The organism is Bradyrhizobium sp. S69 (assembly GCF_009766005.1).
Classification (GTDB): domain Bacteria; phylum Pseudomonadota; class Alphaproteobacteria; order Rhizobiales; family Xanthobacteraceae; genus Bradyrhizobium.
Map to the genome: position 1 here is coordinate 235,854 of NZ_LMUK01000038.1, position 48,967 is coordinate 284,820.

Below are 48,967 nucleotides of genomic sequence, written 5' to 3' on the forward strand. Positions count from 1 at the left end.
ACCGGCAGCGCGACCGGAACTGCCGTCACAGTCGGCGGCACGGCAATCACGGGCGCAACCGTGTTGTCCACAATGAGCCCTGCTTTCACCAACGGCTCCACCCTCGTCGTCAACGGCAAGACGATTACCTTCAGCAGCACTGCGACCACCAGCACCAGCAGCACTGGCGGTACCATCAGCCTGAGCGGGACGGTTCAAGATATCCTCACGGCGATCGATCAAATCTCGGGTACGAGCGCGACGACCGCGCCATCGACCATCAGCGGCACCGGCGCGATCACGCTGAATGATAACGCGGGCAATCTGACGATCACGAGCTCGCCCGCGAGTGATCTCGCGGTGCTTGGCTTCAGCGGTAGCAGCATCACCACCCCCAACGCCCTGGCGAGCAGCTATGCCGCGACCGACAGTATCACCGTCACCACCTCAACCGGTCCCGTGACCATCGCGTTTTACAACGGCGGCACTGCTCCCACCGATACCGCCACCACCAAATATCTTAACCTGGCGAACGCGAATGTTGGAGACCTGCTGCACACCATCGACTTGATTACCGGCAACACGACTGCGTCGACTGCGTCGAGCGTCTCCTCCACCGGCGCCGTCACACTGGACACGGGCACCGCGAACGATCTTTCGATCTTCAGCAGCGCGGCTGGATGGGGGGCGATGGGATTGACGTCGCCAGAGACGGCAAAACGTTCCGGCGGCGGCGGGTCGGGTCAGGGTTTCGTCACCGGCGCCGACAGCACGGCTTTCACCAATGAAAGCATCAGCGGCGGCGCGGTAACTGCTTACAACGCGTCGGGAACGCCGGTTAACCTGCAAATGCGATGGGCCTTGACCTCCACGGCCGGCGGTCAGGAGACCTGGAATCTGTTTTATCAGACCGATACGACCGCAACCGGCACCCAGGTCGCGTGGCAAAATGTCGGCACCAACTTCGTCTTCAACTCCAATGGGGCCTTAACCAGTCCGTCTGGTGCGGGCATTACCATTCCTGGCGTGACCGTGAACAATCAATTGCTTGGCGACGTGACGTTGAATGTTGGCTCCAGTGGTCTGACGAATTTTGCCACCACCACCGGCGCTGCGACCGTCAACAACTTCACACAGAATGGTTATGCCGCCGGCCAGCTTCAATCGGTCGCCATCAACGACAACGGTCTGGTAGTCGGCACCTTCTCGAACGGGCAGAATCTCGATCTAGCCCAAGTCACGCTGTCGCATTTCAACGGCACCAACTATTTGCAGGCGCTCAGCGGCGAAGCCTACGCCGTGACCGAACAGTCCGGGCCGGCCATCGCCGGCGCGTCTGGAACGATCAGCGGTTCGTCGCTCGAAGGCTCCAACACCGACATCGCCGACGAATTCACCAAGCTGATCGTGACGCAACAGGCTTATTCGGCGAACACCAAGGTCATCACCACGGCAAACGACATGGTTCAGGATTTGCTGAACGTACTGCGCTGATCGGCCTCGACGTGAGGCCGCTGTGACGTAATCGAAGGCGGGTAACAGATTATGGGTTTGAGTTCGGCCCTTTCAATTGCGATGTCCGGCCTGTCTGCCAACCAGGCCGCGCTTTCGATCGTGTCGGGCAATGTCGCCAACGCGAACACGCCCGGCTATGTCGTTCAAACTCCCAACCAGATCGAAGTCTCCTCCGGCGGCTCGGGCAACAGCGTCCAGGTCACCGGCGTCAACCGCCAGCTCGATCTCTACGTCCAAAGCCAGTTGCGCACGGAAACTGCCGGCGGCGCCTATGCCGACCAGACGGCCAATATTCTGGGCCAGTTGCAGGACGTCTATGGCACGCCCGGCGGCGCCGGCACGCTGGAGACGTCGTACAGCAATTTCACGACAGCATTGCAGGCGCTGTCGACCAGTCAGGGCAGTACGTCGGCGCAGACCACGGCACTGGCGGCGGCGCAATCGCTGGCGCAGTCACTCAATCAGACGTCGCAGGGCATCCAGTCGCTGCGCTCGAATGTCGAACAGGATATCAGCTCGTCGGTGACCGAAGCCAATACCGACATAAAGCAGATTGCGAGCATCAACCAGCAGCTTCAGGGCCTGAGTGCGACCGATCCCGCGGCCGCGACCTTGATGGATCAGCGCGACAACGCGATCAACGATCTGTCGACATTGATGGATGTCCATGTCTCCACCGGTACGGGCAACGAGGTCAACGTCTCCACAACTTCAGGCATGCAGCTCGTCAGCGGCTCACTCGCGTCCACGATGAATTTCTCTTCGCCGGGGTCACTGACGGCGAATTCGCTGTACAGCACCAACCCCAGCCAGAACGGCGTCGGATCGCTCACGATCCAGCTTCCGAACGGCGCCAGCTACGACATGGTCGCCAACAACACGATCACGTCGGGCAAGATCGCGGCCGACCTGAAATTGCGTGACCAGACCCTGGTACAGGCACAGACCCAGGTCGATCAGCTCGCGGCATCGATGTCGAGCGCCCTGTCGAATACAACGACGGCAGGTACCGCCATCACCGGACCGCCGTCAGGCTTCAGCGTCAGTACCTCGAATATGCTGGCCGGCAACACCATCAACCTGACCGTTACCAACGGTGCCAACACCCAGCAGCAGATATCGATCGTCAACGTCACCGATCCGACCGCGCTGCCGTTGCAGAACGCGGCGAACGCCAATCCAAAGCTTGTCGGCGCCGATTTGTCCAACGGCATCACGCCGGCCGTGCTGGCGCAACTGAATCAGGCGCTCGGCCCCAGCGTCACATTCTCGGGCTCCGGCACCACGCTGAATGTCGTAACGGATGCTGCGACGGTCAATGCCGCTTCGACCACGACGACGGCGTCATCGCTGACCAGCGGCAGCCCGCAGCTTGCCGTGTTTACCGACGGCAATTCGCTTTATACCGGCGCGATCACGTCCTCCGGTTCGCAGATGACGGGGCTTGCGGGGCGGATCACGGTCAATTCGGCGCTGCTGAGCAATCCGCAGGATCTCAGCGTTTACAGCACGTCACCGGTGACCCCGGCCGGCGATACCACGCGTTCGGATTTTCTTTATTCGCAATTGACCTCGGGGTCGTTCAGCTATTCGCCGCAAACCGGGTTGGGATCGAACTCGTCGCCGTTCACCGGCACGATCACCAACTACATGCAGCAGTTCCTGAGCCAGCAGGCCAACGCGTCGACCACGGCCACGCAGTTGCAGCAGGGCCAGGACGTGGTGGTCTCCAATCTGCAGCAGAAATTCAATTCGGTAGCCGGCGTCAGCATCGACACCGAAATGTCGAACCTGATCGCGCTGCAAAATTCCTATGCCGCCAATGCTCACGTGATGTCGGTTGTTCAAAGCATGATGAACAGCCTGCTACAGGCTCAAACCTAAGGCGACCCAATGTCGATCAACAGCGTAAGTAGCAGTTCGCCGCTCGCCCTGGCGATACTCAACCTCAACAACCAGATGACGAACCTGTCGACGCAGCTCGCCACCGGCGAGAAGTCGACCAGTTACTCCGGCATGGGCTCCAACGAGGGCTTCGCCATCGCCGCGAGATCGCAGCTCGCCAACATTTCCGCCTTCACCGACACCATCAGCAATGTCGGCACCCAGATCTCGGCGGCCAACACCGCGCTGCAAGCGTTGTCGAGTATCGGCAGCCAGGTGCAGAGCGCCGCGGCCGCGACGCCGGCGACGCTCGACAGCACCGGACAAACCATCGGCCAGGAGAACGCATCGGCGCAGCTGGCGTCGATGGTCGGAATTCTCAACACCCCCGCCGGCGATCGCTATATGTTTTCCGGCACCGCGACCGGCACGCCGGCAACGGTGTCGGTCGACCAGATGCTCAACGGCACCGCGACCCAGGCCGGATTGAAAACGCTGATCTCCGAACGCGCGCAGGCCGACGGCACCACCGGCACCGGACGACTCACGATCACGCAACCGACCTCGACTTCGGTTTCGGTTGCGGAGGATAGCGCCGGTTCGCCGTTTGGCTTGAAGCTGAGCACCGTAACATCGACACTGACCGGCGCCACCGTGACCGGGCCTTCGGGCTCGCCTGCGGCGATCTCGGTCGCACTGGGCGCCACCAATCCGAATCCGGGCGATAAGATCAGCTTCACCTTCAATCAGCCGGACGGCACCACCACCTCGGTTCAGTTGACGGCGTCGACGTCGTCGCCGCCGCCGTCGGGAAGTTTTACGATCGGCTCCACGCCGGCGGCGACCGCCGCCAACCTGAACACGGCCTTGAACACCGCGATCGGCACGGTGGCCAATACAACGCTGGTCGCCGCATCGGCGATTGCCGCCGGAAACGATTTCTTCGATACGTCGTCAACCGCGACCGCGAACAATGTGGTCAGCAACCAAGCCACACCGCCCACAGCGATTACCGGCGCGACGGCGCTGTCGGGCACCCCAGGCACGGATTCGCTGAGCCCGGGGTTTGCGGCCGGCAACACCATCACCGTCAATGGCACGCCGATCACGTTCGTAGCCTCCGGTGCGACCGGCAACGAGGTCAATGTGACCGACAGCGTTCAGACGCTGCTGTCGAAGATAGATTCGATCACGGGGACCTCAACGCCATCGACCATCGATGGCGGCAAGGTCGAGATCAACACCGATGATGCCGCGAGCCTGTCGATCACAAGTAACCCTGCGGCAGCGCTGCAGGCGCTGGGCTTCACCAGCACGACGGTGACCGCGCCGCAGCCGCCGCTCCGGGTCAGTGGAACCCCATTGAGCTCCGCGACGTCGCTGGTCAACGGCAGCGCCAACACCGTCTCCTGGTACACCGGCAATTCCGGGCCGGGATCGGCGCTCTCGTCAGCAACCGCCCAGATCGATACCGGGATCACGATACAATATGGCGCGCAGGCCAATGAATCCGCCATCCGTTCGCAGTTGCAATCGCTCGCGGTATATTCCGCCTTCACCACCCCGGCGACCGGCACAAACTCGGCCGCGCAAATCGCAGCCCTCGGTCAAAGCATAGCGACAAACCTGACGCCGCAACTCGGCCAACAGACCATCGAAGAAATCCAATCGCAATTTGCCGCCGCGCAAACCGTGATGACGGATACCTCGGCGCGGCAAGCCCAGTCTCAAACCATGCTGCAGAACATGGTCACCAACACCGAAACCGTTTCGACGCAAACGGTCGCCACCGAGATTCTGGCATTGCAGACCGACTTGCAGGCGTCCTACCAGACCACTTCGATGCTCTCTCAACTGACCCTGACCAAATACCTTCCGATCGGCGGCTGATTAGCACGGTCATTCCGAGGGCAGACATGGCAACAGAGGTGTCGTCGCATGGCGCCCGGTTCGAGGCGATGGAGGATCCGAGCTTTCGGGATCGATCCCGCTCGGCCTCCGCGATGGCCACCCTGTTCGAGCCGCTGGATCGTTTGCTCGGCAGCGGCGGCGATCCACGAATCGGCATCGACCCGATCAGCGGGCTCAACGAATATGGCTGCCGGCTAGCGCCTTGTCCGGAGGTGCCGAGCTTTGCCTCGAGCACCGCGACCTCGATTTCGGGCCGCGCCTATGCGCGCGCCGGCCGTGCGCGCGAGCAATTGATGCGATCGGCCATTGCCGATGGCATCGAGGCGGCGTTCGATGCCCGCGTCGAGGCGATGCGCCACGAATTGAGGGGCTGTCTTGGGCTGTCGCCGCACCAGGCCGACGTCGTGTTTTCGCCGTCCGGCACCGACGCGCAGCTTCAGGCGCTGTTGCTGATCCGCGCGTTGTCGGGGTCCGCATTGACGACGATCGTCGTGGCCGCCGATCAAACCGGCAGCGGCACCGAACATACCGCGCGCGGGCATCATTTCAATGTGGTGACCGCGAACGGGATGCGGGTGCGAAAGGGCGAGCCTGTCGCGGGGCATGCCCGCTCTGTCGAGAGCATCGCGCTCGGTCTCATCGATGAGCGCGGTGAATTTCACACCGAAGCCGAGACGGATTTGCGGGTGCTCGGCGCGATCGAAGCATCGATCGCGAACGGCAACCATGTGCTGTTGCAAATCATGGATTCGTCGAAACTCGGCTGGCGGGCTCCGAGCGACCGATGCCTTGATGAAATCTCGACGCGTTGGCACGGTCAGGTCCAGGTCGTCGTCGATGCGTGCCAGATGCGGCTCGGCCGGCCGCGGCTGCGAAAATATCTCGATCGCGGATATCTCGTGATCGTCACCGGCTCGAAATTCTTCACTGGCCCCGCGTTTAGCGGCGCGCTGCTGGTGCCGGCGTCTCTCGCCGGGAAGATCGATGGCATCACTGCGATAGCGCCGGGCTTTACCGACTATTTCAGCCGCAGCGATTGGCCGTGCCATTGGCAGAACCTGCGATCGCGGTTTCCGGTTCGGGAGAATTTCGGCCAATGGCTGCGCTGGGAAGCAGCGTTAGAGGAAATCCGTGCCTATCATCGCGTGCCGGACGCCTTCAGGCATTCGGCGCTGGCGGTGTTCGGCGAGGGCGTGCGGCAGATCATGGCGGTGACGCCATCGCTTGGCCTTTTGCCGCCGCAGCAAAGGCACGGGGATTTTGACCTCGACGATGAAGAACTGGCTCAGCCTACGATCTTTCCGCTTCTGATCCGGCAAGGCGGCCGCGCTTTGTCGCCGGCGGATTGCCGGAAGATATATCGCGCGCTGGCGCAGGATGCGCGAGAGGCGGCGGCCGATCAGGAGATCGCGGCAAGGCCGTGTCTGATCGGGCAGCCCGTCGTGCTTGGCCGCGGCAGCCCGGATCCCGTCGCGGTGCTTCGGATCTGTGCCGGGGCGCGGCTGGTCACCGACGCCTGGTCATCGGACCAAGAGGTTGCGGGGCGCAATTTGCAGCGCCAACTCGCCGACGTCGGCGCCATCGTTTCCAGGATCGAGTGGTTGGTTGCGCATATCGACGATCTGAATTCAATGGAGGCTGGTCGTGGAGTTTGAGCGCGCCGAAGGCGCCGATCGCGTTCGCTATCCCAGCGCCGATCGGATCGGATTTGCCAGGCTCACCACGATGGCGTTTGACGGCGTCGATCTTCGGCCGTTGCGAGACCAGATCATGGCGAAGATCGCTGATGGAACGGCCGATGCCGGCGAGGGGCTCGATCTCAGCCTGATCGCGCAATTGCTGGGCGATAAGCCGACCGGGCTTGCGCTCCAGGCCGAAGTACTGGCCTTCCATCAATTGTTTCGCTCCCCCTGTTCGGCCGAGCCGCCGACGCTGCGCGTGCTGGCGCTGGCGGCGGCGATGGACATGGGCGGGAACACGCCGATCGAGTTCCTGCTTGAGCATTCGGGGATCGAACTGTTGACGCTGTATGTCGTCGATGGCGTCGAATTGCCGGCGCCACTGCCGGACCATGACGTCGCGATCGTGATCGCCTCGGATTCGGAAGAGTGCCGCGATGCATTGCGCAAGATCGAAGGCGCCGCGCCGCACTGGCCGCGGCCGCTGCTCAATCCGCCGCACCGCGTCGGCAATCTCGATCGCGACAAGCTGCACCGACTGCTGCACGGCATCGCCGGCCTCGATATCCCGGCGACCGAAATCGTGACCCGGCTGCAACTAAGTGATCTGGCAGGTGATCTGGTCCCGCCGGACAGCGCGGTCGCGGATGTCGCAGCCGGACGACAGTTTCCCTTTATCATCCGGCCGCGCGGATCGCATGCCGGCACAGGCCTCGCCAAAGTCAATGATCGCGCCGGGCTGGGCAGCTACCTCTCGGAAAGGCCAGAGCTCGAATTCTTCGCCACGCGCTTTGTCGATTACGCCAGCGCCGATGGCTTGTTTCGCAAATACCGCATCGTCTTCGTCGATGGCAACCCTTACGCCTGCCACATGGCGATCGCCGCCCGCTGGGACATCTGGTACCTCAACGCCGGCATGGCCTCGAGCGACGGCAAGCGCGCGGAGGAGGCGGGCTTCATGCAAAGCTTCGACAGCGGGTTTGCCATGCGCCACCGGCACGCGCTGGCCGCGATGGCCGAGCGAATCGGCCTGGATTATTTCACGGTCGATTGCGCCGAAAACAAAGGCGGCGAATTGCTGATCTTCGAGGCGGACAATACCGCGGTGGTCCACAACATGGATTCGCCTGACCTGTTTCCCTACAAGGCGCCGCAGATGCGCAAGATCTTCGAGGCCTTTGCCGGCATGCTGTCGCGCCATGCGCGGGCCGCTCGGGGGTAGGCCGCGTAGCGCGGAAAATGCTAGCCTTTCTGGAGTAGGTTGATTCGAAGCGACGGCTTTCGGAACGCCTGCGATCTATGGTCCCCGGAAGGACGCTCCGTTGTCGGCGAAATGGAAAAATAGCCCTGGCCGGATGCCGAACCTGTCGCGCTTGCAGCGGCAGGCGTTTTCGTCGTTCCAGGAAGGCGATCTCAAGCGGGCGGAAAAGCTGTGTGCCGGAATTCTGGAGCACCGGCCGGACGATTTCGATGCGCTGCATATGCTCGGCATGCTGCATTTCCAGCGCCAGCGCATGGTCGAGGCGCTGCATTTTCTCGCCGCGGCGCTGAAGGCCAATTCGGCCTCTTCCGACGCAATGTCGAATCTCGGTCTCGCGCTGCATGCGACCGGCCGCTTCGACGAGGCGCTTCTGCAATTCGGCAACGCCTTGCAATTTGCGCCGGAGCATCCGGAAATTCTCTACAATCTCGCCAATACCTATCTCGAATTGGGTCGTTTCGATGAGGCGTTGTCGCGTTACGACGCCGCGCTGGCACAGGCGCCCGGTCATGCCGGCGCGCTGGTCAATCGCGGCAACACGCTGCTGCGCTTGAACGAACCAATGAAGGCGATCGCGAGCTATGACGCGGCGCTCGACGCGATGCCCGGCCATCCGCAGATCCTGACCAATCGCGGTCATGCGCGGCGCCGGCTCGACCGGCCGTTGGAGGCGCTCGCGGACTTCAACGCCGCGCTGCTGGCCGCGCCTGAATTTGCCGAGGCTCATTTCGAGTCCGCGATGACGCATTTGACGCTCGGCGATTTCGATACCGGCTGGAAGCAATATGAGTGGCGCTGGAAGACCGGCGCATTTGCCAGGTATCGTCGGCCGTTTCGCGCGCCGCCGTGGCTGGGTGGCGAATCCGTCGCGGGCAAGACCGTTCTGCTTCATGCCGAGCAGGGTTTTGGCGATACCATCCAGTTCATCCGCTACGCGCCGTTGCTGGTGGGCCGGGGCGCAAAAGTCATTTGCGAGGTTCAACCGGAGCTGCAACCGCTGCTGTCGCAATTGGCGGACGTTAGCGTGATTGCGTCGGGCGGAACGCGGCCGGCGTTCGATCTGCATGTGCCGTTGCTCAGTCTTCCGTTGGCGTTCGCAACGCAGATCGAAACAATCCCGGCCGCGTTTCCCTACCTTGTGGCGACCGCCGATCGCGTCGCCTATTGGCGCACTCGCCTGCCGCCGGGCACACTACGCGCGGGGTTTGTGTGGTCCGGCTCGTCGACGCACAAGAACGACCGCAACCGCTCGATCGCGCTGGCGCAGCTTGCGGCTCTGTTCGACAATCCGCCGCTGCAATGTCTCAGTCTGCAGACCGAATTGCGCGATGCCGATCGCGATGCGCTGGGCAGCCTGCCGAACCTGATCCATCTCGGCGACGAGATCGGCGGTTTCGCCGACACGGCGGCGATTATCTCGTTGCTCGATGTCGTGATATCCGTCGATACCGCGGTGGCGCATCTGGCCGGCGCGCTCGGCAAGCCGGTCGTGATCCTGCTGCCCTATGCGGCGGATTTCCGCTGGATGAGGCAGCGTAACGACACGCTCTGGTACCCGACCGCGAGATTGATGCGGCAGCCGGCCTTCGGCGACTGGGATAGCGTCATCGGCCGCCTGGGCGACGAATTGCGGCGATGGAACCAGCGTTGCTGACGCGGCCCGACCGTTCTCTTTGACGCATCTTCCTTTACTTCAAATTTACGTCAACTTGCGGTTGCTTGGCTAAATGCGAGGCATTTGAGGCGCGTTAAGCGGCACGGCACTCAACAAGAATATGAACTTAGGTACGGTGTATCTAAATACCCGTAAACGTCTTGTTTTTTCGCAGCCTCTGAACTCCGGTTTATGATTGTGTCATGACGCACAGGGCCAGATGAGAAATCCGAGGGGTACGCCCCATCTATTGCGTTCGGTTTGGCCGCTCATCGTAATCGTGCTGCTGCAGGCTTTTCTTGCCGGCATCAGCATGGACACGCTGGCGTCGGTGCGAGCCTATGTCGCCGGCGAAAGCCTGTGGTCAAAAGGGCTGACCGAAGCCGTTTATTCCCTCAGCCTCTATTCGGAAACCGGTGACGAAAAGTATTATCGTCAGTACAAATCCAGAATTGCCGTTCCTGTCGGTGATCGTATGGCGCGCCAAGCGCTCGAAGGATCGGTGCCCGATCTGAAAGCCGCCTTTGATGGCTTTCTGCAGGGCCTCAACCATCCAGACGATATCCCTGACCTGATTTGGCTGTTTCGCAATTTTAGCGATGTCAGCTATCTCGCCAAAGCCATCGCAAGCTGGAGGGCCACGGATCCCCTCATAGACGAACTGGTTGGTCTTGCCGATGCCATCCATCTCGAAGCCACCAAGGGGCCGGTCACACGTGAGCGCGTCGATGCGCTCCGGACGCAAATCTACCAGCTCAGCGAGCGCGCCGCTCCACTGGCGATCGCCTTTTCACGAGATATGGGTGATGGGGCGCGGTCCATAAAACGGCTTTTGACGATCGCGAACCTGTTCACCGCTGCCCTGCTGATCTCGATCGGGATATGGCGAACGCGCAATCTGCTGATTCAGCGCCGGAAATTCCAGAGTGAACTGGAGACTGAAAAACAGCGTGCGCAAGTTACCCTCGCTTCGATTGGCGAAGCTGTCATCAGCACCGACGCCGACGGCTTCGTTGAATACATGAATCCAACGGCCGAGCGGCTTGTCGCAAAGCCGATCAGCGAAGGGCGGGGCATGCGGTTGTCATCCTTGTTCCGTTTCGTCGATCAGGAGGATGGAAGGGAAAACGAGACCGCGATCGCGCAGGTTCTCGCGGGCAAGGCAAGTACCGGCCTGCATTCGCTGATACGGGAGGACTCGAGCTCTGTCCCGGTATCCTGGATCGGGACGCCACTGCATATTGACGCAGAGACCACGGGCGCGGTCCTCGTGTTGCACGATATGACTCAGGAGCAGAAATACATCTCCGGCCTGGCGTTCCAGGCATCGCACGATTCGCTGACCGGATTGGCCAATCGCCACGAGTTCGAACGTCGGTTGGACGAGGCTCTGCCGCAGATCGGCCATCGCTTTGAGTCGTGCGCCCTGATGTTTCTGGACCTCGACCAGTTCAAGGTTGTCAACGACACCTGCGGTCATGCCGCCGGCGATCAATTGCTGCGTCAGATTTCCGGTTTGCTGCAAAAGGATTTGCGCCCGGAGGATCTGCTAGCGCGTTTGGGAGGTGACGAGTTCGCGGTCCTGTTGCAGGATTGCGGGACCGAACTCGCCTCCAGCACGGCCGAGCGATTACGGCAGACGGTGGAGGAACTGAACTTCGTCTGGAATGGGCGAGCATTCAACCTCACCGTCAGCGTCGGCGTGGTTTGCGTCGCAGAGCGCGATGCGACACGCGAAGATACGCTGCGGGCCGCCGACGTCGCCTGTTACATGGCAAAGGAAAAAGGCCGGAACCGAGTTCAAATTCATCATCCGAGCGATTCCGAGCTGTTACAGCGGCTTAGCGAAATGACCTGGGTTCAGCGCATCCACGAGGCGCTTGAAAACAATCGTTTTTGCCTGCACGCGCAGAAAATAGCCCCCCTCGACGAACACAACACCGACGGTCTCCACTTCGAACTTCTGCTGCGTTTGCAGGACGAAGATGGCCGGCTCGTAGCTCCCGGAAACTTCATCCCAGCCGCCGAACGTTATGGATTGATGACGCTGATTGACCGGTGGGTGGTGCGAAACGCCTTTGCGATTCTTGCCAGTCGGATAGCCAACCCGAGATCGGCGCCGATCGACACCTGCGCCATTAATCTGTCTGGTGCAACCTTCGGGGACCAGGGCTTCCTGGAATACGTTCGCGAGCAGCTTCGGGCCTACAAGATTTCGCCGGCCATCATTTGCTTCGAGGTCACAGAAACCAGCGCGATTGCCAATTTGGCCGACGCGACACGCTTTATCTGCGCGCTGCAGAAAGACGGGTGTCGGTTTTCACTGGATGATTTTGGCAGCGGAATGTCTTCGTTTGCTTATCTCAAGCATCTTCCGGTGGACTACCTGAAGATCGACGGCAGCTTCGTCAAGGACATGCTGGTCGACCCGATCGACCGGGCAATGGTCGAGATGATCAGCCACATCGGCAAAGTGATGGGCAAGCGCACCATTGCGGAATTCGTCGAAAGCGAGGGCATCCTGCAGGCCTTGCGCGAAATCGGCGTTGATTACGCACAAGGATACGCCGTTGGGAAACCGAAGCCGTTCAACAGCCACAGCAGCCTCATGCGCGTGCGGGGCGCTACCGTTCGCCGTGAGGTGGCCTAGGCGCGCTCACGGAGCGCCCATGCGCCTGGATCGTCCTGGCCGGAGCTCCTGACCGGTCCGATTAATTCGCGTTAGGATTTCGTTAACCACGTCTATTTACTGTTTGGTGAGGATTGCGGGCCGCGTCCCGCTTCGGAGCCATTCATGACCGAGCGAATTCACCTGGTGGTGGCCACGCCGTGCTTCGGCGGGCAGGTCTCCAGCATCTATGCGAGCTCCATCTTCAAGCTGCAGAGCGCAATACGCGCCAAGTCCAATGTCGAATTCAAGGTGCTGTTGCGCGATGGCGATGCGCTGATCACGCGCGCGCGCGCCAATCTGATGACCCAGTTTCTCGACGACCCCACCGCGACGCACTTCCTGTTCGTGGATGCCGATGTCGGCTTTCAGCCCAATCAGGTGTTCCGGCTGATCGAATCCGGTGCCGACGTGGTGGCGGCACTCTATCCGATCAAGCGCGTCAACTGGGACAAGGCCAAGCGGGCGATCGAAACCAATAAGCCGAACGTGCCGGCGGCCGCGCTCGATTATGTGCTGGAGATCAACGATCCCGATAACGTCGTCGTCGTCAACGGCTTTACCCGCGTGCGTTACGCCGGAACCGGATTCTTGATGATCCAGCGTCACGTGTTCGAGAAGATGTGCGCGGCATACCCGTCGTTGCAGTTCTTCCGCGAGCACTCGATCGATGCGCTGGCCGGAAGCCCCAATCGATTTGCGCTGTTCGAATGCATGATCGATTCGAACAGCAAGACCTATCTCAGCGAGGATTTTGCGTTCTGCCAGCGCTGGACCGATTTGGGCGGCGAGATCTGGGCCGATCTCGAGAGCCGTCTCGATCATGTCGGTCCCTCGGTATTCCAGGGCGATATCTCCGCGCAGTTTACCGCGCCGGCGCTAGCAACCGATGCGGCCTAAAATTGCAGATGTTGCCGATCGCGGCGCCGGCGCGGCTCAAGATCGCTGTGCGGACCGTGTCGGGGTCGCCCGGCTCGCCAGGATGCAGGCCGGCGGTGCCGATCTTCGTCCGCTTTGGCAAGCGCTGATCACCAAACTGATCGATGGCACGCTGCAAGCAGGCGAGGGGCTTGATCTCGCGTTGATCGCGCAATTGCTTGGCGACAAGCCGGTGGGGCTTGCGATCCAGGACCAGGTCCTGGCCGCGCACCAATTGTTCCGGTTGCACTGCGCGCTGGAAAAGCCGCGGTTGCGCGTGCTGGCGCTGGCGGCGGCGACCGACATGGGCAGTAATACGCCGATCGAGTTTCTGCTGGAGCATTCCGGCATCGAATTGATCACGCTCTACGTCATGGCGGATGTCGAACTTCCGGTGCCGCTGCCCGATCATGACATCGCCATCGTGATTGCGTCCGACTCGGAAGAGTGCCGCGATGCGCTCGGCAAGATCGATCGCGCCGCCGCGCGCTGGCCGAGGCCGCTGTTGAATCCGCCGCGCCTCGTAGGCAATCTCGATCGCGACAAATTGCATCGGCTGCTCGGCGGGATCGAGGGACTGGAAATCCCAGCGACGATGGCGCTCTCGCATGCGCGATTGCATGAGGCATCGGATTCGACGCCGGCGATCGATCTGAAATTTCCCATCATTGTCAGACCGCGCGGCTCGCACGCCGGCGCAGGCCTTGCCAAGCTCGACGATCGCGCCGCGCTGCTGCGCTATCTCGATGCGCGGCCGGAGCCGGAATTTTTCATCGCTCGCTTCGTCGATTACGCCGGTAGCGACGGCCTGTTTCGCAAATACCGTATAGTCTTCATCGACGGCAAGCCTTACGCATGCCACCTTGCGATCGCCGATCGCTGGGATATTTGGTATCTCAACGCCGGCATGTCGCAGAGCGCGGCCAAGCGCCGCGAAGAAGAAGCGTTCATGGGCAGCTTCGAGTCCGGCTTCGCGCGCCGTCATCAGGCCGCGCTCGCCGGCATCGCCGAGCGGATCGGACTGGAATATTTTACGGTGGATTGTGCCGAAACCAGCAACGGATCGTTGTTGATTTTCGAAGCCGACAATACCGCCGTCGTCCACGACATGGATCCACCTGATATCTTTCCATACAAATTGCCTCAGATGCGAAAAATATTCGACGCGTTCGCGGCCATGCTCGATCGCCGCGCGAGACAACAGCAGGAGCGTGCGGCATGACCATCGTCCAGCGCCATCAATCGTTGCAGGCCGAGGCGAGCGCGACGCTTGATCCGAACAATTGGGATGATATCCGCGCGCAGGGTCATCGCATGCTCGATGACATGTTCGACTACGCCGCCAACATCCGCGAGCGGCCAGTATGGTCGCCGATCCCCGATGACGTTCGCGCGCGGTTTCACAGCGCACTTCCGCATCAGCCCACCGAACTCGGCGAGGTCTATCGCGAATTCAGCGATTTCATCGTGCCCTATGCGACCGGCAACGTGCATCCGGGTTTCATGGGATGGGTTCATGGCGGCGGCACCGCGGTCGGCATGCTGGCGGAAATGCTGGCGGCCGGACTCAATGCCAATCTCGGCGGCCGCGATCACATGCCGATCGAAGTCGAACGCCAGGTCGTCGAATGGACGCGCGCGATGTTCGGTTTTCCAACCGAAGCCAGCGGCATCTTCGTGACCGGTACCTCGATGGCCAATCTGATGGCGGTGCTGGTGGCGCGAACCGCAGCGCTTGGATCAAGCGTCCGGCAGCACGGTATCGGCGACGACGGCGCGCTGTTGACCGCCTACACCTCGCGCGCAGCGCATGGCTGCATTACCAAGGCGATGGATATCGCGGGCTTTGGCAGCAACGCGCTGCGCAACATCGCGGTCGACGATTGTCATCGCATCGACGTGGCGGCATTGCGCGCGCAAATATCCAGGGATCGCGAGGCCGGCCTTACTCCATTTCTCGTGGTCGGCTCCGCCGGCACGGTGGATATCGGCGCGATCGACGATCTCGCAGCACTGAGCGCACTGTGCCGCGAAGAGAAGCTGTGGTTTCATGTCGACGGCGCCTATGGCGCGCTCGGCATTCTGTCGCCCGAACTGCGGCCGCGGCTCGCTGGAATAGAGCACGCCGATTCGATCGCGCTCGATTTCCACAAATGGGGGCAGGTGCCTTACGACGCCGGCTTCCTGATGGTTCGCGACGGCCGGCAGCACCGCGATACGTTTGCCGCGCCGGCCGCATATCTGCGCCGGGAAACAAGAGGTCTCGCCGCCGGCGCGTCCTGGCCCTGCGATCTCGGGCCTGACCTTTCGCGCGGCTTCCGGGCGCTGAAGACCTGGTTCACCTTGAAAGCCTACGGCACCGAGAAGCTCGGCGCGGTCATTACGCGCACCTGCGCGCTGGCGTCTTATCTGGAAGCCCGCATATCGGCCGAACCGCGGCTCGAATTGCTGGCGCCGGTGCAGCTCAACATCGTCTGCTTCCGCTATCGCGGCACGGATGCCAACGCGCTAAACGGCGAGATCGTCGCCGATATCCAGGAGTCCGGGATCGCAGCGCCATCGACCACGCTTCTCGACGGCCAGCTCGCGATACGCGCGGCGATCGTCAATCACCGCACCGACGTCTGCGACATCGATGCGCTGATTTCAGCGGTGCTGGAATTCGGCGCGCAACGAACGGGCGCCGGCGTGGTTGATGTCGAGCAGTCGCCGCCGCTGGCGATGTGAGCGGAGCTCCGCGACAAACGCGAAAGCGTTCGTCGTGATGCGCTGTGGCTCAGGCCGCGTTGGTCTTGGCAATCGTGTCCTGGTGCTGATCCAGCAGCTTCTTCTCGTAGGCGATCAGTTTGCGGGCTTCCTTCAGCGCGCGATACAAATCGCCGCTCAGGATGTTGGTGTTGATGCCCTCGATGATCGCCCACGAACTCGGCACCGCGGTGACGATATCGCGCAGCAGGCTGAAATAGGTGCCGTGATTGACCTCGGGCTTCGGCGAAAGATACATCAACTGCACCGCCAGATAGACCAGCTTGGCCGGGGTATCGGCGGTGGCGGGCGTCATGATGTCCTTCTCGCGCAGGATCGGAACATTGTCGCCGTCGATCAACAGCCGGGCGCGCTGCTCGGTATTGGTCACCACGCAGTTGCCGATGATGATGCACTCGTTCGGCTTGAGTTCGACCTTTAAAGCCATGCCTGTTCTCCGTTCCCGGTTGTTGATACCCGCGTCGTGACCACTGGTGAGCGTGAGCAAACGCCGGCTTTCGCGCGCCGGCGAGGCGGGAATTGATCTCTTAGCCGATCTGGCCGCAATCCTTTCCCATCATGGTTAACACCGCGTAAACAGCGCCAACGCTGCGAAAATGTGCAGCAATATCAGTGCTGTTACGCAGTCCCACCACGCTACGATGGCGAACCCGCGGGCCGCCGGTGCGATCCGGATACCGGTTTAGCTGCGCCGATTCAGGTTTTGTTAGAGGCTTGATCCCAAGTTGCGGCGGTTACCGACCAAGAAGGTCGGGATCACGCACACACACCAGTTTCACACCAGAAAGGTATGAAAAATGTCCGGTATTACCCTCTCCGCATCGGTTCGCCAGAACCTGCTCTCGCTGCAGTCAACTGCATCCCTCCTCGCCACCACCCAGAACGACCTCGCCACCGGCAATAAGGTCAACTCTGCGCTGGACAATCCGACCAGCTACTTCACCGCGCAGGGCCTGAACAACCGCGCCAGCGACATCAACAACCTGCTCGACCAGATCGGTAACGGCGTGCAGGTTCTGCAGGCCGCCAACACCGGCATCACCTCGTTGCAGAGCCTCGTCTCCAGCGCGCAGTCGATTGCCAACCAGGTGCTGCAGGCGCCCACGGGCTATGCGACCAAGTCCTCGGTTTCCTCCACTGCCCTTACCGGCGCGACGGCCGAAAATCTGCTCGGTTCAGCGACCTCAGGTTCGGTCACCGAAGGAGCCTTCTCGACCCTCGACATCTCCGGTTCCGGCACCACGACCTTCGATATCGCGGTCGACGGCGCTGCTACGCCCACGGCCATCACACTCAACGCCGCTGCGGTCACGGCATACAACACGGCCAAGGGTACTTCGCTCGCTGCTGGCACCCTGAGCGCAGCCAATGTCGCCAGCCTCATCAACTATTCGTACGACAGTCAGACTTCGTCCACGGCCACCGTTGCTTCGGTCAACACGGGCGGCAATCTGGTGTTCTCGTCGTCGACGACGGGCACGAGCTCCAGCGTCGCAATCACTGCCGTGAGCGGCACACCCACCGGTGGCTCGACCGGCATCGTGGCCGGTACCGGCACTGGTGCGGCAAGCGCTCTCAGCGGAACGCTCACGATCGCTGCCACCATCCCCGGCACGACGACGGCGACCAACATCACCTTCGGCACCGGCACTGGCAATATTTCGACGCTCAACGATCTCAACACAGCGTTGGCGTCGAACGACCTGCAGGCCTCGATCAGCACCGGCGGTGTGCTCACCATCACCACCACCAACAACGCATCGTCCCAGACGGTCGGTGCGTTCGGCGGCACGGCAGTGTCGACCGCGGGCGCGGCTTTTTCAGCCGATGCTTCCGGCGGCGTTGCTCCAGTCGCCGATCCGAACTCGCAGGCAACTCGCGCCAGCCTGGTCGCCCAGTACAACCAGGTGATCCAGAACATCACCACGACGGCGCAGGATTCTTCGTTCAACGGCATCAACCTGCTGAACGGCGATACCCTGAACCTGACGTTCGACGAAACCGGTGCTTCCAAGCTGTCGGTCTCGGGCGTTACCTTTGGTGCGACTGGCCTTGGGCTTTCGAGCCTGACCCAGGGTAAAGACTTCCTGGACAACAACTCCGCCAACAATGTGTTGACGACGTTGACCCAGGCCTCGACCACGCTGCGCACGGAAGCTTCCGCGCTCGGTTCGAACCTCTCGGTCGTGCAGATTCGTCAGGACTTCAACAAGAACCTGATCAACGTGCTGCAGACCGGTGCGTCGAACCTGACCCTGGCCGACACCAACGAGGAAGCGGCCGACAGCCAGGCGCTGTCGACCCGCCAGTCGATCGCGGTCTCCGCGCTGGCGCTGGCCAACTCGTCGCAGCAGAGCGTTCTTCAGCTGCTCCGCTGATCTGATCCAACACAAGAGACGTCGAAGCGGCGGGGGAAACCCCGCCGCTTTTTTGCGCGTAAAAGCGGCCGTGCGCAGGGCGCGAATGGACGCTATCTTGTTGCTTTGACGCGCTTTCTCGACACGAAACGGTATCCAGCTCGGCTGGGCGTATGAGGTTACAAAGCGTTAATCATGAAACTTAAAGCGTCATTAACCATAATTTAAAGGAGTCCCGATAAAACCCGGATACGCAAATTTGGAAGGTGACCCATGTCCGGTATCGTTCTCTCGGCTTCGGTTCGGCAGAACCTGCTCTCGCTGCAGAATACGGCCCAGTTGCTGGCGACCACGCAGAATGACCTCTCGACCGGCAACAAGGTCAATACCGCGCTGGACAACCCGACCGAATTCTTCACCGCGCAGGGCCTCAACAGCCGCGCCGGCGATATCAGCAACCTGCTCGACAGCATCGGTAACGGCGTGCAGGTGCTGCAAGCCGCCAACACCGGCATCACCTCGCTGCAAAGCCTGATCGCCAACGCGCAATCGATCGCCAACCAGGTGCTGCAGGCGCCGACCGGCTACACCACGAAATCCAACGTCACGTCGTCCGCCATTCCGGGCGCGACCGCGAACAATCTGTTGGGACCAGGAATCAACGCCATCGCTACCGGATCGGCCGTGACCAACCAGTCTTCGCCCGCGGTGGCGACTACTGCCGGCACATTGTTGGTTGGCGCTGCCGGCACCGACAGCCTTACCCTTGCCAACCAGCCCGCCGACGGGTCGGTCCTCAAGATCAACAACAACACCATCACCTTCAGCTCCTCGCAGACGACGACGACGACGGACGCCAACGGCAACGTCACGATCGGTATCGGCTCCGGCAGCCAGGAGAGCCTCCAGTCCGTTCTGACTGCGATCGACGGCATCACCAAAACCGCCGTTCCGTCGACCGTCGGTACTGGCGCCGCAGCTGGCGAACTCCAGATCAGCACCGGGACGACATCCAACCTGAAGATCGCCGGCGGGTCCGGCAACGCGCTTGCGGCGCTCGGTCTGACGGCTCTGTCCACGGCCGGAACCCCGGCCGGGACGACGGATGTGATCCCTCCGTTGCTGGAGGGCGAAAATCTTTCGATTGCCGCAACCGGCAATGGTACGGCGACCAATATCGTGTTCGGCACCGGCACCGGTCAGATTTCGACCCTCAACCAGCTCAATACGGCGCTGGCGGCGAACAATTTGCAGGCCAGCGTCGACACGTCAGGTCACATCAACATCTCGACCACCAACAACGCAGCCTCCGCGACCATCGGCAACAATTCGCCGAACCCGGTGATCACCGGTACGGCCGTGACCAACGCCGGCGCGGCCTTTGTCAACGCGGCCAACGGGGGCGGCGCTCCTGTCGCCGATCCGAACTCGCAGTCAACCCGCGCCAATCTGGTGTCGCAGTACAATGAGGTTCTGTCGCAGATCAACACCACGTCGCAGGATGCCTCGTTCAACGGGATCAACCTGTTGAACGGCGATACCCTCAATCTGACGTTCGACGAGACCGGCGCATCGAAGCTCACGATCCAGGGCACCGTCTTGAACGATGCCGGCCTCAGCCTTTCGGACCTCAACGTCGGGACCGACTTCCTGGATAACAACTCCGCCAATACGGTGCTGACACAATTGCAGCAGGCCAGCACCACGCTCGCCGGCGAAGCCTCTTCGCTCGGTTCGAACCTGTCGATCGTGGAGATCCGCCAGGACTTCAACAAGAACCTGATCGACGTGCTGCAGACCGGCGCGTCGAACCTGACCTTGGCCGACACCAACGAGGAAGCGGCCAACAGTCAGGCGCTGTCGACCCGCCAGTCGATCGCGGTGTCCGCGCTGGCGCTCGCCAACCAGTCTCAGCAGAGCGTGCTGCAGCTGTTGCGCTGATCCGATCTTTCCGGAAACAATTTGAAACGGCGGAGAAAAAAACTCCGCCGTTTTTGCTGGGCCGCGCGAACTCCGTCGCGACACCGTAGTTTTGCGGGGATAAAATCGGTGCGAACAGGATCTGGCGCGAACGAGTTTTCGCGTGAGCCATCAGAGACTTCGGCGTATCGCGGTTTCATCGCATTTGGAAATCTCCGCTAACTCAATTTTAAAAGCAGGGACGTATAAAACCTAGGCAGCGCGAAGCCTGCCTGTACCAGTTCCCGTTGAGGTCATGAATGTCCAACGCTGCCAACGCCTACGCTCGCACCGCACAACAGTCTTCTTCTCCCCGTGACATCGAAGCGCAGACCCTGTTGATGGCAGCAAGGAAGCTGGTGGAAGTTCAGCAAGACTGCAACAAGGCCGACAGGCGCTTTCAAGCCGCGCTGCTGTTCAATCGAAGGCTTTGGACCATTTTCATGACGGCCGCGGAAAGCAACGACAATCCTCAGCCGGTCGAGATCCGCCAGAACATCCGCAACATCGCGATGTTCGTGTTGCAGCGGACCGTCGAATTGCAGTCCACTCCGACCCCGGAAAAGATCCAATCGTTGATCAACATCAACTCGAACATCGCCGCGGGTCTTGCAGGGCGCGCCTGATCGCCCGGCTTTTTCAGCTCAATTTTTCCAACTCAAGTTCTTCTCCGTCGGCGTCAGGCTTTGCGAAGTCACGCTCTGCGGTCGGTGGCGAGAAGCCCGGTCGGCTGACTCTTGGTCAGATCGAGCGTGCGATAATAGGCGCGACGACGCAAGGTCGACTCGTCGGGGAATTGATTGACCACCTGACCGGTGTTGCCATTGATGACCTGATAGACGATCGAGCCCGCCGCGCGATCCAGATAGGCCTGGTGCGACAGATCGCTCGCGGGCTGCGAATCGCTGCGTACGCCCGCGCCGGGGTCAGCGGCGGTGACGCTTTGGCTGGCCGGAAGCTGGGTTCCGACGGCATTGCTGGTCGCGGCGCTCACTGGCGCAGCAACGGGTATTGCAGCCGGCGCCCCCACCGGCTTGATGCTGAAATCCGTACTCATGGCAGCCTCCTGGCTTTCCTCGAGTCAAATCCCAACCCCTCCAAACGTCAATTATGACCGGCACGTCTCAACGTTGCGTTAGAAAACGCGCTGAAGTTTGCGCTGCTACCGGCGTGCGAAATTGATGAAAAATGTTCCTATCGAAAATTTCGGCCGCGCAATATTCAAAGCGCAATATTCAGAGCGTTTTCGAGCCAACGGGTCGGGCGAACGCGCGCCCGATGACAGGCTCCGTGGGTACCGGCTCGCGTGAAGAAAACGCGTCAAAACAAAAATCTAGAGCGAACGGCTGACCGCCAACGGCGTATTGTGGCGCGGCCCGGGCGCCGCGCGTTTTCCGGCGGCGGTATAGGTATTGGGAATATTGCGGCGCTGCATCTCGGTGTTGACGCCGCGCACGATGCTTTCGGAGACGGCGTGCGCCGTGGCCAGCACCGTCAGATTGATCTGCAGCATGGCGCGAAATACGTCGTGGTGACGGTGCAGCGTGTTGAGCAGATCGGGCGCGGTCTGGTGCAGATATTTCTGGCTGGCCTTCAGGTGCGTGATGGCGCCGACATAACGCCGCGACAACTCGGACTTCTTGGGCTCCAGCGCCATGCCTTCGCGGAGCTTGCCGGCGCGAACCAGTTCGGTTTCGCGCTCGATGATGCCAAGCAGCGCGCTCATCACATCCATCAGGTTCTCGGCGAGCTTGCGGGCTTCGGCGGGCGTGGTCGCCAGCGGGACCGGCGCGACGGGGGCCGGTCGGCGTTGTGGATGCTGCTGCATGTCTGGTTTTCCCGTCTGGTTGTTCGGATCTAGCTGGCGCGGTTGGCTTGCTGCAGGATCAACGAGCGATAGACCTCGTTGGAGATGCCGACGCCGCCGGCCTTGGCGAAGGATTTTGAAATCTGTTCGGTCTGCATCGAACGCCAAATCCCGGTGCCTTCGGTGTCGCCGAACGGGCCTTCGCCCTTGAGACCAGAGGTCATCTGCGAGAACATCTGGTTGAGGAACATCGCCTCGAAATCGGTCGCCTGGGTCTTGGCCTTGGTCTGGGCCTGCGGCGAGACCTTCTGCAGGGCTTTCGCCATGTCGTAGTCCGGATGGCCGTGGTAGGTCGGGGTCCCGGTCTTGGCGACGGGGCGGCTGTAGACGGTGTTGAGGGCGGCCTGCATCACATCACCTCGATGTCGGCTTCGATCGCGCCGGCGGCCTTGATGGCCTGTAGGATGCCGATCAGGTCGCGCGGGCCGATGCCGAGCCCGTTGAGGCCGTCGACCAGCTGCTGCAGCGAGACGCCGTCTTTCACCAGCGCGAATTTCTTGCCGTCTTCGGTCACCCCGACGCGGCTGTTCGGCGTCACCACGGTCCGTCCGCGCGACAGCGGGTTGGGCTGGCTGACTTGCGGACTTTCGGAAATCGTGACGGTGAGATTGCCCTGGGCCACCGCGACGGTGGCGACGCGGACGTCGCGGCCCATCACGATGATGCCGGACCGTTCATCGATCACGATCCTGGCGATCTGGTCAGGTTCGACCTGCAATTGCTCGATCTCGGTCAGGAAGGCGACGACGTTGCCCTTGAACTCGCCAGGGATCGTCAGTTGCACCGTCGAAGGATCGATCGGTTCGGCGCACTTGGCGCCGAGATAATCGTTGACCGCGGCGGCGATCCGCTTGGCGGTGGTGAAATCGGCGTTACGCAGCGCCAGCCGCACGTTGGGCAGCCGATTGAGCGCGAACTCAATCTCGCGTTCGATGATCGCGCCGTTGGCGATGCGGCCGACCGTCGGCACGCCGCGAACGATCTTGGCGGCCTCGCCTTCGGCCTGGAAGCCGCCGATCGCAACCGATCCCTGCGCCACCGCATAGACGTTGCCGTCGGCGCCGAGCAGGGGGGTGACGAGCAGGGTGCCGCCTTGCAGGTTCTTGGCATCGCCGAGCGACGACACCGTGACGTCCATCCGGGTGCCTTGAGTCCCGAACGCGGGCAGATTGCCGGTCACCATCACGGCGGCGACGTTGCCGGTGCGGATGGTGGCACCGCGGATGTTGACGCCCATGCGTTCGAGCATCGCCTGCAGCGACTGCTTGGTGAAGGGGATGTTGTTGAGGGTATCGCCGGTGCCGTTGAGGCCGACGACCAGGCCATAGCCGACCAGCTGATTCTGCCGCACGCCTTCGATATTGGCGAGGTCCTTGATCCGGGAGGTCGCGGATACGGGCGCAGCCGGCAACGTCATGGCCAGCGCCAGCACTGCGGCACAGGCCATCCGAAACACACTCGCCGAAACGACGCTTGGCATCCTCTGCTCCCCGCTGAGGTCTTAGGCTTGGACCTGCGCGCCACTCCCATGACGGCGGTCCGGCATTAACTATGCGAGCGCCGTGCCATCCCTCATTTTTCTGTTAGTCGATTGATTTTGCTGTATAAAATATCGGGGAGGGGCTTTATGCGCCGGCCCGCGGCAGCGGCGAAACTGCCGTTGCGGCAGATTTTGCCGGGTCATTTACGTTCCCTTAACCATATCGGGGCGAAGCTCGCGGCACACAGCGGGATCAGACCATGCGCATCTACGGACCGAACGGCACCACTCTGGGCTCTCCGTCGGCCACGCCGAAGCGGACCAGCTCGACCGGCTTTGCGCTGCCGGAGGACACCGCGGCGACCGCCGAGAGCCGCGCCGCCAGCGCACCCAAGGCCGCGGCCAATATCGATGCGCTGCTCGCCATGCAGGGCGTTGAGGATCCCACCGAGCGCCGCAAGCGGTCAGTGCAGCGCGGCAAAGGCGCGCTCGACGTGCTCGATGACCTCAAGCTTGGCTTGCTGTCCGGCAGTTTCAATGCATCCACCGTGAGCCGGCTGCGCGACGCCGCCGCCAACCTCAAATCCTCGTCGGGCGACCCCGGCCTCGATGCGGTGCTGTCCGAGATCGAATTGCGGGTCGAAGTCGAACTCGCCAAAGCCGGCCAGTTCTAGAGCATGATCCGGAAAAGTGGAAACCGGTTTTCCGAAAAGATCATGCTCAAATAATAAACTAGCGCCTCCCTCAAGCCGCAGTCTACTTCAGGCCGCTTCAGGCCGCTTCGGACCTGCTTTGGGCGTCGTAGCGCCGTTGCGCCACCAGCACCTCCTTGAGATGATGCTCGGCCCAATCGCGCAGCGGATCGACTGCGGCGGCCAAGGTCGCGCCGAGCGGGGTGATCGAATATTCCACCGTCACCGGTACGGTTGCGATCGCGCGCCGGCGGATCAGCCCGTCGCGTTCGAGGCTCTTGAGCACCTGCGACAGCATCTTTTGCGAGATGCCCTCGATGGTCCGGCGCAGCTGGTTGAAGCGGATCGGCTGCTCCCGCAACAGCAACAGGATGAGGACCGCCCATTTGTCGCCGACCCGATCCAGGATCTGGCGGGTCGGGCAGTCGGCCGAATAGACGTTGGGGGCCTTCATGGGGTTACTCCGGCGTAATCAGGTGAGTTCAAAGTGCTCTCTTAACACCTACAGTATTTTTGATATCTGGTAACTACTGGATACCACCAGATATCATCTTGCCCTGGAGAATCGTCATGAGAATCGCCGTTGTCGGCGCGTCCGGAAATGCCGGCTCGCGCATCGTCGCCGAGCTTGCCCGGCGCGGGCATGCCATCACCGCCATCGCCCGTCACCCCGAGAAAATCGCGCCACAGCCCGGCGTCACGCCGACCCGCGGCGACGTGACGGATCAGGGTTCCCTGACCGGGTTGCTGGCCGGCCACGATGCCGCGGTCAGTTCCGTCCATTTCCTCGACTTTGACCCGGTCAAGCTGATCGGCGCGGTCAAGGATTCGAAAGTGGGCCGCTATCTCGTGGTCGGCGGGGCCGGCAGTCTCGAAGTGGCGCCGGGCGTGCAGCTGGTGACGACGCCGGGTTTTCCCGTGGCATACAAGGCCGAGGCCGAGAAGGGCGCGGCGTTTCTCGACCTGTTGGCCGGTGAAAAGCAGCTAAATTGGACGTTCCTGTCGCCACAGGCGCTGTTCACGGCAGGTGAGCGCACCGGCAAGTTCCGGCTCGGGACCGACCAGCTTTTGACCGCGGCGGATGGAAAAAGCTGGATTTCCTTCGAGGATTTCGCCGTCGCCCTGGCCGACGAAATCGAGCGTCCGGCCCATATCCGCAAGCGATTCACGGTTGGCTACTAGGAAGATGGGCAGCCCGGAGCGCGTTGCCGGTCCGGGCCTCGCCTATAGGCCTCTCGCGGGCCTTGCCAAAGCCGCGCCAAGGACCTTGCCAAGGACCTTGCCCAGGACTTGCTAAAGTCGCGGGCAGGGTCCCTGGGAGTCCTTGGGGGACGGTCGGCCTTTCCGCAGGGCCGATATTGTCTGTCACATGACGCCGCTATATAAGGCGCGCGCGGGCGGATACTTTTTCGGCCGCCTGGTACGAGATGGGCTGACCTTGGAAAAGTTGAAAAACTATCGACCCTCCGAAAAAGAGCCTTTCATGAACGACCGCCAGCGCGATTATTTTCGCGCCAAGCTGCTGGCGTGGAAGGAAGAGATCCTTCGGGAATCCCGAATCACCTTGCAGACGCTCCAGGAAGAGAACGTCAATCATCCCGATCTCGCCGATCGCGCATCATCCGAGACCGATCGGGCGATCGAGCTGCGCGCCCGGGACCGCCAGCGCAAGCTGATCTCCAAGATCGACGCGGCGCTGCAGCGCATCGAAGACAACACCTACGGCTATTGCGAGGAGACCGGCGAGCCGATTTCGCTGAAGCGGCTCGAAGCCCGTCCGATCGCGACGCTGTCGGTGGAAGCGCAGGAGCGCCACGAGAAGCGCGAGAAGGTCTATCGCGACGAGTAGCGCGTAAGATCTTCCGCACCGGATGGGCATGCGACGGCGCGGTGGCGATGCGAACGACGTCCCGGTTGCCGTGTCCGGCATTCTGCTGGCGAGCGCAGGCGCGAAGGATCGGCATCAACCCGGTTGCTCGCGTTTTTCGCCGAGCGACTGAGGCTTGGCGCCGAGACGAGGAAGTCGCGGCCATGATCCGGATCAGGCTCGCCCGGCTGTCGGATGCCCAGTGCATTTCCGAATTGCTGACGGCCAACGCCGCCGACCACGGCGGCGTGCTGATGGGCCGATGGCCGGTCGAAACAATCCAGCGGCGCATCGCGGCGGAACAACGCATCATCGTTGCCGTCGGCGATGATGACAGGCTTCTCGGCGCGCTGCTCACTTCGGAAAGAGGATTCGAAGCTGCGCCGCCTACGTGTACGGCCCGGTCTGCATCGCCGCCGAAGCGCGAGGGCATGGTGTCCTTGAAGCCCTCCATGCGAAGCTTCGAACGATCTTTCGCGGTCGGGAGGCGGTCCTCTTCATCAGAGCGGACAACCGGCGTTCGCTTGGAGCTCACCTGAAGCTTGGGATGTTGGAGGTCGCGCGTTTCGTACTGGACGACGAGTCTTTCATCGTCCTCAGCGACGAAAGCGGCGATCTCCGATAGGCGCCCCCGGCGGGGCGAGCGATCTGCTAAATAATTTTTCCAAGAAATCGAAGCCGCATCGAAACGGCAACGGTCGCTGATTCGATTCTGCGGCCGGCAACGTCTCGCCGCGATCCGCTGTCGCGAATCGCGGCTGACGAAAGCCGTGCCGGCTAATGCGGCGGCGGTTTCTTCGGCGGCGGGGCATGTGGCGCAGGCGGCTTCGGCGGCGGCGGCCGCCGGACTGCCGGCGCAGGTCGCGGCGGGGCCGGGCGCGGCGGTGCTGGTTTTGCGACCGCCGCTCGAGGCGCCGGCGCGGGTCTCACCACGGCCGCCTTAGGTGGCGGCGGTGTCGCGGTGCGCGGCTTGACCTGGTTAGTTTTGAGCTGATTGCCGACCGGCTTGGCTGGTGTTGCGACATTCGGCGCGTGGCCGATATTGGCAACCGGCGGTTTCTTCTCGAGCGCCGCCGGGCCCGCGGGCGCGGGGCCTTGTTTTCCTTCCCGTGCGACTTCGTGCGCGGGCACGACGCCCTTGCCGGTGAATTCACCCGGCTTCGAAGTTGCTGCGATCGCCGGCCGTCCATGATTGACCGACGCCAGCAGCGACTTGTCCGTGCTCGCGGTCTTTTCGTGTTGGACTTGTCCGGCGGTCGGCGGCACATGCCGCTCATGCGCGAAGGTTTGCTCTTCGGCCGTGGGCCGCACCGTCGTGCCGCCGGCGCCGCCGTTGAAGCTCGTCCTGGGCGCGTTGGCGTTGACGATCACGGTCTTGTTGTAAACGTTGGTGATCCTGACGCCGCCGAAATTATTGACGGTCCTGTTGTAGGCGAACACGCCGTTGTTCCAGTAGCCGCCTTCGTAACCGGCTCCGCCATATCCGAAGCCGTAATTCACGCCGCCGTAAAAGCCGATATGCGGTCCCCAATAGCCTGCATTCCACGCGTAGGTGCCGTCGTGCCAGCCCCAATATCCCGGCGTCCAAAGCAGTCCGACGTCCGGCGGCTCAACCCAGGTGCCCGGCACCCAATAATAGCCGTCCGGACCATAGGCCCAGAAGCCGGGCGTCCAGATATAGCCCGGCGCCGGAATCTCGGGCTGTTCGTAGACCGGCAACTCCGGAGGGATCAGCGTGATGGTGAGAATTTGCGCGTGCGAGGCAGGCGGCAAGGTCGTGGCGAGCAACGCACACGACAACCAAATAACAAAGCCGAAGCGTTTCATCCGGATTCCCCAGGAACATTACAGCCAGTTCACACTCGTGAGCGAATGGCACGACATTGTGGCACGGGCAAATTGTTTTCGGTTCGCAACGCTTTTCCTTCGGGTTTTCTTAGTTGCTGTCAGCTTGGTGTAAGCTTTGAGCACGTCGGCACCGGAGAGAAGCTGATAAGCACCGTTTCGGTCACCGGCGGATCGGGCTTTGTCGACTTGTAAAAATCCGGGCTCGATGATCAATTGCCGCCGGTTCAAACCTGCATTGGGAATTTTGGCTGATGGACAAGACGCTCGCGGCCGCACAGATCATCGCCGCCGCCCGCCGCAATCGCACGCGATTGGGCGCGCTTTCGTCCGACATCGCGCCACGGGATGAAGCGGAAGGGTATCGCATTCAACGCGCGGCCCGCGATCTGCTGCTGCCGCATTTCGGCGCGATGGTCGGCTACAAGATCGGCTGCACCAGCGCGGTGATGCAGCAATATCTCAAGATTCCCCATCCCTGCGCCGGCAGCGTATTCGCCAAGGGTGTGCATGACAGCGGCGTATCGTTGCCATCGAACGATTTCGTTCGCGTCGGCGTCGAATGCGAGATCGCGGTCCGGCTCGGGCAGGACCTGCCGGCAGCGCAGGCGCCGTTCACGGCGGACAGCGTCGCGCGCGCGATCGAAGCCTATCATCCCGCGATCGAGATCGTCGATGAGCGGTATGTCGATTGGCAGACCCTCGGCGCGGCGACGCTGGTGGCCGACGATTTCTATGCCGCCGGCTGCGTGCTCGGGGCGCCGGTGGCGCGATCCGCCGTGCCCGATCTGCTCAAGGTGGTCGGCCGCGCCATCATCAATGATGTCGAGGTCAGCCGCGGCACCGGTGCGGACGTGCTCGGTCATCCGCACAATCCGCTGGCGTGGCTTGCCAACCATCTTGCCGCCGATGGCAAGGGCCTGCGCGCCGGCCAGATCGTATTGACCGGCAGCCTGGTCAAAACCATCTGGCTCAACGCCGGCGACAAGGTGACGATGGAGCTGTCGCAGCTCGGCGCGGTGCACGCGGCGTTCTCCTGAGTATCGCTTAAGCATGCGTTAACCATGACCGCGCTAGCTTTTTGCGAGCACAGCCTCCGTTCGAGAGGCTGTCGTGATCAATCCAGCAAGCAAGCGGTGGCCGCATGATTCTAGGTGATCCCGTACCCTGGTTCAGTGCACCCCTGGTAACGGGCGGCTCGTTCGACCTGCATGTCAGCGCCGGCCGCTGGGTGGTCCTGAGCTTCCTCGGCTCGCCGGCAAATCCGCGCGCGATGACCGAGTTCGCCGGGCTGGTCGGTGCGAGTGCCGGGCTTGCCGAAGACCATGTCGTCGTCTGCTGTGTCTTCACCGGGCCGCCGGGCGAACTCGATAGCCTCGCCGCGGTCGCCAGCAACAAGCTGTTCTGCCTCGCCGACTACGACGGCGCGATCAGCCGTTCGTTCGGTGCATCCGAGATGCCGCGCACCATCGTGCTCGATCCGATGCTGCGATCGATCGCCGATATCGCCTGGGACAATCCTCAAGGCCACGCCGAGACCGTTCGCGCGGTTCTGCAAGGCCTTCCCGACGTCGAGCAATCCGCCGGCGTATCGATGTTCGCGCCGGCCCTGATCGTGCCGCGCGTCTTCAGTTTTGAGCTGTGCGATTTTCTCGTGCAGTTCTACGAGCAGCAGGGCGGCGTCGATTCCGGCTTTCAACTCGATGTTGCCGGCAAGACCACCACGTTGTCCGACTGGCGGCTCAAGCGCCGCAGCGACGTTCCGGTGGCAGCCCCCGAAGTCCGCGAACTGGTGCGCGGCCAGATCGTGCGCCGGCTATTGCCGCAAATCGAGCAGAACTTCCAATTCAAGGCGACGCGGATGGATCGCTACATCGTCGCCTGCTACGACAGCGAAGTCGGCGGCCACTTCCATCGCCATCGCGACAACGTCAACGCCGGCGCGCAACACCGGCGTTTTGCCGTTTCGATCAACCTCAACAAGGATTTTGAAGGTTGCGATCTGATGTTTCCGGAGTTCGGCCGCAAGGTCTACCGTCCGCCGGAAGGCGGCGCGCTGGTGTTTTCATGCGGCGCGCTGCATCAGGTGACGCCCGTCACCAAAGGCCGGCGCTATGCCTTCCTGGCATTCCTGTATGCCGAGGAAGACGCAAAAAAGCGCGAAGCCAATAATGCGAAACTGCATGCCGGCGAACAGCAATATGTCGCCGGACGGGATCGGTTGTTCCCCGAGGACGCCGAGCCAGAGCCCATGGTTGCGGTAGCCTGATCCAGTCTCCCGATCCCGGCAGGATCTGGCCTCATTTCTGATCGGGCCAAAAATCGTTCGACGAATCCGTCGGAGGATCTTCCGCGGAAGGCTCGGGCAATTCGAACACGCCTAGCCGAAAGTCATCCTCGGTTTCGGCTGCCGGCGGCCGGTAGAGCGTGAACGATGCGTTTGGGAATTGCCGCCAGACCGCGAGCTCTTGCTCGGTGATCGTGAGCCAGCCAAACTTGAACATGTATCGACCCGGCGCGGTGACGCGTCCGACCTTGGCCCAGTTGACCTTGTTGACCGCCAATCCCGTTCCTCCGCGCGATCTTGTCCTTCCATGATAGCGGGAGCTGCCGCGGGTTGCAAAACTCATCGCGCGCCATTCACTTGTTCCAATATTTACTTGGTCAGTGACGGCCGGCCTCGTCTGGCAAACCGAATTCCCTGCTTGTCGGCGGCAATGCGCAGTTGGCTGGCCTTCTTGAGGGCTTCACTGCGCACCAGGCCGCTCGGCAGCTTGAGGGCTTCGGTAAGAGCTTCGTCGGCCAGCATGGCCAATTCATGGATATCCAAAGGCTCTGGTTGGCGCTGCGGCATGATCTACCCCCGCGCCCGGGCGCGGCCGCGTGCAGTAGACGTCACGTGCTTTTCGGGAGCGTGCCCGGTGGCCAACTCTGTCCGCATGATTTTCATTGATGCAATCTGGAATCGCGCGGCTCGACGAAGCATGATCGGAACTCGCAAAGCCGCTTGACGCTGAGTGGGTGCTGTTGTTCGTCGGGGACGAACGGGGCAGCGCCGGTCTGATATCATCCTCGAACAGAGAGAAGTCATCACGACTGAACAAGAACTCATCACATCTAGATGAGCCGCAGCGATGCTTGAAGACGGCGGAAGATACCGGTTCAGCTGTAGCCCGCATGAGCCCTCGCGATATGCGGGAGGCGCGGTACGAACCCGGATATCGCAAGGGCTCATCCGGGCTACGCTTGCTCGCGCATTCAGATCGTGGGAACGACGGCGTGCGACAGATACAGGAACATCGAGAGCCCAAGCAGGATCAGCAGGGACGCCAGAGCGAGATCGAGTTTCGAGCCGGCTCCCGGTTTCGGTTCGTCGCTGTCGATATCTCTGGCATTCCTGACGAAACGTATCATCGCCAACGCAACCATCGCGGTGCCGACGACGATCAGCGTCAGTCCGGCGAAATTGCCGAACTTCTGCCCGGCGGGTGACAGCATCCGGCCGGAACCGGAAAGCGAGGGAGCGACGGTCTCCAGGAACAGGTCGAAACGCTCGACCAGAAAACCAAAAGCCATCACGGCGATCGCGGTTCTGACCCAGGCGAGAAAGGTCCGTTCATTCGCCGCGTGATCGCTGAAATTCCTGATCATGATGGTTGCAGCCTCGCGAAAGCGTCATGCCGTCGGGTGAACATGCTTGGTGAAAATCCGCAGCACCGCGCCCTTTACGGCCGGTTTCTCGTCGTACAGATCGGAAGCGACCTGTTCGATGGCGTCGCGGTGCGCCAAAAACTGCGCCTGGCGGGCGCTGTTCTCGGTCCCCTTGACCCCGATGAGCTCGTCCATCGCCGCGTCACTGATCCGGCATTCGACCGGCTCATCCCCATTCAGCAGGATAAACACGAAAGCCAGCCGCTCGCTATCATGTCCGATAATCTTGCCACGTGTCAGCGGCATCGAAGGCACCCCCGAAGCTTCGTTTCCCATGGTGGTTTTCGGCGCTAATTTTGTCGAGAGGATGGACTGGTCCCGCTCTAGCCGCGACGGCCGGCGATTATCATCGGCTGCCGGGCTTTGGTCGGGGTTCGCAGCTAAGGGGCTCGCAGCCGATTGCGTCTGGATGGGCTCTCTCGATCAGTGTCCGTCGGGCGTCCGGACGCCATACCACTTGTCGCGCACCTGCAGATAATGCACGCTCGGGTCGTAGACCGAGGTGGCCAGATTGAGCACCTGCGGCGACAACCGACCCACCGCGTTCAGGACCGCATATGAGGCGACCACGCGATCGTGCTGTGCGGTGACGAGCGCGATGCGGGCGTTGACCAGCGCCTGCTGGGCGTTCAGCACATCGAGCGTGGTGCGCTGTCCGGCCTTGGCCTCGTCGCGTACGCCGTCGAGGGCGATCTCGGAAGCGCTCACCTGCGACTGCGCCGACGCCACTTGCGCTTTGCCCGCCACCAATTGCCCCCATGCGGTCACGACGTTGGCACGGGCCTGGTCGCGAACCATTTCCAGGTTGAGACGCTGCTGTTCCAGGCTTTCCTTGGACTGGCGGATCAGTGAATATTCGGCGCCCCCCTGATAGACCGGGACCGAGAGCTGCGCGGTCGCGGAGACGGCGGCTTCCCGGAAGACGATCAGTTGCTGTTCGTAGGCTTCCTGCGCGGCGATCTGTACCGTGAGCGTCGGCAACAGCGCGCCTTCGTTGATCTTGACCTGGAGATAGTTGACGTCGATGCCGAACATCGCCGCGGTCACGTTCGGAGACTGCTTCAAGCCGAGATCGACCGCGGCGGCCAGCGTTGCCGGCAGGAAGCGATCGATCGGCGAGCCCGGCGCCAGCGCCTGCGGTTCGTTGCCGATGATGCGGCGGAAATTCGATCGCGTCGTCGTCAGCGTCGCTTCGGCCGCGAGTTCCTGGGTCTTGCCGGCGGCGAGTTGCGCATCGGCCTGGGCGACATCGGTATTGGTGAGTTCGCCAACCCGGAACCGCTCCTTGGTCTGGTCCAGCGTTTCCAGGAGGACCCTGACATTGCTGCGCTGAACCTCGACGATGGCGCCGTCGCGCAGGAAGTCCATGTAGATGGTGGCGGCGTTGAGCAGAACCGTCTGTTCGAGCACCCGCAGGCCTTCGCGTGCGCCCGAAACCTGGCTCTCCGCCGCGCGCGTCTTGTTGGCGGTTTGATTGCCGTTATACAGCGTCTGCGTGACCGTGGCGCCGACGCTACGCGGTGCGTTGGTGCCGTGAATTTCGCCTTCGGCAGCCGGCGCGATACCGTAGGTATCGGTATATTGGTAGCCGGCGCTGGCGGTAATCGCGGCCTGGGGACGATAGCCCGCCAACGCCTGCGAAACATTCTCGTCGGTGGAGCGGACCTGGGCGCGTTGTGCATTGAGCTGCGGATTGCTCTGATAGGCGCGCACCAAGGCGGCCTCGATGGTATCGGCGAGGGCAGGTGCGTGGCCCGCCATCGTCATCAGAAGAACCGTAACCGCAACCCCGTGAACGCTTCTCAAACCCATTCTACGCGCCTTGTTGCCGCACCGATGTACAGCGGTACACTTGCCATGCCATTCCTGCCAGAGCCCGCAACGGTAATCCGTCGATGCGGCAGGAGGCAAGCTATCCGTCAACCAACTTTGCGTGCACAGATCGCGCGCGCAGTCGATCGAAGGCAGCGAAAGCGCAACGATGGCTCGACCGTCGATCGGCCGCTTACAAATCCTGTGGCTCCGACAACACAGTCGACTCGATTCCGCAACAAATAGAAACAGTCGAACGCGCTCTCGCAAAAATACGCACGGCCTCCGCCAGGGGAGCTGGCGGAGGCCGCGTAGAACATCTCACGGCGCCTAGGTTCGCCATGAGATGTGGGAGCTCTTGAAATCAACCGCTAGAACGGCAACAGCACGTCCATCACCTGTTGGCCGTAGCGCTGCTGTTGGACGTCGCTGATCTGGCCGTGGCCGCCATAGGCGATGCGGGCCTGCGCGATCTTGCTTGAATCGATGGTGTTGTCGCTCTGGATGTCTTCCGGACGGACGATGCCGGCGACGATCAATTCGCGCATTTCGAAATTGACGCGGATCTCCTGCTTGCCCTCGACCACCATGTTGCCGTTCGGCAGCAACTGGGTGACGACGGCGGCGATGTTGGTGGTCAGGCTTTCCTGCCGCTGAATCGTTCCCTTGCCGTCGCTGGAAGAGGTCGCGTCGGCGGTCAACAGCCGCCCGGGCAGAACCTTCGCAGCGGTGCCGGTTAACAGGCCCGAGCCCAGAAAATTGGTGATGCCGGAATCCTCGCTGGTGGACCGGCTGCGCTGGGTCTCGTTGGCGAAATTGGCCTGGTCGGTGATGTTGACGGTGACGGTCAGGAGGTCACCGATCTGGTGGGCGCGCTGATCCTTGAAGAACGACCGCGAGCCGTTGCGCCACAGCGAATTGGCATTATACGAAACCGCTTCCGGCTTCGGCATCGGCATCTGCACCGGCTTGTAGCCCGGTTGTGTGGTCGGATTTTCGATGGACGAGAGTTTCGGCGTCTCGCCGATTTGCGAAAGCCGGTCGATCGACGAACAGCCGCCGGCGACGCTGATCACGGTCAGCATGGTGCCCGCGAGAGCGATGCGATTGAACTTCGCCCGGTTGAAGATGAGCCGGTCGATACCCAACGAATTCATACAAGACTTCACACGATACTTGGACATCGAACTTACTCGGCTTTTTGAGCGACTGACGAACTGGTGCTGGAGGCGACCGAAACCGGCGCGGCTTCGGCCGATCCGACGCTGGAAGTATCCGAGGCGGGGGGAAGACGCGGCGTTGCGACGCTGATCGCGATTTGGCCGCGGCCGATCACGACGCCCGAGACGGTGCGCTTGGATTGCAGATTGGTGACGTTGATCACGTCGCCCTCGGTGCCGTTCTCCATCGCCTTGCCGCGAATGGTGAGGTACAGACCGGAGGATTCGTAGATCAAGGTGACGTTGTCGTCGCGCTGCACGAGGTCCGGCTTGGCGAGATCGGCGACCCGCAAGGCCTGGCCGGCGCGAGCCTGTCGTCGCATTTGCATCCCGACCGCGAGATTGCGCACGGCGGCGTCGCTTCCGACTTCGGTTTTCGTGCGCCGCTCGGTCATCACATCGGAGGATTTGAGGATATCGCCGTGCTGGACGTCGCGGGTCAGCACGGCCGCCTCCAAGGTCTCGATCACGGTGCCGGTGAAGCGCAGCCGGGTCGGCTTGGCATTGTTTTCGCTGCCGACCTCGAAGCTGACGTCGAAGCGGCCGTTGCGCGGCTCGTAGCGGGTCGCGACCGGCTGTATGGCGCCGCTAAAGGAGGCTTCGAGCTGGACCTCCTGAAGATCGCGATCGAAGGTCAGCGAAAGGTTGACGGCCTCGCCAAGGCCGCCGCGATGTTCCAGCGCATGCGCCACCTGGGACTGAATGTCCTTGACCTCGATGGCGCGCGACAATCTCGTGACCGAGACCGCCTTGATGTCCTTGGTGTCGACGCCGATCACCTGATGGGCCTGCAGCGCGGTGAGCAGCTGCGTGGTCGGCAACGAGCCGGTGGTGCCGAGGTCGGGGGCGCGATAGATCGCGATCTGCGCCGCCGTGCCGGCATTGTCGATCACGTCGCCGATCCGCACCACGTCGTCGGCGACCGTGACATTGGCGCGAAGCACCGGCGCCGCGATCACGTCGTCGCTGCTCTGGGCGAACGCGGTCGCGGCGGTGGCCACGAGCAGCGCGGCCGCGAACAGAACCGAACGAACGATGATCATCATCAGCTCCCTTACCGGAACAGCCCGGAGGTGGTTTGCAGCATCTGGTCGGCGGCGCTGATCACCTTGGCGTTCATTTCATAGGCGCGCTGCGCGGCGATCATGTTGGACATCTCGGAAACCACGTCGACGTTGGACTGTTCGAGGCTTCCCTGGGTGATGCTGCCGTAGCCTTCGGCGTTGGCGAGGCCGTCCTGCGGCGGGCCCGACGAGGGCGTGTCCTGGAATAAGTTGTTACCGACCGGCAGCAGCCCGGCCTTGTTGATGAAGCGGGTGAGGCTGATCTGGCCGATGATGGTCGACGTCGTGGTGTTCGGCAGTGTCACCGACACCTGGCCCTGCGAGTTCACCGTCAGGCCGGAAGAGTTCTGCGGGATCGTGATCGCCGGCTGCACCAGATTGCCCTGGGCGTTGACGATGCGGCCCAGATTGTCCATCTGGAAGGTGCCGTCCCTGGTGTATTGAAAGGTGCCGTCCGGCATCTGGATCTTGAAGAAGCCTTCGCCGGTGATGGCGACATCGAGATCGTTGCCGGTTTGCGACAGCGTTCCCTGCGTCATCGCCCGCGGCGTTCCGACGGTCTTCACGCCGCCGCCGACATCGATGCCGATCGGCAGGATGGTGCCCTGGTCGGAAGATTGCGCGCCGACACGGCGGATGTGCTCGTAGATCAGGTCCTGGAACGCGGCGGTCTGTTTCTTGTAGCCGGTGGTCTGCAGGTTCGCGATGTTGTTGGCGATGACGTTGACGCTGAGTTCCTGGGCCGCCATTCCGGTCGCGGCAGTGTTGAGCGCTTGCATGGGTTATCTCCGAAAATGGTCTTAAGCCGGAACGTCGGCGAGCTTCTCGATCGCAGTTTTGTGCAGGTCGCTTTCCTGTTGCAGCAGGGTCGCGATTTGGGTGTAGGTCCGCGTCACCTGGATCATGCGGCTCATCTCCGCTACCGAGCTGACATTGGATTTTTCCAGGTAGCCCTGCTGCAGCTGCGACTTGGTGTCGGGCTGCGCTGCGCCACCTTCACCGGCGGAATAGAGGTTGGAGCCTTCCTTCAAGAGCTTCTGCGCATCCGCAAAGCTGACGAGGCGAAGCTTGCCGCGTTGCGCATCGGTCCGGCCGGTGCCCTCCACCACGGTGATGGTGCCGTCGGGTGAAACGTTGACGTCATGATCGGCCGGCTGAAACACGATCGGTCCGGCGGTGCCCTGCACCGTATCGCCGGCCGCCGTCACCAGCTGGCCCAGATTGTTCATATGCAGGCCGCCATCGCGGGTGTAGCGCTCGCCACCGGCGGTCTGCACCACCAGGAAGGCGTTGCCGGAAATGGCGACGTCGAGCGGGTTGCCGGTTTGCTCGGTTGGGCCTTGCGAGAAGTCGCGGTAGGTGCCGCGATCCTGCACATAGCTGAGGCGGCGATCGCGACCGACGAATCTGTCTTCGTGGGCGCCCGGCATCAGATATTCCTCGAACAAGGAGGAGTCGGACTTGAAGCCTGCCGTGTTGACGTTGGCGATGTTGTTGGCGACGACGTCGAGCTGTCGCTCCAGCGTCGTTTGCCGCGAAAGTCCGATGAGAAGCGTATTCTCCATCGATGGTTCTCCCCTTGAGTGATCCGCTGCCTCAGCCCTCCCAGGCCGCATCGGCGGATGCTGCGAACCCTTGGCTCTCCCAAGCCGCCGGTTCGCTTAACAACAGAGCGAAAGCCGTGCCAGTTTGGAAAGTGTCTATTTCACAACGGCTTAGATGTTTTGCGGGGGGTGCCAACGGGCGGCAATAAGGTCTTGTTGACCATGTTTGCCCGGCAACTTTTTCCTACCTGCCGGTCAAACGAAAGGTTCCGTTAACCATTATTACCTTAGCGTCCGTATCTAGAGAGCGCATGTGCGCTGGCGGCATTGTATCGCGTTTTAAAGCCTGTCCGGCGGCATTGAATTCACGGCGACACCGGGCGGGGCAATGGCGGACAGCGACAAGGCAGACGACGGCGCGGCGGAAGCCGCGGGCGCCGCGCCCAAAGGCAAGCTCAAGCTGATCATCGCAGGCGTCGGCCTGCTCGCCATCCTCGGCGGCGGCGCCGGCTGGTTCTTTTTCTTCCGTCATCACGGCGAAGAGGTGCACGCCGAAGCGCCTCCCGCCAAACCGCCATCCTTCGTCGATGTGCCGGACCTGATGGTCAACCTGGCGGGCTTGCCGGGTGAGCGCGTGCAATACCTAAAAGTGAAGGTCACCCTCGAGGTCAAGGAAGAGAAGCAGGTCGAGGCGATCAAGCCGACGCTGCCGCGCGTCACCGATATTTTCCAGACCTATATGCGCGAGCTGCGGCCGGCCGATCTGAACGGCTCCGCCGGGCTGTTTCGCCTGAAGGAGGAATTGACCCGGCGGGTTAACGCGGCGCTCGCGCCCAACGAAGTCAGCGCTGTGCTGTTCAAGGAAATCGTCGTTCAATGACGAGACGGATTTAGGTCATGGCGGGCAACGATCAAGTCGACCAGGATGCCATCGCAGCGCAATGGGAAGCCTCGCTGGATTCGGAGGATCCGACGGCGGCCGCTGAAGCGGCTGCCGCCAACGAACTCTCCGGCACGATGGCGCTGCAATGGGCGGCCATGGTCGAGGACGGCGGCCGCGAGTTCGGCGGCGGCAAGAACGGCGGCGAGCGCGTTCTGTCGCAGGAAGAAATCGACAATTTGCTCGGCTTTAATGTCGGCGACGTCAATGTCGACGAAAATTCCGGCATTCGCGCCATCATCGATTCGGCGATGGTGTCCTACGAGCGTCTGCCGATGCTCGAAATCGTGTTCGACCGGCTGGTGCGGTTGATGACGACGTCGTTGCGCAACTTCACCTCGGATAACGTCGAAGTCTCGCTCGATCGCATTACCTCGGTGCGGTTCGGCGATTATATGAATTCGATCCCGCTGCCGGCCGTGCTCAGCGTGTTCAAGGCCGAGGAGTGGGAAAATTTCGGTCTGGCGACGGTCGATTCCAGCCTGATCTATTCGATGATCGATGTGCTGCTCGGCGGCCGCCGTGGCCAGACTTCCTTACGCATCGAAGGTCGTCCGTATACTACCATCGAAACCAATCTCGTGAAGCGGCTGGTTGAAGTAGTGCTGGCCGACGCCGAGCAGGCGTTCCGGCCGCTGTCGCCGGTGACCTTCACCATCGATCGCCTGGAAACCAATCCGCGCTTCGCCGCGATCAGCCGGCCCGCCAACGCCGCCATCCTGGTGCGGCTGCATATCGACATGGAAGACCGCGGCGGCAATATCGAGTTGCTGCTGCCTTACGCGACCATCGAGCCGATCCGCCCCGTGCTGCTGCAAATGTTCATGGGTGAAAAGTTTGGGCGTGATCCGATCTGGGAAGGCCATTTTGCCACCGAAGTCGCGCAAGCTCAGATTTCGGTCGATGCCGTGCTCTATGAAGCCGACATTCCGCTCAAGCAGCTGATGAAGCTGAAAGTCGGCGATACCCTGCCGCTGGAAATGCGCGCTGACGCGCTGGTGGAGGTGCGCTGCGGCAACGTCACCTTGACCGAGGGGCGGATGGGCCGGGTCGGCGACCGCGTCGCCATTCGCGTCACCAAGCAACTGCGCAAGCCCAACACCACCTTCGCGATGTTCGAGAAGGCCGATGAGCAAAACAAGGCACTGGAGGCCCAATGAGTCACTCATTAGGAATTGCAATCGAGAGCCTGGTCGCATTGTTGCTGGTGGTCACGATAGGCTATTGCATGCTGTTGAATGCGCGGTTGAAACGCCTGAAGGCCGACGAGAATTCGCTGAAGGCGACCATCGCCGAGCTGATCACCGCGACCGAAATCGCCGAGCGCGCCATCGGCGGGCTCAAGCACACGGTGCGCGACGTCAACGAGAATCTCGGCAGCCAGTTGACCGCCGCGAGCCAGATGTCGCAGCAACTGAAGAAGCAACTCGCCGAAGGTGACAACGTCGTTCGCAGGCTGTCCAAGATCGCGAGCGCCGCGCGGCCGTCGTCCGAGGCAGCTCCGGCCGCGGTTGCGCAGGCCGCGGCGCCGCAAGCCGCCGTTCTCCAAGTTGCTGTCCCGCAAATATCGAGCGCCAAGGCGATCGCCCAGGCCGCCCAGGCGTTTTCCGAACGCAGAAGGTCCAATGGCCTCGCCGCATGAAAGCCTTTCGTGACATTCGCGTTATGCCGGTCGTCGTGGTTGCGATTTTCGGCTTTGCGGTCCTGAAGATCGCGGGCCTCGTGATCGACGGCGGCTATGTGTTCGATTACGACCCGCAGCCGACCCAGAAATCCTGGGCGCAGGACAGCTTCAATTTTCCGACCGGCAGAACTGTTGCGGGCAGCAAGGTCGATCCCGGCGGCGGCGACATTACCGGTTCGGTCGACGAGAAAAAGGAAGAGAAGAAAGAAGAGCCGCCGAAGCCGGAGGCGCCCGCGGTCGAGCCATCCAAGCCGCAGGGATCGGTTACGTTGCCCCCCGAGGGCCAGGCGCCGGTATCGGCTTCGGAGCGCGCGGTGCTGGAGCGGCTGCAATCGCGGCGGCAGGAACTGGAAGCGCGGGCGCGCGAGATCGATATTCGCGAGAGCCTGCTCAAGGCCGCCGAAAAGAAAGTTGAATCGCGCGTCGAGGAATTGAAGGGCGTCGAGTCCAGGATTTCCACCGCGACCGACCAGAAGGCCGAGGCCGATGCCGCGCGCTTCAAGGGCATCATCACGATGTATGAGAGCATGAAGCCAAAGGACGCCGCCAAGGTGTTCGACCGACTCGAGATGAGCGTGCTCTACCAGATCGCCTCGCAGATCGCGCCACGGAAGATGTCCGATATTCTCGGCCTGATGCAGCCGGAGGCGGCCGAGCGCCTGACCACTGAAATGGCGCACCGCGCCGGATCGGACCAATCCGCCGCCGCCGAGCTGCCCAAGATCGAAGGCAAGATGCTGCCGCAAAAGACCAATTAGCCGGGATAATTAACAAGTCCTTAAATCGCCAATTCTAGATTCACATGCGCGGGCGAGGGCGTTCCGCGGCCGATCAAGTCGGCGAACCGAGAGATTCCCAAGGGAATACCAAGTCAATGGCGCGAACGGCTGCCGCTGGATTTTGGTCGCTCGTCCGCGCCTCGGCGCGGACCGCCTCGCGCTGGCCGGGCGTACGATCCTTGCGATCCTGGCCATCCTTGTTCACGGCCATCCTGATCCTGATCGGATCGACGTGTCCCGGCTTTTGCGAGAGCGATCCGGTCAAGGGCGAAGCCACCTTGTCGGCCGCCGGCGGTTACGCCCGGCTGGTGCTGAAGCTTGCCGACGATGTCGATTCCGAGGTGACCACGGCCGGCAACATCATCGTGATCCAGTTCAAGCATCCGGTCGATATTCCGGTCGAGGCCATCGCGGATGCGGTGCCGGATTACGTCTCTTCGGCGCGGCGCGATCCCGACGGCACCGCGATCCGGCTGTCGCTGTCGCGCCGGGTGACGGTCAACACGATGTCGGCCGGCGAGCGGATCTTCGTCGATCTGTTGCCGGATAACTGGGTCGGCGCGCCACCGAGCCTGCCGTCCGACGTGATCCGCGAACTGTCCGAGCGGGCGCGCGCCGCCGAGCGCGCCTTGCGCGTGCAGCGCGCCACCGATGCGGCAAAGAAGCGGCCGCCGATCCGCGTTCGCGCGTCGGTGCAGCCGACCTTCGTGCGCTTCGTGTTTGAAATGCCCGACGGCGTCACGGTGTCGTCGGTGTTGAACGACCAGAAGCTCACGCTGTTCTTCAACGCGGTGCTCAACTTCGACCTGGCGGACGCCAAGGTGGCGGCGCCGGCCAATATCGCATCGATCAGCCAGAAGATATCGGGTGAATCCTCCGCGGTGGAAGTCGCACTGATCGGCGATGTCGATGTCCACTCGTTCCGCGAGGATCGAAACTACATTATCGACGTGGCGTTCCAGTCGGCCGAAAAGCCGCAGACGTTGCTGCCGGCCGCGGCAGTAGTGCCGCCGGCAGCTCCCGCGTTGGCGGTGCTCGCACCGGCCGCCGCCGCACCTGCGCCAACGGCACCGGTGGCCGCCGCACCGGCGCCAGCCGCGCCGATCGCCGCCGCGTCGCCTCCTGCACCTGCCTCGCCAGCATCTGCGCCGCCCGCGTCCGAGAAGCCGTCCGACAAAACGCCGCTGCCACCGCAAGCAAGCGAGAAGGCGCCCGCGAACCCGGACAAGCCCGCCAAAGAGGCCAGCGTCGAGGCCAAGCCCGAAATCAAACCGGAGATCGCGGCGAACGCACCTGCCGCGCAGGAAACGCCGCGCGCCGCGCCGCCGGCAAACGCGATGCCGCCGCTCGAGGCCCCGAAAGCCAGCGCCGCGGCAGCGCCTGCGGCGGCGGCAGCGCCCGTGGCTGAAACCGTGCCCGGCGACAACGCGGCTTCCGTCAGCGCGTTGCGCGACAGCGAAGGCCTGCACGTAACGTTTTCCTTTGCCACGATCACGCCGGCCGCATTGTTTCGCCGCGCCGATACGGTGTGGCTGATATTCGACACCACCAAGCCGATCGATCTCGCGCCGTTCAAAAACAATGGCGGCGCCATCATCGCCGAGTTGAAGCTGCTGCCGCTGCAAAACGGCCAGGCGATCCGGATCCGGCTCAACCGTCCCCAGATGCCTTCGCTGGTCGGCGATATCAAGGGCGGCAACGCCAACTGGACGCTCACCTTCTCCGATACGATGCAGACGCCGACGCAGCCGCTCGCGGCGACCAGGAACATCACCGATCCCGCGCTTGCCAATGTCACGGTGGCGTTGGCCAAACCCGGACGCCTGCACCGCGTGGTCGATCCGGAGGCGGGCGATACGCTGCTGGTGGTGACGGCGCCGCCACCGGTTCGGGGCTTCATCAAGCGACAGGACTTTGTCGAGATGTCGCTGCTGGAATCGATTCATGGCGTCGCGGTCCGTCCGAACTCCGATGACGTCACCGCCGAGATCGCGCCCGACAAAATCACGATCGGCCGGCCCGGCGGTCTGACGCTGTCGTCGGTGCATGCCGCAACCGAGCGTGCGCCGACGGTGCCGAAGGCGATTTTCGACGTCGCCGACTGGGACAACAACAAACAGGGCAATTTTGTCGCGGGCCAGGACGCGCGGCTCGAAGCGGCCGCAGCACTGGAGGCCGATCAACGACTGCCGGCGCGGATGGATCTGGCGCGTTTCTACATGGCGCGCGGGTTCTATCCGGAAGCCAAGGCCGTGCTCGATCTCGCGCTGGCTGACGCCAAGCCGGGCGCCGAGGATCCGGCCGCGCTGATCGTGCATTCGGTCGCGAGCAGCCTGATGGGCCGTCCGGGGCGGGCGCTGAAGGACCTCGCCACCCCCGTGATCGGAAACAATTACGACTCGCAGCTGTGGAAGGCGCTGGCCTTTGGCCGGCAGGGCAAATGGGCGGAAGCGCGCGAGAAATTCAAGAACGTCGAATTTGCCATCAATTCGCTGCCGATCGATCTGCAGCGTATCGTGATTTCGGACGCGATGCGGGCTTCGCTCGAGGTCAAGGATTATTCCGGCGCCGACAAGCGCAGCAGCGATCTGGAAGTTGTCGGCGTCCCGCCCGAACTGAAACCCGCGGTTTCGGTGATGCGCGGCCGGCTCGCCGAAGCGCTCGGGCACGACAAGGATGCCTTGACCCAATACGCCATCGCGATCGGCTCTTCCGACCGGCAGGCCGCGACGGAAGCCAAATTATGCGAGATCGTGTTGCGGCAGAAGCGCAACGAAATCAGCCAGGCCGACGCGCTGCGTGAGCTTGAGACGCTGGAAGTATTGTGGCGCGGCGACGCGCTCGAAGTGCGGGCGCTGGAAATGATGGCGCAGATCTATTCCGATACCGGACGCTACAATGAAGCGCTGGCGGCGTTCAGAACGGCGACCAGGCTCGATCCCAATTCGGAGATGTCGCGACAGGGGCAGGACGCCTCGTCGGCGTTGTTTGCGCAGATATTCCTGGGGTCGAAGGGCGACGACCTGCCGCCGGTCGATGCGCTCGGGATGTTTTACGAATTCCGCGAGTTGACGCCGATCGGCCGCCGCGGCGACGAAATGATCCGCCGGCTGGCGGACCGGTTGGTCGGGGTTGACCTGCTCGATCAGGCCGCCGAGCTCTTGCAATACCAGGTCGATCACCGGCTGGAAGGCGCGGCACGGGCGCAAGTGGCCGCGCGGCTGGCGATGGTGTACCTGACCAACCGCAAGCCCGATCGCGCCATCGCGGCCCTTCGCACCACGCGCATCGCCGATCTCTCCGGCGAATTGCGCCAGCAGCGGCTCTTGCTGGAAGCGCGCGCGCAAAGCGACGTCGGCCGTCACGATCTTGCGCTCGACATCATCTCGAATATCAGCGGCCGTGAAGCGATCCGGCTGCGCTCCGATATCTACTGGGCGGCGCGGCGCTGGCGCGAGGCGTCCGAGCAGATCGAATTGTACTATGCCGACCGGTGGCGCGACTTCAAACCGCTGAACCCGATGGAGAAGGGCGATGTGATCCGCGCCGTGGTCGGATACGCGCTGGCGGAAGACGCCATCGGGCTGGCGCGCTTCCGCGAAAAATACGCACCGTTGATGAGTGGCGATGCCGACCGCGCCGCGTTCGAGACCGCAAGCAAGCCGACCGCCACCACCAGCTCCGAATTCGCCGATATCGCCAAGATGGCGGCCAGCGTCGACACGCTCGACGGCTTCCTGCGCGACATGAAGACCCGCTTTCCCGACGCCACCGCGAAGGCGACATTGCCGCCGGGGACCGAGAGTGCCGATCAGTTCCCGACCGGCGCCTTGCCGCGGATCATCGGGCTGACCAAAGCGGACGCCGCCAGATAACGCCACAAGCGAATGCGGCTCGGATCGCAGGCAACGTGGCGCGTGTGGCATCGAGCCCCTCGACAGCGCCGCGCCGAAGCGGCAACCTGTGCGGGATCATCGCGCAGGGGAAACCGCGGTCATGAGCAAGCCGGTCAGAAGCGAAGCTGAACTCATTGCGATGGCGAGGGCGGAGCTGAAAGTGCACGCCGACTGCCCGGACGGCATCGTGATTTCGGTGCTGCGAAGCGACGATTCCTGGGAGTTTCGTGCCTCCGCCGATGCCGCGACGGTAGCAAAACCCGGCTACCCCGAATGCGTCGCGATGCTGGTGCAAGTCGGCGATCACCTGCGCAAGCAATATGACGTGAGCGGTTAGGGCTTGGAGCGGGCGGTGGATGTCCGCTTTGGTGCGCATCGCGGACCTGAGTCGGACATCGCCCCTTGTCCGAGAAGTGCCGCAAGGCGACATCTGCCACTGAAGAACTTGCCGCCGGCGCCCGATCAGGGCCCAAGCTACTCCTGTCCGCCCTAGTCCCGATAGTCGTATGATCCGGGCTCGCGGCTCCTGCCGATCAATTGGTTCGCACGTGGATTGTCGTTGGGGTCATCGAGGGCTTCGATGTCACTTTTGAGTTCTCGCCGCATAATCACGAGAAGCAACAGCACCAAACAAAGAAAGACGGCCACTCCTAAGTAGACGCTGTAGTGAGCCGCCCAGACCACTAGACCGAAGCCGACCCACATCAGGGACTCGAAGGCCACGTTCAAAAGAAGATATTGAGCGGCGTCGGCACTTTTTTCTCTGAACCGAGAGCCGAGCCGTGACTTCGGATCACTCAAGGCCCCCCAGGCCAGCAAGGCAAAAAAAGCGCCCACCGCAGCGACCAAGACGATAAGTGCCGCCACCACCCAAACTGACCAAGCTGACGACACCGCCACGTGATATGCTTGTCTCAGCATCGCAAAGACCACGCCGAACAGGAATAGCGACATCCCGCCACAGACGAGTGCAGCGACGCGGTATCGCGGCGGTACATTTCGCAGTTTTTTCATAGGTGCTGCAACATCGTTTGCGACGTACGTCGCCAGTCTAGGAGGTGCACGGACTTTTGAGGCAATTGGCATGAGTGCCACGCCGTAGCACATGAGTATTCCGCCGAAGCAAATGAGCACGACGGCCAATCCGGGCCAGCCACCCTCATTCATCAAAAGTCGGAACTCCTTCGTATGGCCAATGAGGAAGACTAAAAGAGCCAAAGGAACAATGATTTTGACAATCTTCATGACGTGGCCGAGAGAAAAATCAAAAGTGCCTCGAATGCTTCACTTCCATGGAGATAGGTCAGACCGGGCTGATTGGCGTTCAAGGGGAAGCAACACAAAAGCGTTATGCCGCGTCGCAACGGCGCACGCTGCGCAGTCGCATTTGGCTACCGTCGAATGTCCGCTCCGGGTGTGCGCCGTGGAAAGGCGGCGCTTTCCAGTGGGTGCGAGGCCCACCCGGCAACCGCTCCAGCCGGAAGCAACCGGAGCAGTCATGGAGGAGACGAAATGGCTGAAGCCTTCGGTTAGCGTGTCACGAATTGGTGACAGCGCGAGTGTGCAGGCCGTAACGCGAGTGAACGCCGAGCAAGCCTCGAAAAGGACAATGCGCAGGCCGACCCGACGACCCTTTCGGGGAAGGCTGATACGGCTGGGTGAAGCAGAGCGAAGAGTACGCCCAGCCGCTGCGCCGGGGTAGTGGCGACAGCATGCACACAAGGAAAGCGTACGCAACACGGGAAGCCCCATGGCGTGGTCAGCGATGACCAACCGAACGCCCGCGAGGGACAGGTCGGGCGCCTTGGGGTGGCGGAGAGGTTCGTAGTACCGCTGAAGCCGGGTAACTCCGGTGGAGGGAAGGGACCTCAGTTCAAGACAAACGCAACAAGTGGTGAGGGATTTGGAGATTGGGCAACCTATCAACTCCGAAAACTGTTCAGAAACTGCAGAAGGCGTTGCACGCGAAAGCGAAGGCAGAAGCCGAGTATCGCTTCTACGCCCTGTACGACAAGATCAGTCGCGAGGACATCCTGGCGCATGCCTATGCCCTGTGCCGCTCCAACAAGGGCGCACCGGGAGTAGACGGCCAGAACTTCGCGGATATCGACGCGTACGGGGTGCGGCGGTGGCTTGGCGAACTGGCGCTTGCTCTCAGGCAAGAGACTTATCGACCGGACCCCATCAGAAGAGTGTTCATACCGAAGGCCAACGGCAAACTCAGGCCGCTGGGCATCTCGACCGTGCGGGATCGGGTCTGCATGACAGCGGCAATGCTGGTGCTGGAGCCGATCTTTGAAGCCGACCTTCCACCAGAACAGTATGCGTACCGTCCCGGGCGAAACGCCCAGCAGGCGGTGATCGAGGTGGAAGGGCTGCTGTTCCGAGGCCATCCGGAAGTCGTCGACGCCGACCTCGCGGACTACTTCGGGAGCATCCCCCATGCCGAACTCCTAGAGTCGGTAGCGCGCCGAATTGTTGATCGGCGCGTGCTGCATCTGATCAAGATGTGGCTGGAGTGCCCCGTGGAAGAAACCGACGATCGAGGACGGAAGACACGCACGACCGAGGCTCGGGACAAGCGGCGTGGCATCCCGCAAGGCTCACCCATCTCACCACTACTGGCGAACCTTTACATGCGCCGGTTTGTGCTGGGTTGGAAGAAGCTCGGGCTGGAGCACAGCCTCGGCACGCGCATCGTGAATTATGCCGACGACCTCGTGATCCTGTGCCGGAAAAGCACCGCCGATGAGGCGCTGCAACGACTGCGCGAGATCATGGGCAGGCTGAAGCTCACGGTGAACGAGGAGAAGACACGAATCTGCAAGGTGCCGGAAGGCGAGTTCGACTTCCTGGGATACACGTTTGGGCGGATGTACTCAGCGAGAACCGGAAAGGCCCGCCTGGGTCACCGGCCATCAAAGAAAAGCATCAGGCGCATGGTCGAGAACGTCCATGTTCTGACCGACCGAGCGGGTACCTGGCAAGAGACCACGGAGTTGGTGGGTCGGTTGAACCGCGCGCTACGCGGATGGGCCAACTACTTCAGTATTGGCACCGTCAACAAGGCGTATCGGACGATCGACAACTACACCGCTGTGCGGTTGCGCCGGTGGTTGCGCATCAAGCACAAGGTCAGGCGACGCAAGGGCGGGACCTATCCACTCTCGCACCTCTACGGGCACTTCGGGCTCGTACGCCTATGCCGGCTTGGGCACGACGTGCCGTGGGTGAAGGCGTGAAGTTTTGTCCGAGAGCCGGATGCGGGAGATCTGCATGTCCGGTTCGATGAGCGGGATGTGGAAACGGAGCCATGGCTGAACCACTAAGGCACCGCCAGACGAAAGAGGCGGCAACAGATATGTTCAGCCTACAGCCACCGCGCCACATCTCGACTCTACCCGGCTGGTTCAGCCGCAAGCGTGCGTCCGCGTCTCGATCGAAAGAATCCAAGGCAAAGAAGCCGCGCGCGCGCCGCAGCGGCATCATCGCGCTGGAGCCGCGCATGATGTACGACGGCGCCGGTCACGCGACGGCGACGCATCATTATCACGACGGCGCTGGCGATCACGGGCACATGCTCGCGGCCGAGAACAAGCTCGCACAGACGCCCAATGTGCAGACAACGAATGTGCAGGCGCCGCCGCCACCCACGATCACGGCGGTGGCGAGCCAACCGGTCAACGGCGGCACGGTTGAAGTGCAGGGCACCGGCAAGGCAGGCGAAACCGTCAAGCTCTATGCCGACGGCAACACCACGACGGTTGTCGGCACCGGAACGGTCGGCGCGAACGGTGCGTTCGACATCACGACGTCCGCGAGCTTTGCCAGCGGCGCGCACAGCTTCACGGCCACGGAAACCGGCAAGCATCACGCCAGTGCGGCATCGGCGGCGGCCGATGTCGGTGCCAACGTCGCCACCTGGGTCAAGAATCCGACCGAGATCGTGTTCATCGATCAGCAGGTCCCGGATTATCAGGCCCTGGTTGCCGGCGTAAATCCCGGCACCGAGGTG

The 48,967-nt window shown here is 62.3% G+C and carries 44 protein-coding genes (1 of these 44 running past the window's edge); 27 read left to right on the forward strand and 17 right to left on the reverse strand.

Annotated elements, in window-relative coordinates; all coding sequences use genetic code 11:
• The 10 genes from GSQ88_RS15885 to GSQ88_RS15930 all read left to right on the forward strand — a co-directional run.
• On the forward strand, nt 1-1,473 hold the 3' portion of the coding sequence (locus GSQ88_RS15885) for a flagellar hook-basal body complex protein (RefSeq protein WP_159008670.1). It extends 735 nt beyond the left edge of the window; the window shows 1,473 of its 2,208 coding nt (coding positions 736-2,208); the start codon falls outside the window, past its left edge; the stop codon is at nt 1,471-1,473.
• Nucleotides 1,474-1,524: 51 nt separating this feature from the next.
• The gene (flgK, locus tag GSQ88_RS15890) at nt 1,525-3,378 is read left to right on the forward strand and encodes a flagellar hook-associated protein FlgK (RefSeq protein ID WP_159008671.1); all 1,854 of its coding nucleotides are present in this window, start codon (nt 1,525-1,527) and stop codon (nt 3,376-3,378) included.
• Between the two features lie 9 nt (nt 3,379-3,387).
• Nucleotides 3,388-5,268, forward strand: a complete 1,881-nt coding sequence (locus tag GSQ88_RS15895) for a flagellar protein (protein ID WP_159008672.1) — start codon at nt 3,388-3,390, stop codon at nt 5,266-5,268.
• A 26-nt stretch (nt 5,269-5,294) separates the two neighbouring features.
• On the forward strand, nt 5,295-6,944 hold the full coding sequence (locus GSQ88_RS15900) for a hypothetical protein (RefSeq protein ID WP_159008673.1): 1,650 nt from the start codon (nt 5,295-5,297) through the stop codon (nt 6,942-6,944).
• A gap of 70 nt (nt 6,945-7,014) precedes the next feature.
• Nucleotides 7,015-8,190: an ATP-grasp domain-containing protein gene (locus GSQ88_RS15905; protein ID WP_246784837.1), complete on the forward strand. Its 1,176-nt coding sequence runs from the start codon at nt 7,015-7,017 to the stop codon at nt 8,188-8,190.
• A 100-nt stretch (nt 8,191-8,290) separates the two neighbouring features.
• Entirely contained in the window at nt 8,291-9,883 is a 1,593-nt protein-coding gene (locus GSQ88_RS15910) for a CHAT domain-containing protein (protein ID WP_159008675.1), read from the forward strand.
• A gap of 280 nt (nt 9,884-10,163) precedes the next feature.
• Nucleotides 10,164-12,533 carry an EAL domain-containing protein gene (locus GSQ88_RS15915; RefSeq protein WP_246784818.1) on the forward strand — a complete coding sequence of 790 codons (2,370 nt, stop codon included), beginning with the start codon at nt 10,164-10,166 and terminating at the stop codon, nt 12,531-12,533.
• Nucleotides 12,534-12,677: 144 nt separating this feature from the next.
• The gene (locus GSQ88_RS15920; protein ID WP_159008677.1) at nt 12,678-13,451 is read left to right on the forward strand and encodes a hypothetical protein; all 774 of its coding nucleotides are present in this window, start codon (nt 12,678-12,680) and stop codon (nt 13,449-13,451) included.
• Nucleotides 13,441-14,691 carry an ATP-grasp domain-containing protein gene (locus GSQ88_RS15925; protein WP_159008678.1) on the forward strand — a complete coding sequence of 417 codons (1,251 nt, stop codon included), beginning with the start codon at nt 13,441-13,443 and terminating at the stop codon, nt 14,689-14,691. Before GSQ88_RS15920 ends, GSQ88_RS15925 begins: the two co-directional genes overlap by 11 nt.
• Nucleotides 14,688-16,196 carry a pyridoxal phosphate-dependent decarboxylase family protein gene (locus GSQ88_RS15930; protein ID WP_159008679.1) on the forward strand — a complete coding sequence of 503 codons (1,509 nt, stop codon included), beginning with the start codon at nt 14,688-14,690 and terminating at the stop codon, nt 16,194-16,196. Before GSQ88_RS15925 ends, GSQ88_RS15930 begins: the two co-directional genes overlap by 4 nt.
• Nucleotides 16,197-16,245: 49 nt before the next feature.
• Here the strand turns inward: GSQ88_RS15930 and flbT are convergent, their stop codons facing one another.
• A complete protein-coding gene (flbT, locus tag GSQ88_RS15935; RefSeq protein WP_159008680.1) occupies nt 16,246-16,662 on the reverse strand; it encodes a flagellar biosynthesis repressor FlbT in 417 nt (138 codons plus the stop codon).
• A gap of 370 nt (nt 16,663-17,032) precedes the next feature.
• On the opposite strand from flbT, the gene GSQ88_RS15940 reads away from it, so the two are divergent.
• From GSQ88_RS15940 to flaF, 3 genes are all read left to right on the forward strand, one after another.
• Complete coding sequence (locus GSQ88_RS15940) at nt 17,033-18,613, forward strand: flagellin (RefSeq protein WP_159008681.1); 1,581 nt, start codon at nt 17,033-17,035, stop codon at nt 18,611-18,613.
• Between the two features lie 252 nt (nt 18,614-18,865).
• Nucleotides 18,866-20,533, forward strand: a complete 1,668-nt coding sequence (locus GSQ88_RS15945) for a flagellin N-terminal helical domain-containing protein (protein ID WP_159008682.1) — start codon at nt 18,866-18,868, stop codon at nt 20,531-20,533.
• A 278-nt stretch (nt 20,534-20,811) separates the two neighbouring features.
• Entirely contained in the window at nt 20,812-21,177 is a 366-nt protein-coding gene (gene flaF, locus GSQ88_RS15950; protein ID WP_159008683.1) for a flagellar biosynthesis regulator FlaF, read from the forward strand.
• A gap of 68 nt (nt 21,178-21,245) precedes the next feature.
• Here flaF and GSQ88_RS15955 read toward each other — a convergent pair whose 3' ends face one another.
• The 4 genes from GSQ88_RS15955 to GSQ88_RS15970 all read right to left on the reverse strand — a co-directional run bounded on the left by GSQ88_RS15955 (nt 21,246) and on the right by GSQ88_RS15970 (nt 23,898).
• Nucleotides 21,246-21,608 carry a hypothetical protein gene (locus tag GSQ88_RS15955; protein ID WP_159008684.1) on the reverse strand — a complete coding sequence of 121 codons (363 nt, stop codon included), beginning with the start codon at nt 21,606-21,608 and terminating at the stop codon, nt 21,246-21,248.
• 276 nt (nt 21,609-21,884) lie between these two features.
• The gene (locus GSQ88_RS15960) at nt 21,885-22,379 is read right to left on the reverse strand and encodes a hypothetical protein (RefSeq protein ID WP_159008685.1); all 495 of its coding nucleotides are present in this window, start codon (nt 22,377-22,379) and stop codon (nt 21,885-21,887) included.
• Nucleotides 22,380-22,408: 29 nt separating this feature from the next.
• Nucleotides 22,409-22,768, reverse strand: coding sequence for a flagellar assembly peptidoglycan hydrolase FlgJ (gene flgJ, locus GSQ88_RS15965; RefSeq protein WP_159008686.1), 360 nt, complete (start codon nt 22,766-22,768; stop codon nt 22,409-22,411).
• Nucleotides 22,768-23,898: a flagellar basal body P-ring protein FlgI gene (locus GSQ88_RS15970; RefSeq protein WP_159008687.1), complete on the reverse strand. Its 1,131-nt coding sequence runs from the start codon at nt 23,896-23,898 to the stop codon at nt 22,768-22,770. The genes flgJ and GSQ88_RS15970 overlap by 1 nt, the downstream gene beginning before the upstream one ends.
• 260 nt (nt 23,899-24,158) lie before the next feature.
• On the opposite strand from GSQ88_RS15970, the gene GSQ88_RS15975 reads away from it, so the two are divergent.
• A complete protein-coding gene (locus GSQ88_RS15975; protein ID WP_159008688.1) occupies nt 24,159-24,572 on the forward strand; it encodes a flagellar assembly protein FliX in 414 nt (137 codons plus the stop codon).
• 97 nt (nt 24,573-24,669) lie between these two features.
• On the opposite strand, the gene GSQ88_RS15980 is transcribed toward GSQ88_RS15975, so the two are convergent.
• Nucleotides 24,670-25,044 (reverse strand): winged helix-turn-helix transcriptional regulator, encoded by a 375-nt coding sequence (locus GSQ88_RS15980; RefSeq protein WP_159008689.1) that lies wholly within the window; start codon nt 25,042-25,044, stop codon nt 24,670-24,672.
• Between the two features lie 116 nt (nt 25,045-25,160).
• Here GSQ88_RS15980 and GSQ88_RS15985 point away from each other — a divergent pair, with 116 nt between their 5' ends.
• From GSQ88_RS15985 to GSQ88_RS15995, 3 genes are all read left to right on the forward strand, one after another.
• Nucleotides 25,161-25,772 (forward strand): NAD(P)-dependent oxidoreductase, encoded by a 612-nt coding sequence (locus GSQ88_RS15985; RefSeq protein WP_159008690.1) that lies wholly within the window; start codon nt 25,161-25,163, stop codon nt 25,770-25,772.
• A 301-nt stretch (nt 25,773-26,073) separates the two neighbouring features.
• Nucleotides 26,074-26,439 carry an RNA polymerase-binding protein DksA gene (dksA, locus tag GSQ88_RS15990; RefSeq protein ID WP_174248026.1) on the forward strand — a complete coding sequence of 122 codons (366 nt, stop codon included), beginning with the start codon at nt 26,074-26,076 and terminating at the stop codon, nt 26,437-26,439.
• 182 nt (nt 26,440-26,621) lie between these two features.
• A complete protein-coding gene (locus GSQ88_RS15995) occupies nt 26,622-26,996 on the forward strand; it encodes a hypothetical protein (protein ID WP_246784819.1) in 375 nt (124 codons plus the stop codon).
• 238 nt (nt 26,997-27,234) lie between these two features.
• Here the strand turns inward: GSQ88_RS15995 and GSQ88_RS35260 are convergent, their stop codons facing one another.
• The gene (locus tag GSQ88_RS35260) at nt 27,235-28,284 is read right to left on the reverse strand and encodes a YXWGXW repeat-containing protein (protein WP_210253826.1); all 1,050 of its coding nucleotides are present in this window, start codon (nt 28,282-28,284) and stop codon (nt 27,235-27,237) included.
• Between the two features lie 272 nt (nt 28,285-28,556).
• Between GSQ88_RS35260 and GSQ88_RS16005 the strand changes: the two genes are divergently transcribed.
• Together GSQ88_RS16005 and GSQ88_RS16010 are read left to right on the forward strand one after the other, a co-directional pair.
• Nucleotides 28,557-29,342: a 2-keto-4-pentenoate hydratase gene (locus GSQ88_RS16005; protein WP_159008692.1), complete on the forward strand. Its 786-nt coding sequence runs from the start codon at nt 28,557-28,559 to the stop codon at nt 29,340-29,342.
• A 104-nt stretch (nt 29,343-29,446) separates the two neighbouring features.
• Nucleotides 29,447-30,571 (forward strand): 2OG-Fe(II) oxygenase, encoded by a 1,125-nt coding sequence (locus GSQ88_RS16010; protein ID WP_159008693.1) that lies wholly within the window; start codon nt 29,447-29,449, stop codon nt 30,569-30,571.
• 31 nt (nt 30,572-30,602) lie between these two features.
• Here the strand turns inward: GSQ88_RS16010 and GSQ88_RS16015 are convergent, their stop codons facing one another.
• The 9 genes from GSQ88_RS16015 to flgF form a co-directional block, all read right to left on the reverse strand.
• Nucleotides 30,603-30,866 (reverse strand): hypothetical protein, encoded by a 264-nt coding sequence (locus GSQ88_RS16015; RefSeq protein WP_159008694.1) that lies wholly within the window; start codon nt 30,864-30,866, stop codon nt 30,603-30,605.
• 92 nt (nt 30,867-30,958) lie between these two features.
• Nucleotides 30,959-31,156 carry a hypothetical protein gene (locus GSQ88_RS16020; RefSeq protein WP_159008695.1) on the reverse strand — a complete coding sequence of 66 codons (198 nt, stop codon included), beginning with the start codon at nt 31,154-31,156 and terminating at the stop codon, nt 30,959-30,961.
• A 404-nt stretch (nt 31,157-31,560) separates the two neighbouring features.
• On the reverse strand, nt 31,561-31,953 hold the full coding sequence (locus tag GSQ88_RS16025) for a YidH family protein (protein WP_174248027.1): 393 nt from the start codon (nt 31,951-31,953) through the stop codon (nt 31,561-31,563).
• Nucleotides 31,954-31,977: 24 nt separating this feature from the next.
• Entirely contained in the window at nt 31,978-32,259 is a 282-nt protein-coding gene (locus tag GSQ88_RS16030; protein ID WP_159008938.1) for a DUF1488 family protein, read from the reverse strand.
• Between the two features lie 177 nt (nt 32,260-32,436).
• A complete protein-coding gene (locus tag GSQ88_RS16035; protein WP_246784820.1) occupies nt 32,437-33,780 on the reverse strand; it encodes a TolC family outer membrane protein in 1,344 nt (447 codons plus the stop codon).
• Between the two features lie 416 nt (nt 33,781-34,196).
• On the reverse strand, nt 34,197-34,910 hold the full coding sequence (gene flgH, locus GSQ88_RS16040) for a flagellar basal body L-ring protein FlgH (RefSeq protein WP_246784839.1): 714 nt from the start codon (nt 34,908-34,910) through the stop codon (nt 34,197-34,199).
• A gap of 104 nt (nt 34,911-35,014) precedes the next feature.
• Nucleotides 35,015-36,094: a flagellar basal body P-ring formation chaperone FlgA gene (gene flgA / locus GSQ88_RS16045; protein ID WP_502706736.1), complete on the reverse strand. Its 1,080-nt coding sequence runs from the start codon at nt 36,092-36,094 to the stop codon at nt 35,015-35,017.
• Nucleotides 36,095-36,099: 5 nt separating this feature from the next.
• Entirely contained in the window at nt 36,100-36,888 is a 789-nt protein-coding gene (flgG, locus tag GSQ88_RS16050) for a flagellar basal-body rod protein FlgG (protein WP_159008698.1), read from the reverse strand.
• 21 nt (nt 36,889-36,909) lie between these two features.
• Nucleotides 36,910-37,674, reverse strand: coding sequence for a flagellar basal-body rod protein FlgF (gene flgF, locus GSQ88_RS16055; protein WP_159008699.1), 765 nt, complete (start codon nt 37,672-37,674; stop codon nt 36,910-36,912).
• 367 nt (nt 37,675-38,041) lie between these two features.
• Between flgF and fliL the strand changes: the two genes are divergently transcribed.
• The 6 genes from fliL (at nt 38,042) to GSQ88_RS16085 (ending at nt 45,289) form a co-directional block, all read left to right on the forward strand.
• Nucleotides 38,042-38,533, forward strand: coding sequence for a flagellar basal body-associated protein FliL (fliL, locus tag GSQ88_RS16060; protein ID WP_159008700.1), 492 nt, complete (start codon nt 38,042-38,044; stop codon nt 38,531-38,533).
• Between the two features lie 17 nt (nt 38,534-38,550).
• Nucleotides 38,551-39,753 carry a flagellar motor switch protein FliM gene (fliM, locus tag GSQ88_RS16065; RefSeq protein WP_159008701.1) on the forward strand — a complete coding sequence of 401 codons (1,203 nt, stop codon included), beginning with the start codon at nt 38,551-38,553 and terminating at the stop codon, nt 39,751-39,753.
• Entirely contained in the window at nt 39,750-40,235 is a 486-nt protein-coding gene (locus GSQ88_RS16070) for a DUF6468 domain-containing protein (RefSeq protein ID WP_159008702.1), read from the forward strand. The genes fliM and GSQ88_RS16070 overlap by 4 nt, the downstream gene beginning before the upstream one ends.
• Nucleotides 40,232-41,035, forward strand: a complete 804-nt coding sequence (locus GSQ88_RS16075; RefSeq protein WP_159008703.1) for a MotE family protein — start codon at nt 40,232-40,234, stop codon at nt 41,033-41,035. Before GSQ88_RS16070 ends, GSQ88_RS16075 begins: the two co-directional genes overlap by 4 nt.
• Before the next feature lie 116 nt (nt 41,036-41,151).
• Nucleotides 41,152-44,931, forward strand: a complete 3,780-nt coding sequence (locus GSQ88_RS16080; RefSeq protein ID WP_159008704.1) for a tetratricopeptide repeat protein — start codon at nt 41,152-41,154, stop codon at nt 44,929-44,931.
• A gap of 121 nt (nt 44,932-45,052) precedes the next feature.
• Nucleotides 45,053-45,289 (forward strand): hypothetical protein, encoded by a 237-nt coding sequence (locus GSQ88_RS16085; protein ID WP_159008705.1) that lies wholly within the window; start codon nt 45,053-45,055, stop codon nt 45,287-45,289.
• 152 nt (nt 45,290-45,441) lie between these two features.
• Here GSQ88_RS16085 and GSQ88_RS16090 read toward each other — a convergent pair whose 3' ends face one another.
• A complete protein-coding gene (locus GSQ88_RS16090) occupies nt 45,442-46,197 on the reverse strand; it encodes a hypothetical protein (RefSeq protein WP_159008706.1) in 756 nt (251 codons plus the stop codon).
• 665 nt (nt 46,198-46,862) lie between these two features.
• On the opposite strand from GSQ88_RS16090, the gene ltrA reads away from it, so the two are divergent.
• Nucleotides 46,863-48,194: a group II intron reverse transcriptase/maturase gene (ltrA, locus tag GSQ88_RS16095; protein ID WP_159008707.1), complete on the forward strand. Its 1,332-nt coding sequence runs from the start codon at nt 46,863-46,865 to the stop codon at nt 48,192-48,194.
• A gap of 71 nt (nt 48,195-48,265) precedes the next feature.
• Nucleotides 48,266-48,967 (forward strand): hypothetical protein (locus tag GSQ88_RS16100; RefSeq protein ID WP_210253827.1); only part of this gene is annotated, 702 nt, incomplete at its 3' end.

Bases quoted from the DNA above. Each gene is read 5' to 3' on its own strand.
- GSQ88_RS15995 (WP_246784819.1), top strand. From the start codon at position 26,622: ATGATCCGGATCAGGCTCGCCCGGCTGTCGGATGCCCAGTGCATTTCC.
- GSQ88_RS15925 (WP_159008678.1), top strand. From the start codon at position 13,441: ATGCGGCCTAAAATTGCAGATGTTGCCGATCGCGGCGCCGGCGCGGCT.
- GSQ88_RS15945 (WP_159008682.1), top strand. From the start codon at position 18,866: ATGTCCGGTATCGTTCTCTCGGCTTCGGTTCGGCAGAACCTGCTCTCG.
- GSQ88_RS15985 (WP_159008690.1), top strand. From the start codon at position 25,161: ATGAGAATCGCCGTTGTCGGCGCGTCCGGAAATGCCGGCTCGCGCATC.
- GSQ88_RS15955 (WP_159008684.1), bottom strand. From the start codon at position 21,608: ATGAGTACGGATTTCAGCATCAAGCCGGTGGGGGCGCCGGCTGCAATA.
- GSQ88_RS16070 (WP_159008702.1), top strand. From the start codon at position 39,750: ATGAGTCACTCATTAGGAATTGCAATCGAGAGCCTGGTCGCATTGTTG.
- GSQ88_RS16025 (WP_174248027.1), bottom strand. From the start codon at position 31,953: ATGATCAGGAATTTCAGCGATCACGCGGCGAATGAACGGACCTTTCTC.
- GSQ88_RS35260 (WP_210253826.1), bottom strand. From the start codon at position 28,284: ATGAAACGCTTCGGCTTTGTTATTTGGTTGTCGTGTGCGTTGCTCGCC.
- flgH (WP_246784839.1), bottom strand. From the start codon at position 34,910: ATGCTGACCGTGATCAGCGTCGCCGGCGGCTGTTCGTCGATCGACCGG.
- GSQ88_RS16030 (WP_159008938.1), bottom strand. From the start codon at position 32,259: ATGCCGCTGACACGTGGCAAGATTATCGGACATGATAGCGAGCGGCTG.
- GSQ88_RS16010 (WP_159008693.1), top strand. From the start codon at position 29,447: ATGATTCTAGGTGATCCCGTACCCTGGTTCAGTGCACCCCTGGTAACG.
- GSQ88_RS15940 (WP_159008681.1), top strand. From the start codon at position 17,033: ATGTCCGGTATTACCCTCTCCGCATCGGTTCGCCAGAACCTGCTCTCG.
- GSQ88_RS15895 (WP_159008672.1), top strand. From the start codon at position 3,388: ATGTCGATCAACAGCGTAAGTAGCAGTTCGCCGCTCGCCCTGGCGATA.
- GSQ88_RS16075 (WP_159008703.1), top strand. From the start codon at position 40,232: ATGAAAGCCTTTCGTGACATTCGCGTTATGCCGGTCGTCGTGGTTGCG.
- GSQ88_RS15970 (WP_159008687.1), bottom strand. From the start codon at position 23,898: ATGCCAAGCGTCGTTTCGGCGAGTGTGTTTCGGATGGCCTGTGCCGCA.
- flgJ (WP_159008686.1), bottom strand. From the start codon at position 22,768: ATGCAGGCCGCCCTCAACACCGTCTACAGCCGCCCCGTCGCCAAGACC.
- GSQ88_RS16020 (WP_159008695.1), bottom strand. From the start codon at position 31,156: ATGCCGCAGCGCCAACCAGAGCCTTTGGATATCCATGAATTGGCCATG.
- GSQ88_RS16085 (WP_159008705.1), top strand. From the start codon at position 45,053: ATGAGCAAGCCGGTCAGAAGCGAAGCTGAACTCATTGCGATGGCGAGG.
- fliM (WP_159008701.1), top strand. From the start codon at position 38,551: ATGGCGGGCAACGATCAAGTCGACCAGGATGCCATCGCAGCGCAATGG.
- GSQ88_RS16090 (WP_159008706.1), bottom strand. From the start codon at position 46,197: ATGAAGATTGTCAAAATCATTGTTCCTTTGGCTCTTTTAGTCTTCCTC.
- flaF (WP_159008683.1), top strand. From the start codon at position 20,812: ATGTCCAACGCTGCCAACGCCTACGCTCGCACCGCACAACAGTCTTCT.
- GSQ88_RS16035 (WP_246784820.1), bottom strand. From the start codon at position 33,780: ATGACGATGGCGGGCCACGCACCTGCCCTCGCCGATACCATCGAGGCC.
- GSQ88_RS16005 (WP_159008692.1), top strand. From the start codon at position 28,557: ATGGACAAGACGCTCGCGGCCGCACAGATCATCGCCGCCGCCCGCCGC.
- flbT (WP_159008680.1), bottom strand. From the start codon at position 16,662: ATGGCTTTAAAGGTCGAACTCAAGCCGAACGAGTGCATCATCATCGGC.
- GSQ88_RS15980 (WP_159008689.1), bottom strand. From the start codon at position 25,044: ATGAAGGCCCCCAACGTCTATTCGGCCGACTGCCCGACCCGCCAGATC.
- fliL (WP_159008700.1), top strand. From the start codon at position 38,042: ATGGCGGACAGCGACAAGGCAGACGACGGCGCGGCGGAAGCCGCGGGC.
- GSQ88_RS15905 (WP_246784837.1), top strand. From the start codon at position 7,015: ATGGCGTTTGACGGCGTCGATCTTCGGCCGTTGCGAGACCAGATCATG.
- GSQ88_RS16080 (WP_159008704.1), top strand. From the start codon at position 41,152: ATGGCGCGAACGGCTGCCGCTGGATTTTGGTCGCTCGTCCGCGCCTCG.
- flgK (WP_159008671.1), top strand. From the start codon at position 1,525: ATGGGTTTGAGTTCGGCCCTTTCAATTGCGATGTCCGGCCTGTCTGCC.
- dksA (WP_174248026.1), top strand. From the start codon at position 26,074: ATGAACGACCGCCAGCGCGATTATTTTCGCGCCAAGCTGCTGGCGTGG.
- GSQ88_RS15900 (WP_159008673.1), top strand. From the start codon at position 5,295: ATGGCAACAGAGGTGTCGTCGCATGGCGCCCGGTTCGAGGCGATGGAG.
- flgG (WP_159008698.1), bottom strand. From the start codon at position 36,888: ATGCAAGCGCTCAACACTGCCGCGACCGGAATGGCGGCCCAGGAACTC.
- GSQ88_RS15975 (WP_159008688.1), top strand. From the start codon at position 24,159: ATGCGCATCTACGGACCGAACGGCACCACTCTGGGCTCTCCGTCGGCC.
- GSQ88_RS15920 (WP_159008677.1), top strand. From the start codon at position 12,678: ATGACCGAGCGAATTCACCTGGTGGTGGCCACGCCGTGCTTCGGCGGG.
- GSQ88_RS15960 (WP_159008685.1), bottom strand. From the start codon at position 22,379: ATGCAGCAGCATCCACAACGCCGACCGGCCCCCGTCGCGCCGGTCCCG.
- flgF (WP_159008699.1), bottom strand. From the start codon at position 37,674: ATGGAGAATACGCTTCTCATCGGACTTTCGCGGCAAACGACGCTGGAG.
- GSQ88_RS15930 (WP_159008679.1), top strand. From the start codon at position 14,688: ATGACCATCGTCCAGCGCCATCAATCGTTGCAGGCCGAGGCGAGCGCG.